The sequence below is a fragment of the Streptomyces sp. NPDC127129 genome, from assembly GCF_042671585.1.
Classification (GTDB): domain Bacteria; phylum Actinomycetota; class Actinomycetes; order Streptomycetales; family Streptomycetaceae; genus Streptomyces.
Map to the genome: position 1 here is coordinate 172320 of NZ_JBHXTV010000002.1, position 57671 is coordinate 229990.

Genomic DNA, 57671 nt, shown 5'->3' on the forward strand with positions numbered 1-57671 from the left:
CGCCCGTCCCCCTCCCGTACGGTCACCGTGGGAGCGGGGCCGTCGGCGTCGGACACGGCGACCGCCTCGGTCCCGAATCGGATCCGCCCTCCGGCGGCGATGAACTCGGCCAGCAGATCGGTGACCAGCTCGTGCTGCGGGTAGACGGTGTGGGGCTCACCCCTGCCGAGCCCTCGGTAGTCCAGGCGGAACCGGCCGTCCTCGGTACGGAACTCGCAGACGCTGTGCTCGTGGCCGCGCCGGCGCACTCCCGCGTCCAGGCCGTGGCGTTCCAGGATCCGCACGGTGTTCGCTGCGAGGAAGCCCGCCCGGGCCCGGTTCTGGATGTGGTCCCGGTCGGCACGTTCCAGCACGACACAGTCGATTCCGCTGCGAAGTAAGAGGTTCCCCAGCACCAGTCCGGCCGGGCCGGCCCCGAGGATGACCACATCAGCCGAGTCCTGGTCGGACCGGGCGTACTGACTCTCTGTCACAACAGTGGATCATAGGCACCGGCGATCACGGGGACGGTCGAATATCACCCGAATGCAGTACATGCTGCGAAAAGGATTCTTCCCGGGCGAGGCCGCCCCACGTGCGCCCGACACGTCCTCCTTACCCCTCGGGGAGGGCTGCATGCCGATGATCCATGTCACTGTCGTGGGATCTTCAGAAGGCCACCGCGCAGCCCTTAGCGTTGCCGAAACCGAAACAGGCCGGGCGCGACGCGGGCGAGTGCCGATCCCAGGGCACCACGTGCGCGGGGACGCGACGGCGATCCGTTGTGCTCATCACCGGCAGGGTGAAGGGATCAGGATGTTCCGCAAGGTACTGGTGGCCAACCGCGGGGAGATCGCGATTCGCGCGTTCCGCGCCGGCTACGAATTGGGTGCGCGCACGGTGGCCGTCTTCCCCCACGAGGACCGCAACTCTCTGCACCGGCTGAAGGCGGACGAGGCATACGAGATCGGTGAGCCCGGACATCCGGTGCGCGCCTACCTCTCCGTGGAGGAGATCATCCGGGCGGCCCGCAAAGCCGGTGCCGACGCCGTCTACCCGGGGTACGGATTCCTGTCCGAGAACCCGGATCTGGCCCGCGCCTGCGAGGAGGCGGGCATCACGTTCGTGGGTCCGAGCGTGCAGACCCTGGAGCTGACCGGGAACAAGGCGCGTGCCGTGGCCGCCGCCCGGGAGGCGGGCGTCCCCGTCCTCGGCTCCTCGGCGCCCTCCACCGACGTGGACGAACTGGTGGCGGCCGCCGAGGGCATCGGCTTCCCCGTGTTCGTCAAGGCCGTCGCCGGCGGCGGCGGTCGCGGCATGCGGCGGGTCGAGGACCCGGCCACGCTCCGCGAGTCCATCGAGGCGGCGGCCCGCGAGGCCGAGTCCGCCTTCGGCGACGCGACCGTCTTCCTGGAGAAGGCCGTCGTCGACCCGCGCCACATCGAGGTGCAGATCCTCGCCGACGGCGAGGGCAACGTCATCCATCTCTTCGAGCGCGACTGCTCGGTGCAGCGGCGCCACCAGAAGGTGATCGAGCTCGCGCCCGCCCCGAACCTCGACCCGGAGGTACGCCGGCGCATCTGTGACGACGCGGTGAGGTTCGCCCGCCGGATCGGCTACCGCAACGCGGGCACCGTGGAGTTCCTCCTCGACCGCGACGGCAACCACGTCTTCATCGAGATGAATCCGCGCATCCAGGTCGAGCACACGGTGACCGAGGAGGTCACCGACATCGACCTCGTGCAGTCGCAGTTGCGCATCGCCTCCGGCGAGACCCTCGCCGACCTCGGCCTGACCCAGGAGTCCGTCGTCCTGCGCGGCGCCGCGCTGCAGTGCCGGATCACCACCGAGGACCCCGCGAACGGTTTCCGCCCGGACACCGGCATGATCAGCGCCTACCGCTCTCCGGGAGGCTCCGGCATCCGGCTCGACGGCGGCACCACCCACGCCGGTACGGAGGTCAGCGCCCACTTCGACTCGATGCTGGTCAAGCTGACCTGCCGGGGACGGGACTTCCGTACCGCCGTCGACCGGGCCCGGCGCGCGGTGGCCGAGTTCCGGATCCGCGGCGTGTCCACGAACATCCCGTTCCTGCAGGCCGTGCTCGACGACGCGGACTTCCAGGCCGGACACGTCACGACGGCCTTCATCGAGCAGCGCCCGCACCTGCTCACCTCCCGCCACTCGGCCGACCGCGGCACGAAGCTGCTCACCTACCTCGCCGACGTCACCGTGAACAAGCCGCACGGCCCCCGGCCCGAGCTGATCTCGCCCGCGAGCAAGCTGCCCGCGCTGCGCGCCGGCGAGCCGGCCGCCGGTTCCCGGCAGAGGCTCCTCGCGCTCGGCCCGGAGGGCTTCGCCCGGAGCCTGCGCGAGTCGCCGACCATCGGCGTCACCGACACCACCTTCCGCGACGCCCACCAGTCGCTCCTCGCCACCCGGGTCCGCACCAAGGACCTCCTGGCCGTCGCCCCCGCGGTGGCGCACAACCTGCCGGAGCTGCTGTCGCTGGAGTGCTGGGGCGGCGCCACCTACGACGTCGCGCTGCGCTTCCTCGCCGAGGACCCGTGGGAGCGCCTCGCGGCCCTGCGCGAGGCCGTGCCGAACATCTGCCTGCAGATGCTCCTGCGCGGCCGCAACACCGTGGGGTACACCCCGTACCCGACGGAGGTGACCGACGCCTTCGTGCAGGAGGCCGCGGCCACCGGCATCGACATCTTCCGTATCTTCGACGCGCTCAACGACGTCGACCAGATGCGCCCCGCCATCGAGGCCGTACGGGAGACCGGGACCGCGGTGGCCGAGGTCGCGCTCTGCTACACCTCCGACCTTTCCGACCCGGCGGAGCGGCTGTACACGCTGGACTACTACCTGCGGCTGGCCGAGAAGATCGTCGCCGCGGGTGCCCACGTGCTGGCGGTCAAGGACATGGCCGGCCTGCTGCGCGCCCCCGCCGCGGCCACGCTGGTCTCGGCGCTGCGCAGGGAGTTCGACCTGCCGGTGCACCTCCACACCCACGACACGGCGGGCGGCCAGCTCGCCACGTACCTGGCAGCAATCCAGGCGGGGGCGGACGCGGTGGACGGGGCGGTGGCCTCCATGGCCGGTACGACCTCTCAGCCGTCGCTGTCGGCGATCGTCGCCGCGACCGACCACTCCGCCCGGCCCACCGGCCTCGACCTCCAGGCGGTCGGCGACCTGGAGCCGTACTGGGAGAGCGTGCGCAAGGTCTACGCCCCCTTCGAGGCGGGTCTCGACTCGCCGACCGGTCGCGTGTACCACCACGAGATCCCGGGCGGCCAGCTCTCCAACCTGCGTACCCAGGCGGTCGCTCTCGGCCTCGGCGACCGTTTCGAGGACGTCGAGTCGACGTACGCCGCCGCGGACCGGATGCTGGGCCGGCTGGTGAAGGTCACCCCGTCGTCGAAGGTGGTGGGTGACCTCGCGCTCCATCTCGTGGGCGCCGGGGTGGCACCCGAGGACTTCGAGGCCGCGCCGAACCGCTTCGACATCCCCGACTCGGTCGTCGGCTTCCTCCACGGCGAACTGGGCACACCTCCCGGCGGCTGGCCGGAGCCGTTCCGCAGCAAGGCGCTGGAGGGCCGCGCCGGGCCCAAGCCGATGCGGGAGCTGACCGCGGAGGACCGCACCGGCCTCGCCAAGGACCGGCGCGCGACTCTGAACCGGCTCCTGTTCCCGGGGCCGACGCAGGCCTACGAGGCGCACCGGCAGGCGTACGGCGACACCAGCGTGCTCGACAGCAAGGACTTCTTCTACGGGCTGCGCCCGGGCAAGGAGTACTCCGTCGACTTCGGCCCCGGTGTCCGGCTGCTCATCGAGCTCGAGGCCGTCGGCGAGGCCGACGAACGCGGCATGCGTACCGTCATGTCCACCCTGAACGGCCAGCTGCGGCCGATCCAGGTGCGCGACAAGGCGGCGGCCGCCGATCTCCCGGTGACCGAGAAGGCCGACAGGTCCGACCCCGGCCATGTCGCCGCTCCGTTCGCCGGTGTGGTCACGCTGGCGGTCGCCGAGGGCGACGAGGTCGAGGCCGGTGCGACGGTGGCCACCATCGAGGCGATGAAGATGGAGGCTTCGATCACCGCGACGAGGACGGGCCGGGTGTCCCGCCTGGCCATCACCAGGATCCAGCAGGTGGAGGGCGGCGACCTGCTCGTCGAGATCGGCTGACGCGGCGGGCGGGGGCGCCGCGCGCCACCGCCGGCAGGCGGCCGGGACACCGATGCGGGTGCCCCGGCCGTCGTGCGTTCCCAGGGGCCGTCCGTCACGGGGGCTCCCCCGGGCTTCCCGAGCCGGAGCGGGGCCGGGCGATCGAACTTACGATGGACGGGAGCCGGCGGGCAGCTCGTCGTGCCGGCCGGGCCGGAGCTCGCAGGGCGGAGAGGCATGGCACAGGCCGGCGACGCAAGCCGAACCGTCATCCTGACGGTGGACGACGATCCGGGAGTCTCCCGCGCCATCGCCCGTGACCTGCGGCGACGCTACGGCGGCGGGTACCGGATCGTGCGCGCCGAGTCCGGCGAGTCCGCCCTCGACGCACTGCGCGAGCTGAAGCTGCGCGGCGACCTGGTGGCCGTGATCCTGGCCGACTACCGCATGCCGCAGATGAACGGCATCGAGTTCCTCGAACAGGCCCTCGGCGTGTACCCGGGGGCGCGCCGCGTGCTCCTGACCGCGTACGCCGACACCAACGCGGCCATCGACGCGATCAACGTCGTCGACCTCGACCACTATCTGCTCAAGCCCTGGGACCCGCCGGAGGAGAAGCTCTACCCGGTCCTGGACGATCTGCTCACCGCCTGGCGCTCCAGCGACTACCGGCCGGTGCCCGAGACCAAGATGGTCGGCCACCGCTGGTCGGCGCACTCCTCGCGGGTACGCGAGTTCCTGGCCCGCAACCAGGTGCCGTACCGCTGGTACGCGTCCGACGAGCCCGAGGGGCAGCGGCTGCTCGAAGCGGCCGGCACGGACGGACACCGGCTGCCGCTGGTGCTCACGCCGGACGGATCGGTTCTGATCGAGCCGGACGCGCCGGAACTGGCCGCCCATGTGGGGCTCGCCACCACGCCGGCCGCCGAGTTCTACGACCTCGTCGTCATCGGCGGCGGTCCCGCCGGGCTCGGCGCCGCGGTCTACGGGGCGTCCGAGGGGCTGCGGACCGTGCTCGTCGAACGGTCGGCGACCGGTGGACAGGCCGGGCAGAGCTCCCGCATCGAGAACTACCTGGGCTTCCCGGACGGCGTCTCCGGGGCGCAGCTCACCGATCGCGCCCGCCGTCAGGCGACACGCTTCGGCGCCGAGATCCTCACGGCGCGCGAGGTCACGGGCCTCGAGGTCGGCGGTGCGGCGCGCGTCGTGCGGTTCTCCGACGGCTCCGAGGTCGCCGCACACAGCGTCATCCTGGCGACCGGCGTGTCCTACCGGCAGCTCCGGGCGCCGGGCTGCGACGACCTGACCGGGCGCGGGGTGTACTACGGCTCCTCCCTCACCGAGGCGTCCTCGTGCGAGGGACAGGACGTGTACATCGTCGGCGGCGCGAACTCCGCCGGGCAGGCGGCCGTGTTCCTGGCGCGCGGCGCGAAGTCGGTGACGCTGCTGGTGCGCGGGGAGTCCCTGGCGGCGTCGATGTCGTACTACCTGATCCAGCAGATCGAGGAGGCGCCGAACATCACCGTGCGGCCGCGGACCGTCGTGGAGGAGGCGCACGGCGAGGACCATCTGGAGCGCCTGACCCTTCGCGACGCGGTGAGCGGCGCCGCCGAGGTGGTCGACGCCCAGTGGATGTTCGTCTTCATCGGGGCGGCCCCGCTGACCGACTGGCTCGGCGGGACGGTGCTGCGCGACGAGCACGGCTTCATCCTGGCCGGTCCGGACCTCACGCCGGACGGACGGCCGCCGGGCGAGTGGGAACTGGACCGGCCGCCGTACCACTTGGAGACCAGTGTTCCCGGCGTGTTCGTGGCGGGCGACGCGCGCGCCCAGTCGGCGAAGCGCGTGGCGTCCGCCGTCGGAGAGGGCGCCATGGCCGTGATGCTCGTCCACCGCTATCTGGAGCAGTCATGAGCGACCGGCCGGTGCCCTGTGATCCGCACGAGATCGGCTCGCTGTTCCTGTTCGAGAAGCTCACCGCGGAACAGCTCGGCCGGTTGTGCGTCGAGGGGCGGATGGAGCGGTTCGAGCCCGGTCCGGTGTACGTCGAGGGCGACCCGGCCACCTGTTTCTACGTGATGGTCGAGGGGACGGTGGTGCTCTCCCGCAGGGTGGGCGGCGACGACGTGGAGGTCAGCCGGACCTCGCAGCGCGGTGTGTACGCGGGAGCCATGCAGGCGTACCTCGGCGACCGGGTCCCGCAGACGTACAACAACACCATGCGGGTGACCGAGCCCACCCGGTTCTTCGTGCTGCCCGCGCAGTCGTTCGCGGACATCATGCAGGAGTGGTTCCCGATGGCGGCGCACCTGCTGGAGGGGCTCTTCTTCGGCTCGAAGAACACTCAGCGGGCGATCGGCCAGCGGGAACGGCTGCTGGCGCTCGGCTCACTGTCCGCCGGACTGACCCATGAGCTCAACAACCCGGCGGCGGCCGCCGTACGGGCCACCGCGACCCTGCGTGAGCGGGTCGGCAAGATGCGGCACAAGCTGGCGGTGATCGCCCAGGGTCCCTACTCGCGCGAGGCCCTCGCCTCGCTCATCGAGATCCAGGAACGGACCGCCGAGCGCGTCGCCAAGGCGCCGGTGCTGACCCCGCTGGAGGCGTCGGACCGGGAGGACGAGCTGACGGACTGGCTCGACGACCACGGCATCCCGGAGGGCTGGCGGATCGCACCCACCTTCGTCCAGGCGGGGCTCGACACGGACTGGCTGGAGCAGGTCGCGGCGACCGTGGCCGATGACATCCTGCCGGGGGCCGTCGGCTGGCTCAACTACACGGTGGAGACGGAGCTGTTGATGGACGAGATCGACGACTCCACCAACCGCATCTCCCACCTGGTGGACGCGGCCAAGCAGTACGCGCAGCTCGACCGCGCGCCGCACCGCGACGTCGACGTCCACGAACTCCTCGACAGCACACTGCTGATGCTGTCCGCCAAGATCGGCCCGCGGGTGCGGGTGGTCAAGGAGTACGACCGCTCCCTGCCCGCCGTCCCCGCCTACCCGGCCGAGCTCAACCAGGTGTGGACGAACCTGATCGACAACGCGGTGCACGCGATCGGAACGGCCGGAGGCGAGGGCACCCTGACGGTCCGCACGGCCAGGGAGGGCGACCGGCTGCTGGTCGAGTTCCGTGACACCGGCCCGGGTGTCCCCGAGGACATCCGCAGCCGGATCTTCGACCCCTTCTTCACCACCAAGCCGGTCGGAGAAGGCACCGGTCTCGGTCTCGACATCTCCTGGCGGATCGTCGTCAGCAAGCACCACGGCAGCCTCCAGGTCGAATCCGTCCCCGGCGACACCCGGTTCCAGGTACTGCTGCCACTGACCACCCCCGAGACCGCCGAGGAGCCCACATGACCGAGATCGACGGAATCGACCCGACCGTCCCGCCCAGCGGCACGGGCTGCTCGGACTGCGACGCGTCGGACGGCTGGTGGTTCCACCTCCGGCGCTGCGCCCAGTGCGGCCACGTCGCCTGCTGCGACTCGTCGCCGGCCCAGCACGCCACGGCCCACTGGAAGTCCACCGGGCATCCTCTGGTGCAGAGCTACGAGCCGGGCGAGGAGTGGTACTGGAACTACGCCACCGACGAGATGTACGCGTCCGGTCCCCCGCTGACTCCTCCCGGCGGTCACCCGGCCGACCAGCCGGCCCCCGGCCCCGCCGACCGCGTCCCCCGGGACTGGCAGAACCTGCTCCACCGCTGAGGACCTGCCTGAAGCGGAGCCCTCCGGGGACGGGCCCGTTCCGGCCCACCGACCGTGCGCCGACGTCGGCTCGCGGTCGTCCGCACGGTCCGCCCTCCGCGGACGCCGTGCGCGGGCCTCAGGCGTAGGTGACGGTGACCTTTTCGAAGCCGAGCGCGGCCAGCAGCCCCTGGAGCATGGCGGTGGTGTTGCGCTCGGCCCGGCTCGTGAGGTCGCTCTCCCGGGCGGCCTCACCGATGTGTTGGGCGGCGAGACGGTGGACGGCGGTCTCGCCGGCGGGGTTGTCGGAGAAGAGGTCGCCCAGCCGGTCGAGGAGCCCTCGCTGCTTCGAGACGGTGTAGGACCGGTCGGGGTCGAGGGCGGGGTCGCCGAGCCGTGCGTGGGGCAGGCGCAGGGTGGCGGTCGTACGTTCCGCGTCCACGGTGACGGCGTCGGAGCGCAGGTGGGAGAGATCGACGTACGAGCTGACGCTGCCGTACGCCACGTACAGGGTGCGGGTGCCCCGGATCGCGTCCGGCAGGAACCGGGCGTCCTTCTCTAGGTCCACCACGACCTGGTAGGTGCCGAGTGCGCCTTCGTGACGGTTCATGTCCTGGATCGACTTCAGCACGGCCGGTCCCGAGCGGTCGTCGGTCTCGGTTCCGAACAGGTCTCCCAGGCCCGGAAGTTGGACGAACCTCGCCAGCAGGACGAAGGCCAGGGCCAGGGCGAGGAGTACGGCGGCGACGGCGGGCCACCTTCGGGGGCCACGTTCACGTCCACGTGGCGACGGCATGCGCGAGGGTCCGGTCTCTGTGTCGTCTCGCATAGAAGTCTGGTGCCCTCCGCACGCGCCGTCATTCCGAACGGCCCCCGGATTGCGCGGCCGGGTCCCGGGTAACCGGGTTCAGCCGAAGAAGGCTCTGCGAGGAGGGGACGGACATGAAGGCGTGGAGAGCCGTGCGGGTCGACAGGGCGGCGAAGGAGAAGCGCGACGCCCGGGCGACGCCACCGGAGGAGGAACCGCGGCGGCGCGGACCCGGCCGGGTGGTCCGGGGGCTGGTGGCGCTGGTGGCCCTGGCGGGGATGGTCGCGTTCGCGATCGTCCTGGCCCGGCTCACGCTGAACGCGTCCCCGGCATCCGTACCCCTCACCCACAGCAATCTGACGCCGGGCAGTTCGATCCGCGCGTACCTCCAGCAGCCGGGCTTCGTGGACACGGTCAAGCAGCTCGGCGGCAACCTGGCGCTCGGCGTGCCGTTCGGCATCCTTCTCCCGCTGCTCTCCCGCAGGACCCGCGGTCCGCTGCGCGTGTGCCTGCTCGCGGTCGGGACGATGCTGCTGGTCGAACTGGTCCAGGGCGCGCTCATCACGGGCCGGGCCTTCGACGTCGACGACGTCCTCCTCAACACCGCCGGCGCGCTTCTCGGTTACCTGCTCGTCGGTCGCCGTCTGGGACGCGCGGTCCATCCCCGTACCCGCCGCCACTGGTGGTCACCGAGGCGCGCGGAGGACCCCGCCGGCTGACGCGTCACCTCCGGTTCGCTCACAGGCCGTACTCCGGAGCGGGGTCGAGGAGTGGACGCGGTCCCGGCTCCCGGCCTGAGCACGCCGGCAGCGTGGTGAAAACGGACCAGTGAGGGTGAGCGCGGCCCACGCGCGCGGCCGCCGGACCGGCCTAGCGTGGGCGGAGCGGGGATGCCCCCGCCCCCACTCGCTCGAGCCTTCACCGAGGACTGATCCCATGCCCATGCAACCCTGGTTCCACGATGCCAAGTTGGGCATCTTCCTGCACTACGGCATCTACGCGGTCGACGGCGTGCCCGAGTCCTGGTCGTTCTACACCGGGCAGGTCACCCACGAGCGGTACATGCGGCAGCTGGACGGCTTCACCGCGTCCGCGTACGAACCGAAGGCCTGGGCGGAGCTCTTCGCCCGCGCCGGGGCGCGGTACGCCGTCCTGACCGCGCGGCACCACGACGGCGTGGCGCTGTGGGACACCGACCACGGCGATCTGAACGTCGTGCGGCACACGCCCGCCGGACGCGATCTCGTGGCCGGGTACGCCGAGGCCCTGCGCGAGAAGGGCATCAAGGTCGGCCTGTACTACTCGCATTCGGACTGGAACCACCCCGACTACGCGAGCGTGGTGCACCCCGAGCCACCGAACGAGGACGTGGCCACCCACCCGCTCGTCACCCCGAAGGACGGGGTCGAGGACCCGGAGGCCTGGGCGCGCTTCGTCGCGTACCGGGATGCCCAGGTGGGCGAGCTGGTCTCCCGTTTCCGCCCCGATCTGCTCTGGTTCGACGGCGAGTGGGAGCGCAGCGAGGAGCAGTGGGGCATGGCTTGGCTCGCCGAGCGGATCCTCGCCGGGAACCCCGAGACGGTCCTGAACTCCCGCGTGCTCGGCCACGGCGACTACGCCACCCCCGAGCAGGGCGTGCCGCTCCTGCCGCCGGACGGGCCGTGGGAGCTCTGTCTGACGATGAACGACTCCTGGGGCTATCAGCCCCAGGACCGGAACCAGAAGTCGGTCCGCCGGCTGGTGCGCCACTTCACGGAGACCATCGGTATGGGAGGCAACCTGCTGCTGGCCGTCGGCCCCCGGGAGGACGGCACGATCCCGGCGGAGCAGGCCGAACGGCTGGAGGGCCTCGGGGCCTGGATCGCGCGGCACGAACGGGCGGTGTACGGGACGGTGGCAGGGCTGCCGGCCGGACACCACTACGGCCCCAGCACGCTCTCCGCCGACCGCCGCACGCTCTATCTGGTCTGCTTCGACACCCCGCGCGAGTCGGTCTCGCTGCGCGGCCTGCACAACAAGGTGGAGCGGGTGACCGTGCTCGGCACCGGCACGGAGCTGGCCCATCGGGTGACCGGCGGACTCCACGACGTTCCGGGAGCGCTCTGGATCGACGCCCCGGAAGGAGCGGACGTCGACGAGTCCGCGACGGTCCTCGCCGTCGAACTCGACGGTGAGCTCTGCCTCTACCGGGGTACGGGCCGGGACTGATTCCGCTGCGTCAACCGCCGGCGCGCACCGCGCGTGGGGACACGCCCAGTTCGCGCCGGCACGCCTTGTTGAACGCCTGCAGATCGTCGATTCCGACGGCCGCCGCCACCGCGGGAATCGGCAGGGTCGACTCACGGAGCAGATGCCGTGCCCGCTCCATGCGCCGCCGCCGGACGTACGCCACGACGGTGGAGCCGGTCTCGGCGCGGAAGAGGCGCAGCAGATGGTTGTGCGAGACCCCCGCGGCCCGCGCCACGTCGGGGACGAGGAGCCGCTCCGCGAGATGCGACTCGATGTACGCGACAGCGGCGGCGAGCGAGGCGTGCGGCCCGCTCTCGCGTCCTGTCGGCTCGGCAAGTCCGGCGAGCTCCCAAAGGGCCGTCCAGACCTCGGCGTCCGCCCTGCGCGGAGCGCGCGGGGCCACCGCGATGGCCCGCAGCAGAAGTTCCGAGAGCGCCGGGGTCCGCGCACCGGCGTCCTGGACGACGGGCAGGGTGACCGTCTCCCCCGTACCGGGGAGGCTCAGGTGCGCGTACAGATGCTCGGACCGCCCGCGGTAGCGGTAGCGCACTTCCGCTCCCGGCGGCACCAGGCTGACGTACCCGGGACGGATGACGTGGAGCACGCCGTCGACGACGAGTTCGGCGGTGTACCGGTAGAGGTGCAGCTGCCACAGATCCGGCAGCCGGAACACATCGACCGGGCTCGTCGTGCCATGGACTCCGATGCCGAGGCTGAACACCCGCGGCGGCTCGTCCAGCCGTACCGCGCAGGACCGCCCCTGTCGCACCCGGACACCCTCCGTCACGTCGGAAATCTACCAGCGAAGGAAGTGCGGGGCGGCCGGCGCCGACTCCGGCCGCCCCGCACGCTCGTGGGGCCCTGCCGCGTCCCTGACACGGCGGGGCCGTCGTCAGGCCCCCCGGCCCGCCAGCTCGACCAGGGATACGAGCACTTCTTTGCCCGACTCCCGCTCACGCGCGTCGCAGAGGACCACCGGGGTCCCCGGGTCGAGGTCGAGCGCGTCCGCGACCTCCTGGGCGCTGTAGTCCCGGGCGCCGTCGAAGCAGTTCACCGCGACGACGAAGGGGAGACGGCGGCGCTCGAAGTAGTCGATGGCGGGGAACGAGTCCACCAGGCGGCGGGTGTCGGCGAGGACCACCGCGCCCAGCGCACCTCGCGCGAGTTCGTCCCACAGGAACCAGAAGCGGTTCTGTCCGGGCGTGCCGAAGAGGTAGAGGGCCAGGTCGTCGGAGAACGTGATGCGTCCGAAGTCCAGGGCCACGGTCGTCGTGCGCTTCTCCGCGACGCCGTCCAGGCTGTCCAGCGGACGGCCGGCCTCGGTCAGGATCTCCTCGGTGTTCAGGGGCCGGATCTCGCTGACCGATCCGATCAGGGTGGTCTTGCCGACCCCGAATCCGCCGGCCACGAGGATCTTCAGGGCGACGAAGGGGACGTCAGAGGGCTCGGAGTCCATCGATCACTCTCTTGAGGATGCGCGGGTCGGGGAGTTGAGCGGGAGGGACGGGCGGGGTGACGCGGATGAGACCGGCCTGCAGCAGGTTCCCGAGGAGCACCCGTACGACGGCGAGCGGCAGCCCGGAGTCGGAGGCCAGGTCGGCCACGGGGTGCGGCCGTGCCGTGCAGAGCCGGTGGAGCTGCGCCTCCTCCGGTGAGAGCAGTGGGGAGCGCTCCGGCGCCAGGCACCCGTGGACGAGGCTCATCAGGTCGAACCGCTCGCCGCCGGCGGGCCGCGCGCGGCCCGAGGTCATCGCGTAGAGGCGCACCAGCGGGCCGGCCTCGTCGTCGTACCAGCGGTCGTCGTCGTCACTCATCGACGCGTGACACGGCGGGCTCCGCACCGCGCGCCGGGGTACCGAGATGGGCGCCGACACGCTTCACCAGCCGGGCCATCTCGTAGGCCACGAGGCCCACATCGGCGCTCGCCTCGCTGAACACCGCGAGACAGGATCCCTCGCCCGCGGAGACGACGAACAGGAAGCCGTCCTCCAGCTCGACCAGGGTCTGGATGACACCGCCGGCGCCGAAGTGACGCCCGGTCCCCTTGGCGAGGCTGTGGAACCCGGAGGCGATCGCGGCGAACCGCTCGGCGTCGTCCCGGGTCAGCCGGGCCGACGTGCCGACCGGCAGCCCGTCGCCGGAGAGCACGATCACGTGCCTGATCTCCGGCACGTGGGCGACCAGTTCCTCCAGGAGCCAGCCGAGGTCACCTGACCGGTACAGATTGCCGTTGCCGTTCATCGGCTCTCTCCTTCACGTTCTGGCTTGTCCTCGCCCGCCGGTCGCGGCGGCGACGGGCGGTCCACGGTCCCCCGGGCCCAGCCGGCGCGGAACGACGCCATGGTGGCGCGTGCCTGTTCCGGCGAGCGGCGGGGACCGGGATCACTCGGCGGTTCGTACGTCTCCCCGATGCTCTGTCCCTCCAGGTCCCGGCGGCGTGCGCGGCGCGGCAGGGGGGTCTTGTCGCCGGGCGACACCCGTGGGGCCGGCGGAGGTCCCACGGGGTGCGGAGGTGCTGCGAGGTGCGGAGGTGCTGTGGGGTGCACTGGGGGTACGGAGACGGGCGGTGCGGGGACAGGGGTTACGGGGTGCGCGGGGGTTACGGGGTGCACAGGAGGTACCGGGTGCCGGGGCGCCGGGGGCGCCGTCTTCTCCGCTGTCCTCTCCGCCGTCCTCTCCGCCGTCCTCTCCGCCGTCGGCAGCGCCTCGTGGGCGGCCTTCGGGCGGGCGGCGTGCCGCCCCGGCGGACGACGGTGCGGAAGGCCGCCGGCGGTTTCCGTGGCCGGCTCGTCCCGGCCCGGCTCACGGGCCTCCTCGCTGAGGAGGGCCGTCGGCAGCAGGACCACGGCGACGACACCGCCGTACACGGAGGGCCGCAGCCCCACGCGCGCGTCGAGCCGGTGCGCGAGGCGGTTCACCACGAAGAGGCCGAGCTGTCCGCTGTCGAGCAGGTCGACACGGCCCGTGTCCTCGATCCGGCTGTTCGCCTCGTCGAACCCCTCGGCACTCATGCCGAGACCCCGGTCCTCGATCTCCAGCACGACTCCTGATCCCACCCGCTGGCCCCGTACCTCGACCTTGGTCTGGGGCGGCGAGAAGGCGGTGGCGTTCTCGACGAGTTCGGCGACGAGGTGCGTGAGGTCGGCGACCGCCGCTCCGTGCAGCCGTACGCGGGGAATGTCGTGGACCTCCACCCGGCCGAAGTCCTCGACCTCGGCGACAGCGGCCCTGACCACGTCCATCAGGCCGACGGGACGCCGCCAGCCGCGGCCCGGAGCGGCACCGGCGAGGATGATCAGGCTCTCGGCGTGCCGGCGCATACGGGTCGTCAGGTGATCCAGCCGGAAGAGGTCCTCCAGCTCCACCGGATCCTCGTTGCGGCGTTCCATGGTGTCCAGCAGCGTGAGCTGACGGTGCAGCAGGGCCTGGCTGCGGCGGGCGAGGTTCACGTAGACGCCCGAGATCCCGTGGAGGACCTGGGCCCGTTCCGCGGCCGACTCAACCGCGGAACGGTGGACGGCGGCGAGCGCCGCGCCGACCTGCCCGATCTCGTCGTCGCGGCGGGCGCGCAGCGGGGCCACGGCGTCGAGGTCGACACTGTCGCCGGCGTGCAGGCGCCGGATGGTCTCGGGAAGCTCGCGTTCGGCGAGGGTGAGGGCGGAGTCGCGGAGGTCCGTGAGTTCGCCGACCAGGCCCCGGCCGATCCGCACCGAGATGAGGAGCGAGAGCAGTACGCCGACCAGTCCGAGCGCGACGGCGATCCCGGAGCCGCCGAGCACGGCGAACGAGAGGGGATCGGCACGGTCGGCGGCGGCGGTGCTCGCCCTCGTCTGTGCGGCGCCCAGCTGCTGGAGGACGGTTCCGGCAGGCTCCTGCCAACGGGCGGCCTCGGTCGCGGCCCTCGCCTGCGACGCGCTGCCCGCGGCCAGAAGGCTGTCCTCGACGGTCCGCAGGACGGTCATCTCGGTTCCGGTGAGGACGGTCCGGTACGCGGCGGCGTCCACCGGCGGCAGGTCGTCCACGGCCGTCGCGAGGAGCCTTCGTCCCGTGTGGGCCGAGCCCACGAATTCCTGGTACTGCGCGGGGTCCACCCCGCCCGACGTCTGCACCGCGCCCATCAGGGAGTCCTCGCGGGCGATCATCTCCCGGGCCCAGGCGAGTTCGAGGACGACCCGCGCCGCGGAGGCGTGCTCGGGGTCGTGCAACGCGGCGAGGGATCCCTGGAGCGCGAGCGCGCGCTCGATCACGCGTCCGTAGGCGTCGTAGACCGGCTTCCAGCCGCCTCCCGGACGCCGCGCCTGCTCGCGCAGCGCGCCCAGACCGTCGAGGTCCGCGACGAGGCGGTCGACGCGCCCCGCGAAGTCACCGTCGATGCCCTGAACATCCAGGGTGCTCTCCTGGGCACCCCGGCGCAGTGCGGTGACGGCGGTGTCGGTGTCCTTCTCGCGGCCCTCCTGGGACTCCGCGCGCTCCGCGCCATCCGCGCCATCCGCGCCATCCGCGCCGGGAACGGCGAACCGGCGCAGGGCTCCCGCGCGTTCCGCCTGTACGGCGGTGACGACGGAGTCCACCGGCTTCAGCAGCGTGGTGTTGGCCTCCTTGAAGCCGTTCAGTTCCGAGACGTTGCGTGCCGTGGTGACGGTCGCGAACGCCCACAGCGCCATCAGGGACACGGCGGGGACCATCAGGAGGCAGACGGTCTTCGCCCGGATCGAGCGTGGCACCAGCAGTGCGCTCATCGGTTCCTCGAAACAGTCAGGGGCGGGGAGTTGCGGTCGGGGACGGGTTCGGCGCTCATCCGGCGGAAGGCTCCGCGGTGGGCGGAAGGCCGACCTCCGTGCGCCCGGGGACCCCGTCGGGGGCGGTGGCCCCGGGAGCGGCATGCCTCGTCGTCGGTGAGAGGGCGACGAATGCGGAGGCCAGGAAGAGGAACGAGCCGAGTACGACGGCGAGCGGGAAGACGAAGTCCATGGCCGTGACTCCGTCGAGCACCGCGCGGGTCGGGCCGATCGTGATCCGCACGGCGGCCATGCCCGTGTAGTGCATGCTGCTGACGGCAGCGCCCATGACGAGCGAGGCGATCACGGCGCCCGCGGTTCCCCGGACCGTGAGTGCCGCCCAGAGCGCGGCGGTTGCCGCGACGACGGCGATGACGAGGGACAGGGAGACCAGCGGCAGGTCGTAGCCGACGTTGCCGTTCAGCCGGAGGGCGGCCATGCCGAGGTAGTGCATGGCCCCGACACCGATCCCGGTGCCCAGGCCGCCGAGCAGCAGGGAGCGCACCCGGGAGCGGCCATAGCCGACGGTGAAGACCCCCGCGCCCACCACGGCCATGGCCACCAGCAGGCTGAGGAAGGTGAGCGGCACGTCGTAGCGGATCGCGGACCCCGCGACTCCGAAGCCCAGCATGGCGATGAAATGCATGGTCCAGATTCCCGAGCCGATGGCGGCGGAGGCGGTCAGCAGCCAATTACGGCGCGAGCGGCCCTCGGTGGCCAACGCCCGTACGGTGCACCGCAGTCCGAGAGCGGATCCGACGCAGGCCATCGCGTAGGCCAGGACCGGGGAAATCCAACCGGCCCCGAAATGGTGCAGGTGAGCCACATTCCCTCCGTTCACAGTTCGGTTCGCGGCGATGGACGCTAACAGTCCGTATGGGCGGCGGGAATTCGGCGAAATGTTTCCTGACCGTGATGCGAACCGGTCGGCGGTACGGCGTGCTGCCCTACCCGTGAGTTCGGTGACGGTCTATGCGTGTCATTCGGACGGGCCGGAATTCCGGACCACCCGGGCACACGCCCACGCGTGATGTGGATCACGGGAATTCCCGGGGTTTTCTGCCCTAGGGGGACCACCGGACCTTGACGGTCCGGAGCCTGGCATTCCGCTCTGTTCGGCGGAACCGCGGACTCACCAGAGGCCGGTGGGTTCCTGCACCACCCGGAGCGTCGTGGCGTCCGCGTCCGCGGCGCCGCCGATCCGGCCTCCCCGCGACCGGGCGAGCAGCCGGAGGTACGCGACCGACTCGGCGGTGACCACCTCGCCGGGCAGGAGCACCGGGACTCCGGGTGGGCAGGCGGTGACCCGGGCGGCGGAGGCCATGCCCACGGCCTCGGCGCAGTCCACGACTCGGTGGTGGCCGAAGAAGGCGGCGCGGATGGTCAGCCGGCCGGGACCCGGGGAGGGGAGCGCGAGCCTCAGCGGCTCCGCCGGGTCGTCGTCGGAGGTGGGCAGGGCGTGCAGCGCGTCGAGAAAGGCCTCGGCGTCCGGCTCGGCGTCCTCGCCCAGTGCCAGGGTGAGCACGCTCCCGGTCGCACCGACGAGGCGGTGGCCGAGGCCCGCACGGTCGAGGAGCCGGTGGGCCTGGGGGCCGGCTACCCCTCCGACGCGGGTGTTGATCGCGATCCTCAGCGGGTCGGCGCCGGCGATTCCGGGAACGTCGCCGAAGCCGTCGGCGACCAGCGAGAAGCGGCCCTCCTTGCGGACGCCCGCGCCGATCGCGGCGGCCGTCTCCAGCGAGGCGAGGACGTGGTCCCAGTCCCGGGCGAGCGACTGCGGGGGGAGGGAGTCGCAACCGGTCTGCCGGGTCAGCTCCACGGCACGCTCGACGAGCGGCCTCAGCAGTTCGGCATGAGGTCCGTCCCCGAGCCGCAGTACGGCAGCGGGTCCTGAGGAGACGGAGAGGTCCGCGCCGTGCGCGAGGGCGTCGGGCAGGAGCCCGGGGTGCCGCCCGAAGAGGGGGGAGCGCCGGCTCTCGTCGACGATCAGCGGTACGCCCGAGGCGTGCGCGGCGGCGGCCAGTGCCCGGATGTCGGCCACCGCGCCGTACCGCGTGGGTGATGCGACGAAGGCCGCCGCCACGTCGGTGCGCTCCCCGGCCGCCGCGGCCAGGTCCTCGGGCCGTACACAGTGCGCGATCCCGTGCTCCGGGTCGAGGACCGGCGGGATCGTGCGGGCGTCCAGGCCGGACACGACCAGGCCGTCGAGCAGCGGGGCGGGGGCGTCCCGCTGGACGAGCACGGTGCCGCCGAGCGCGGGGACGATCAGGCCGGTGATGCAGTGGCTCAGCGGGCTGCCCTGTGCCAGGACCCAGGTCCTGCGTGCAGCCGTGTTCTCCGTGAGGGACATGTCGACCGGGCTTCTCCCCCACCGATGCCTGCCGCCGTGTCAGGGCGAAGCCGCGCGGAGGGGTGGGGGGACACGACTGCGCACGGCATCCGTTCTCCATCGTCACCGGCCGACCGCGGCGCCCCCGCCTCCCGGAAGTGGGGTGCTACCGCCGACTTTCGACAGGTGTGGGAGCCCTTGCTACGCGTCGTCCGTGGAGAGACCCGAGCGGTAGGCGATCCGGGCCGCCTCGACCCGGTTGGACACCTCCAGCCGGGCCAGGAGCTGGGTGACGTGCGCCTTGACCGTGCCCTCGGTCATCCCCAGTTCCGTCCCGATGTCCGCGTTGGAGAGCCCCCGGCCGAGCAGCCGCAGCACGTCGGTCTGGCGGGCGGTCAGCGAGGCGACGCGCGGGTCGCCCGCGGTGGTCGCCCCACCCCCGTCCCTCGTGGTCAGGTCGATGACGTGGCCCGTGACCGTGGAGCCGAACGCCGCGTGGCCCTCGGCGACGCTGCGCAGCGCGCCGAGCAGCTCGGCCGGCGGCGTGTCCTTGACGAGGAAGCCGACCGCCCCGGCCGCGAGGGCCTGCTCGACGTACTCGTCACGGCCGAACGTGGTGAGAATGAGGACGGCGGGCGGATTCGGCAGCTCTCCGAGCCGCCGGGTCGCGGTGATCCCGTCCATGCCGGGCATCTGCACGTCCATCGCCACGATGTCCGGAAGCAGGCTGCGTGCCTGGTCGACCGCGGAGTGGCCGTCCCACGCCTCGGCGACCACACGCAGGTCCGGCGCGGCGTCGATGACGGCCCGCAGCCCGTCCCGTACGGCGGAGTCGTCGTCCGCGACGAGGACCGTGATCATGAGCTGAACCCCATGGCCCCATGCTCGCCCGGATCGTGGAGGCGGGCGACGGGACGGACCGTACGGGTGAGGCCCGCGGCTGCTCGCCGTGCCCCGGGCCCTCTCGCTGGCTACCGTGGCGGCATGGCCGCCACGCCGCTCTCCCGCTGGCCTCCGCGGCGCGTCGACGCCCTGGTCACCGCGGTGGTCGTCGCCCTCGGTATCGCCGATTCCTGGGTGAAGCCGTCCAGCGGTCTGCTGACCGGTCTGCCGACACCGGTGATCGCGGCCTGTGCGGCGGCGGTCGGCCTGAGCCTGTGGTGGCGCAGACGCCAGCCCCACCTGGTGGCGGTGTTCGTGACGGTCATGCACGTGGTGTCCTTCACCCCGGTGGCGCTCGCCGCCGCGATGTACACCGTCGGCAGCCTGGACCGGCGGCTGAAGGTGCTCTGCGCGTACGGCGTGGCCGGGTTCGTCGCCGGTCTCGCGGGGCTGCGCGGAGGGCTGCCGAACGCCGGGATCCGGGAGGCCGCGTACTCGCTGGCCGCGATCGTCGGGCCGCTCGCCGTCGGCTACGCGGTCGGTGTACGGCGTGATCTGACGGCGGCCGTGCAGGCCCGGGTGGCCGTCCTGGAGCGCGAGAACCGGCTCATGGACGAGCGGGCGAGGGCCGAGGAGCGGGCGGAGATCGCCCGGGAGATGCACGACGTGGTCGGCCACCGGGTGAGCAACATGGTGCTGGCGGCGGGTGCCCTGGAGTCGGGCCCCGCCGCGGGGGTTCCGGAGGCGGCCCGCACGGCCGAGCTGATCCGGTCCGACGGCCGTCAGGCGCTGGAGGAACTCCGCGAGATCCTCGGCGTGCTCGCCCCCTCCCGGGTGACGGCCGGAGAGGGGGCGGGCGTACGGGCCGCGGTGCCGTCCGGGCCGGACACCGAAGAGCTGTCCGACCTCGTGGCGCACGCGCGTGAGCGCGGCCAGGAAGTGGAGCTGCGGGTGAACGGCCATCCCGAGATCCTGCCGCTGCCGATGCAGCGCGCCCTGCACCGGATCGTGCGCGAGTCGCTGACGAACGCCGCCAAGCACGCTCCGGGCGCGACCGTGCGGGTGGACGTCGACTGCCGGGCCGACGGCGTGCACCTCTCCGTCGCCAACACGGCCCCCACCCGCGCCGCTTCGCCCGACCTGCCCAGCGGCGGGCACGGGGTGGTGGGCCTCAGCGAGCGGGTCGCCCTGCTCGGCGGGACACTGACCGCGGGGCCGCACGACGGGGGCTTCCTGCTCTCGGCCTTCATCCCCCACCGCCGGGGAGCACCCTCACGAGGAGCGCCATGAGCATCCGTGTCCTGCTCGCCGACGACAACGAGATCACCCGGCGCGGACTGCTGTGGATCATCGACGCCGGCGACGGCATGGAGGTGTGCGGCCAGGCGGTTGACGGGGAGGAGGCCGTCGTGCGGACGGAGGAGACCGGGCCGGACGTGGTTCTCCTCGACATCCGGATGCCCTGCGCCGACGGCCTGGCCGCCCTGCCCCGGCTGCTCGCGCTGCCGAAGCCGCCGAAGGTGCTGATGCTCACCACCTTCCACGACGACGAGCAGGTACGGACGGCGCTGCGGGCCGGGGCCTCCGGGTTCCTGCTCAAGGACACTCCGCCGGAGGAGCTGCTGCGCGCGATCCGCGACGTCCACGGCGGGCGGTCCGCCCTGGGCCCGCCGGTGGCGAGGCGGCTGGTGGACGGCCTGGTCCGCGGCGCGCCCGCGCTCGGTCCCGAGGAGCAGGGCCGGCTCGACTCGCTCACGGGACGCGAGCGGGACGTCCTCCGGCTGCTCTCCCGGGGGCTCACCAACAGCGGCATCGCGGCCGAACTCGGCACCACGGAGGGGACGGTCAAGGGGTACGTGAGCGCCGTCCTGGCCAAGCTGGGCGCGGAGAGCCGGGTCCAGGCGGCCCGCGTGGCGTTTCGCGCGGGCCTGGACGCGGACTGATCCCGCCCTGCCGAGCGCCGCCTCGACGGGAAGAGAGGGATCGGTATTTCGATCCATCGATCAGTACGATCGATCGAACCACTTTGAAGGTTCCTACAGTTCCTACAGTTTTTCCGGCGGAGTCGCCCCCGGACGCCCCTCGGCCGACTCGCCGCAGGACGCGCGGACCCGCAGCTCGGGAAGCAGATCGAGGTGGCGCCGGGCACCGGCGGCCGCTCCGGTGGCGTGTTCGCGCACGCGCTGGAGCAGCAGGGTGGCGGCGGTGTGGCCCACCTCGTACTTCGGTGGCGCCACGGCCGTCAGCGGCAGGTCGGAGAGGGCCGCCACATCGTCGTCGTACGCGACCAGGGCGAGGTCGTCGGGAACCCGGATCCGTCCGCCGAGCCCACGCAGGCTCTGGAGCAGCAGAATCGCGTCGGTGTCGCTCAGCACGATGGCGGCGGTGACCTTCCCCTCGGCCACCAGCCCGGACAGCCGCTCCGCGGCGGCGTCGATGCCGGCCGGGGCGCGCTCACCGGGCTCCAGCACGATGGGCTCGACCGCAGGGGCGGTCACCCCGAGGGCCCGCAGCGCCTCCTCGTACCCGGCCCGCATCTGCACCGTGGTCGGGCTGTCTCCGGCGACGAGCACGATCCTCTCGTGCCCCAGGCCGACCAGGTGCCGGACGGCGAGCCCTGCGCCGCCCGCGTGATCGGTGCAGACCCGGTCGAGGCCGGCGGCCCCTGTCCCCACCTCCCCCCGGCGCTCGAGGAGGACCGCGGGCACGGGAACGTCGCCCTCGGTCTCCGCTCCCCCGATCCCGCTCGGCCAGCTGGGCGTGAGCAGCAGACCGTGCACGCCCGCCTCCAGCATGCGCCGGATCTGGGTCTCGTCCTGGTCGAGCCGGTAGTTGGAGTACCCCAGGACGAGCCGTCCGCCGGCCGCCGTGACGGCTTCCCTCGCCCCCCGGACGACCTCCCCGAAGTAGTGCCGGGACTGCGGGACGACCATGCCGACGACCACGTCCTGCGGTTCCCGCGCGCGCTCCGCGGAACGGGACTCGGGAAGGGCCTGTGGCGTACGGCCCCGGGGTGCCGGGGTGCCCGGCCAGTGGACGGCCCCGCGGACCCGGTCGAGGCGGCCTACGGACGCCAGCGCCTCCACGTCCCGGCGCGCCGTGACGGCGGAGATCCCCAGGTGCTCGGCGAGGTCGGCCACGCGCAGGCTGCCGTACTCCCGCACGAGCTCCACGATCCGCTCATGGCGTTCGTCCACCGTGTACCGCACACCGTCTCCCGTTCGCCCTGGTCAGCCCTCCGCCCCTGGCAGATCACCCTACTCGTCCGATCAGAACGGGCGATTTCGAGCGATCGCTCGATCGATCTTGACGATCGAAAGAGCGATCAATATGGTCGCGGCATGACCGCCACGTTCCCCGTGGGTCCACCGCAGCCAGGAGGCGGTCCACCCGGGGGATGCGGCATTCCCCCGAAAGGAACACCGTGCCCGGCGCACCCGGGGCCGTACCGCTGTACATGCGGCTGGCCGAGCAGATCATCCAGGACGCCCAGCGAGCCGGAGGCGCGACCTCAGGGCTTCGCAGGATCCCCGCCGAACGGGTGCTCGCCACCTCGTTGGGGGTCAACCGGCAGACCTTACGGCGGGCGCTGGAGCATCTGCGGGCCCGCGGCCTGGTGCACACCGACCGCTCGGGCACCTATACGTACACGGGTCGTGCGGTGCCGGCGCGGCCGACCGCGGGGGCACTCCCCCAGCCGCTGTTCCCCGTCGGCGCGGCCTTCGACGGCCTTGCGGTCCGCTCCCACGCCCACCTGTCGTACGAGCCCGTACCGCCACCGGTCGAGGCGCTGCTCGGCCTCGCCACCGAGCAGCCCACGCTCGTCCACCGCCATGGGCTCACGCTGTTGTGCGGGGAGCCGGTCCAGGAGACGATCTCGTACTTCTCCCCCACCGCGGTCGCCCATGTGCCCCGGCTGGGCAGGCGGGTCCGCAGGCTCCGTACCCGGCCCGCCCAGTCCGAGCCGGACCTTCGCCATCTGTACCTGTGGATGGTCGAGTCGGGGCTGCAACCCGTCCGCCGTGACCGGGTGCGGGTGGACCGGTCCGGCTGTGAGCGGATGTGGCTCGCGGTCCGGCAGTTCGTGCACGACCAGTTCGACCGGCCGCTGGAGGTCACCGACCTGCGGGTCGACCCGGCGCGCGGGGAACTCGACTACGCGTTCGTGGTTCCTTCCTGAGCAGTCCGGCCTTCCGGTCGCCTCGCGCCGGGGTCGCGGCTATTTCGATCAGGGCGATCGAAAGTCAGGGCCGGGGGCGCGATCCGGGCCCGGGACCGGATCGCGCGGGACCCCCCACTTTCGTCACTTCGGATGCCGACCATGGGCACCGGTTCGGGCCTGGAAGCGCCGGGACGATGGAGGAGTGGCGCGGCGCCGCCCTCCTCTCCCCCTCCTCGGCAGGGCGGCGCCGCACCCCGGTGAATGCGGCACTGCTGATCCCGTGGACACGCGCCGTCGACGCGACGGCCGCCACGGAAGCGATGAGGGGGACCGTTCCGCCCGACAGGGGCGCACCAGAGACCTGGAGTTCGCCATGAACGCACACAGCGGTATCGCCGTCCTCCCCCGCCATCCCCGCGCTGCGGCCGACGCCCGGCATGTCCTGGACCGGATCACGCCCGACGGCGGCGACGAGGTCGACATGGCGGCCCTGCTCCTGAGCGAGATCGTCCAGAACGCGGTCCGGCACGCGGACGGACCGGCCATCGAGGTCGCCCTCGGCTACGACCGCAGCGCCGGCGTGGTCACCGGAGCCGTCTTCGACACGAACCCCCACATGGGTTCGGGGGCGCGGTCGAGCCGGGACGAGCAGGACACCGTCGAGACGGAGCTGGAGTCGGGCCGGGGGCTGGACCTGCTGGACGCGGTGGCCGGGGCTTGGGGAGTGACCACCGTGGGCGACCACGGCAAATGGGTCTGGTTCACGGTCCACGCCGGCTGAACCGCGGCCCAGCGCGGTCTTGGCGATGGGCGGCAGCGCCCGTGGCCGTGTGCCGGCCGCGTCTCAGCGCGCGCGTCCGGCAAGCAGCACCGCGTTGAGGGTGGCGTAGTCGAATCCGCCCTCCAGCGCACCCGTCGTGCCGTTCTCCAGCAGTTCGCGGGCGGCCCGCCGGACCAGCCCGTACGCCGCCTCGGCGATGGAGGATCCCGCGCTGACGCGCGCGGCTCCCGCTGCGGCGAGTTCCGGTACGGGCAGTGTGCCGGGGCCGGCGAGCACGTTCACCGGCAGGGGCTGGGAGGCCACGAGTGTCCTGACCGTCTCCGCGTCCGGGGTGCCGAGAACGAAGACGCCGTCCGCCCCGGCCGCCGCGTAGGCGCGGGCACGGGTGAGCGTCTCGTCCAGCCAGGCCGTGCGGTCACCGGGCGGAAGGCGGTGCGTGTCGATGCGGGCGTTGACGAACAGCGGGACGCCGGCCCCGTCCGCGGCCGCGCGGGCGGCCGCGATCCGTTCGGCCTGTTCGGCGACGGGCCGCAGGGTGTCCTCCAGGTTGATCCCCACGGCTCCGCTCGCGAGAACACCCCGTACGGTCTCGGCGACGCCGTCCGGGTCGGCCGCGTAGCCGCGTTCGACGTCGGCGGTGACGGGCACGTCGACCACGGCCGTGATCCGGGCGATCGCGTCGAGTGCCTGATCGCGGGTCAGGTGATCGCCGTCGCCGTGACCGAGCGACCAGGCGACCCCGGCACTGGTGGTCGCGATCGCCCTGGCGCCCGCCGCGGCGACCACACGGGCGGACGCGCCGTCCCACGCGTTGGGCAGGACCAGCGGCGCGCCCGGCACGTGCAGGGAACGGAACAGCTCGGCCTTCTCGAGAAGTGTCGCCATGAACGACATTGCACCACGAGGCAGCGGGGAACGATCCGGCCCGCAGTCCGGTGGCCCGAGGCGGACGCGGAGGACCGCTCAGCCGCCGCTGGAGGAGCGCGCCCGGAGCCTCGGCAGGACGAAGAGCCGGTGCCTCGGAGCGTCCGGCTGGTCGAGCCTGCGGACGAGCAACTCCACGGCGGCGGAACCGACTTCGTGCTTCGCGGGGGCGATCGCGCTCAGCGGGATGTCGGCGAGCCCCGCCACCTCGTCGTCGTACGCCACGATCGCCACGTCGCCTGGCACCTGGATCGACCGCGCGCGCAACCGTCTCAGCAGTACGAGCGCCTCCTGGTCGGGATGGGCGATGACGGCGTCGACGCGGCCCTCCGCCGCGGCGTCGAGCAGCTGCTCGAAGGGGCCGTCGTGCTCCAGGCTCCCGGGCCCCGCGTCCCCGGTGTCGAAGACGGACACCGAGCCGGGCGTTTCCAGCCCGGCGGCGCGTACGCCGGCCTCGAAGCCCTCGATGATGCCCTGTGCGGTCGGGCTGGTCCCGCGGACGAGCAGCATGATGCGGCGGCGGCCCGCCTCCACGAGGTGCCGCACGGCCAGGCGTGTTCCGTGCACGTGGTCGGACACGACATGGTCGATCCCGGCGACCTCGTCCGCCTCGGGGCGGCGCTCCACGATCACGACGGGAACGGGCAGTTGCTCGTACCAGCCGCGCGGCCCGGACGGGACCACGAGCAGTCCGTCGATCCCGTCGCCGACCATCCGTTCGACCTGTGCGCGCTCCTCGTCCGCGTCGTACCCCGAGATGTCCAGCACGAGCCGGACGTTGCGGGCGGCGGCGGCCTCGCGCGCACCCTTGATCACCTCGGGGTAGTAGTAGTCGGCGGACGGCACGATCAGTCCGATCACGCGCTCCCGGCCGCCACGGGACGCCGCTGCGGGCGCCGCCTCGGCCGTGGCGGTCTCTGCCCAGGTCTCGGGAAGCATGGCCCCGCCGTGGACACGCGCGACCAGACCACGGTCCGCGAGGATCTCCACATCACGGCGGACGGTGACCGGGGAGACGCCCAACTCGGCAGCGAAGTCGCTGACTCGGAGCGAGCCTTCTTCCCGCAGTCTCCGCAGGATCGCCTGATGCCTGTGTTCCGCGTGCACTGCCACGCTCCCCTCCGAAGACACCCCAGTTCACGGGCAGTGTAGCCATCCTCTGATCGATCCTGTCTGTTTTGCTTTGAATGGACAGTCGGTGGCTGTTCCTGTCCAAAGTGTTGCTGTCCTGCTTTTCTGCGTGTTAGAAACCCCACGCTTACGAGCCAGCGACAGCGCCGAGGCAACGACGCGCTCCTCCCGTAAAGGTCGTCTCCCATGCCATCTCCCTGGCGCCGCCGCACGTTCCTCCAGGCCGCGGGCGGGGGCACGCTCGCCCTCGGACTCACGGGGACGCTCGCGCACCCGTCCGCCGCCTCCGGCGTTCCCGCGTCCGACGGGGCGTCCGCCGCCGCGTCGGACGCCGAGTACGACGCGCTGCGCGGAAAGTGGCGCGACCTCATCCTCGGGACGGGGTTCAGTCCGACGGCGGAGCCTTACCGGACCATCCTCGGCGGGCTCGGCGCGACGGCGGCCGGCTACCGGGCGACCATGGCCCCGGCGAGCGGCTCGCTCTGGCCGGGCCGCTCCTGGACCGACCCCGAGCCCGACCTCGACGCGGAGTCGTACGCCTTCTCGGCGGTCATGAACGACAGCTACAACCGGCTGCGCACCATGGCCGAGGCCTACTCCCAGCCGGGCACCGGGCTGACCGGGGACGCCGGGCTCCGTGACGCCGTCATCGCCGGCCTCGACCACCTCTACGCGGAGGTCTACAACGAGACCACCGCGCGGTACGGCAACTGGTACAACTGGCAGATCGGCGCACCACAGGCGCTGATGGACACCTGCGTACTGATGTACGACCACCTGTCGGCGGAGCAGATCGCCTCCTACTGCCGGGCCGTGGACGCGTTCGTGCCGGACTCGGTCTTCGCCTCGTACACGGGCACCAGTACCGGCGCCAACCGGGTCGACCTGTGCCGGGGAGTGATCCTGCGCGGGATCGTCGGCAAGGACGCGGGCAGGATCGCGCTGGCCTCCCAGGCGCTGGCCCCGGTCTTCCCGTACGTCACCTCGGGTGACGGTTTCTACGCCGACGGATCGTTCGTCCAGCACCGCAACGTCCCCTACATCGGCGGGTACGGAGCGGTCCTGCACGACGGTGTGGGACGGCTGCTCGCCCTGCTGCGCGGGTCGAGCTGGGAGGTGCGGGACGCCGGCACCCAGCTCTTCCTCGACACGATCGAGAAGGCCGTCGCACCGTTCATCTACAACGGTCTGATGATGGACAACGTCAGCAGCCGGGGCATCAGCCGCGTCGGGACCAGCGACCACCAGCGCGCGCACGGGCTCATGGCGACCATCCTGCTCGTCGGTCAGGGGGCGAGCGCCGAGGAGAACGCCCGCTGGCGCGCGATGGTCAAGGGCTGGCTGCAGCGTGACTACCACTACCCCGCACTGAAGAACCCCGGACTGAGCCTGATCAGGGCCTCACTCCTGCAGGCCCTCCAGGACGACACCGCCGTCGAGGCCGCCCCCGAGCCCGTCGAGCACCGGCTCTTCCCCGACATGGCACGGGCCACCCATCGCCGCCGCGGCTGGGCGGCCTCCCTCTCCATGGCCTCGAACCGCATCGCCCACTACGAGTTCGGCAACGGCGAGCACGCCCGCGGCTATCACACCGGCGCCGGCTGGCTCTCCTGGTGGGGCAGCGACTTCGGTCTGGAGCAGTACTCGGACGCCTACTGGCCCACCGTCGACCCGTACCGTCTGCCCGGGATCACCGCCTCGCGCAAGCCCCTCGCCGACGGCGAGGGCGGCAACTGGGGGCAGCCGATGCCGGACGCCGCCTGGGTGGGCGGCACCACCGACGGCGAGTACGCCGCCGTCGGTCAGCACCTCAAGGGCATCTCCAGCACCATGGAGGCCAGGAAGTCCTGGTTCTGCCTCGACGACTCCATCGTCTGCCTCGGGGCCGGCATCACCTCCGCCGACGGTCACTCCGTCGAGACGACCGTCGACAACCGCGCGCTCGGCGCCGCCGGTGCCCCCGGCCTGACGGTCGACGGCCGAGCGCAGCCGGTGACGCAGGGCTGGACCGCCACCTTCGACGACGTCGAGTGGGCCCACATAGCCGGGCAGGCGGGGTACGTGTTCCCGGGCGGGGCCAGGATCGGAGCGGTCCGCGAGGAGCGCACCGGTTCCTGGAGGGAGATCAACACCGGCGGCACCCCGGACCCGATCACCCGCCGCTATCTGACCCTCTTCACCGACCACGGCGTCGATCCGGCCGACGGCGACTACGCCTACGTCCTCCTGCCCGGGGCCAGTGCCAGGTCCACCGCCCAGCGGGCCTGCGACAAGGGGTGGCTGCGGATCCTCGCCAACTCCGCCGATCAGCAGGGGGTACGGGTCCCGAAGCTGGGCTTCACCGCGGTGAACTTCTGGACGGCGGGCACCGTCGACAGGATCCACGCGGGCGGCCCCGCCTCCGTCCTCGTACGGGAGCACCGCAACGGCACGGCGACGATCGTCGTCTCCGACCCGGCCCGCCAGGCCACCTCGCTGAACATCGTCTGGAACCGCAGGGTGAGCAAGGTGCTCTCGAAGCCCGCCACGGTCACCGCCGCCACGACCGGCGCGTCGCTGAAGCTCACGTTCGGCGACCTCACCGGCCGGGCCGGCGCTCCCCAGAAGATCACCGTACGCCTCGGCTGACCCGAGGACCGGGGAGGCGCCGGCCCTGGCCCGCGTGCCGCGCACGGACAGGACGGCGCCTCCCCGGCCGCGAGGTCGCACCTCCCCCCACCTCACCCGGGGTGCGCGCCTCTCCAGCGGAAACCGCCCACTCCCCCACCGGAGGAATCCATGCGTCACGGCACCGTCCAGGGCACCACCTCACGCTTCTCCCGGCTTCGGACGTCCCGCCCCCGGCGAGGACGGCTGTTCGCCCCCACGGCGCTGGCCGCGGCTCTCGCGCTTCTCCCGGCGACACCCGCGCACGCGTCGGTCGAGTGGAACGGCGACGCGGACAACGGCGGCACCGCCGTGTTCGCCTCGGTGCTCTGCGACTCCCCGTCGTACGTGTACCAGCCGGACTGGAACGACGGCCGCGGGAAGATCTTCGGCTTCACCAAGGCGGCGGGCTCCGAGCGGTGCGAGGGCCACGGCATCGCCGGCCGCACCCTCACGTCCGGCAGGACGTACTGGTTCGGCTGGGAGTCCATGACCAAGACCGGCAACGCCCAGACGGTCTTCCAGTGGAAGTCGTGGGGCACCGGTGACGAGCACGACCAGAACTACCCGGTGATCATGAAGGTCGAGGACAGCCGGCTGAAGATCTGGTACGTCGCCCCGGGCGAGCAGTGGATCTCCGTCGGCAGCGTCGCCTGGACGCCGGGCACCTGGAACAAGATCGAGCTGGGCATCGACGCCCAGGCCTCCACCAGCGGTTCCTTCACCCTGTACGTCAACGGCCAGCTGGTCGCCGACCGCCAGAGCGCCCGCACGTGGGACGTTCAGGGCAATGTGCCGCGCTGGGGCTCGTACGGCTCCACGATCTTCGACGTCGAGTCGGTGCACTGGGTCGACGGCCTGAAGATGGGCACGACGCGGGCCGACGTCGACTGATACGTCGATCCGTCTACCGCCGCTGAGACACGTCGATCGGTCGTACCGCCGCGCCGCCGGCGTGTGTGAGTCCACCGTCAGTCCACCGGTTCGTCCACGGCGGAGCCTTCCTTCCCCTCCTGGTCGGTTCCGTCGTCCTCGGCACGGTCCCGGCGCGCGGTGCCCGCCACGTCGGTATGGGGCAGCTCGCTGTCGGGCCAGTCCGGTACCGGTATCGCCAGGGGGTCCTCACCCTCCGCCGACTGCTGGTTCTGCGGGTCGCGGGGAAGCGGCTCCGCCGTCTCCCCGGGATCGTCCGGAGTGCTCATCCTGCTCACCTTCCTCTGCCCTCGGTCCTGCGCCGGCCGAGACGGCCCTTTCCTTCGGCTGCTGACCGCTGTGGGAGGACGCAAACCTCGGCGCCGTCCCCGCCGAGCCGCCCCGGGTGCGCGCGACGAGGACGAAGGTGACGCTGATGAGGAGGGCCCAGGCTCCGAATTTGGTGAGCGGGACGGGTTGCCAGCCGTCGAGTTGATGGGGGTAGCTCCAGGCGCCGACATAGGTGGCCGCGTTCTCCGCGACCCAGAGGAAGAACCCGATCAGCGCGAAGGCCAGGGCCAGCGGCATCCGTTGACGGGCGGTGCCCACCGTGAAGTGGACCCAGGTTCCCGCCGTCGCCGCGAGCAGCAGGAGGGCCAGGACCAGTCGTGCGTCCGGGAGCCAGTGGTGGGTGAAAAAGTTGAGGTACACCGCGGCCGCGAGGGCGGCCATCAGGCGCGGCCGGTACCGGGACAGCGACAGGTCCATGATCTTCCACGCGCGACAGCAGTAACTGCCCACGGCGCTGTAGAGGAACCCGCCGTACAGAGGAACGCCGGCGACCTTGGTCACGGCGTCCTCCGGGTAGCTCCACGAGCCCATGTGCACCTTGACGAGTTCGAAGAGCAGCCCCACGACATGGCATCCCAGGATCACGGCGGTGTCCCGGGGGCCGTCCCAGCCGGCCTTCCGGGCGAGGACCGTCAGGGCGACGCCGTAGATCAGGAGCAGGTCGTAGCGCGCGACCGGCAGATCGCCGGGCAGCACCCGCGAGGCGCCGATGCCGCCGACGAGGGTGACGGCGAAGGCGACGGCACGCACCTGGTCGAGCCCGAAGCGCCAGAACTGGGCACACCCGTGGGCGATCCGCTGGAAGGTCATGCCGGAGCAGACTGCCGATCGGCGGCCGTTGGTTCCGTCGGACGTCCCGGACCACGGCCGCTCCGGACATCGCGGAAGATTCTACGCGCGTCGTCTTCAGTTCCGGCATATCGGAAAACACCATTCGGAATCTTCCCCGTTGGAGCTATCACCACAACTGGTCGCCAGAGGGCCGAATACGCCCCTGGCCAGGAGAGAATTCCGGACGCACTGTCCAAAAAAAGATCAAGAGGAAAGATCCGTGCGACGAAGACTCTTCGGCATGACCGCCTCCGTGGCGGTATTCGGAATACTGGGATCCCTCGTCACCGCCTGCGGCGCGTCCGACGACAGCGGGACGACGCTCCGTCTGGTGGCCCCCGAATACGGGGACAGCCCGGCGACCAGTTCCAAGGTGTACTGGGACAGGCTGACCGCCGCCTTCACCGCCGCCCACCCCGACAAGAGGGTCGAGGTGACGCTCTGTCCGTGGGCCGACGTCGACCGTGTGGTCACCCACATGGTGGAGGAGGACAACGCCCCGGACGTGGCGCTGATGGGCGCGTACTCCGACTTCGCCGCGCAGGGCCGCCTCTACGCCGCCGGCGAGGTGATGTCGATCAGGACGGAGTCGAACTTCCTGCCTCCCCTCGCGGAGGCGGGCTCGGTCGACAACACCCTCTACGGCCTGCCCTTCGTGGCCAGCAGCCGGCTGCTCTTCTACAACCAGGATCTGTTCGACGAGGCCGGCGCCGAGCCGCCGAAGACCTGGTCGGACCTGAAGGACGCGGCCAAGGCGCTCAAGAAGGAGGGGGTGCTCTACCCGTACGCCCTGCCGCTCGGCCCCGAGGAGGCGCACGCCGAAGCCATGATCTGGGAGCTGAGCAACGGCGGCGGCTACACCGACAGCACCGGCAGCTACAGCATCGCGTCCCCGCAGAACACCCAGACGTTCCGCTGGATCAGGGACAACCTGGTCACACCCGCTCTGACCGGACCGGTCCCGCCGGCCGAGCTCAACCGGCAGGACGCCTTCGCCGCGTTCCTGCGCGGCGACGTCGGCATGGTCAACGGCTATCCCTCGCTCCTCCACAAGGCGAGGGCGAAGGGCATGAAGGTCGGCACGCTGCGCATGCCCGTGTCGGACACGCTCGGCGACGCGACGACCCCGCCGACGGCGGGTGTCGCCGACTGGATGATGGCGTTCAAGCGGGACGGCAACCGCGAACTGGTCACCTCGTTCCTGGACTTCGTCTACGAGGACAAGAACCTCAGCGAGTTCGCCGCGCGCTACCACCTGCTGCCGTCGACGGTGTCCGCCACCCAGGCCTCCCAGTACGCGGCGGCCGACCCCGGCGCCGAGCAGTTCCTGACCGCACTGCGCACGGCCGAGCTCTACCCGGTCAACGAGCCGTCCTGGCTTCAGGTCAGCAACACCATCAAGCGCAACATCGGCAAGGCCGTCGCGCCGTCCGCCGACCCGAAGCTCGTCCTCGAGCAGATCGCCCAGCAGGCCCGGGACGTGTCGTAGAGGCGTCGACCCGACGTCCATCTCGTCGCCCGCACAGCGCCCACAAGGTGCGCGGAGCGACGACCCTCCCGCCTGCGACGCCCCGCGATCACCAGGTGCGGTCGAGCAAGTGGGCGAACAACGCGTCCAGTTGATGTGCGGCGGTCCCCGTCAGCGGCGTCTCTCGCAGGGTGTGGCACGCGATGTCCAGATGCCGGCGGGCTTCCTCGCGCGTCGCGATCCGGCCGCCCGCCTCCTCCACCAGCGCCGCGACGTGCTCGGCCGTATCCCCGTCGACCCGCCGGCCGGAGTCGAGCAGCGCCCCGAGTTCGCGCGCGGCCCTGCCCTCGCCCGCCAGTGCCGTGAGGACCGGGTACGTCTTCTTCCCCTGGCGCAGATCCGCGTGGACGGGTTTGCCGGTCACCGCCGGGTCTCCCCAGATGCCGAGGATGTCGTCCACCGCCTGGAAGGCGAGACCGAGATGGCGCCCGGCCCGTTCGAGAACGTTCACGGTCCGGTCGGGCGCGCCGCCGAGGACCGCGCCGAGCGCGATCGCGCAACCCAGCAGGGCGCCCGTCTTCTGCTCGGCCATCATCCGGTACCGGTCCGGCCCGACCGCGTCGGGTCCCCGCCAGGGACGGTGCTCGAAGCGCAGGTCCTCGGCCTGCCCTGACACCAGTGCGTTCAGGGTCCGGGCGAGGCACCGTACCGCGGCCGCCGTGTGCCGGCCCCGGGCCTCGGCGAGGCTTGCCACGGCCTGGGCGAAGAGCGCGTCGCCGGCCAGCACGGCCGGGCCCGTCCCGTAGGCCTTCCACACCGCCGGGCGCCGCCGGCGCAGGGCGTCGGCGTCCATGATGTCGTCGTGGAGCAGGGAGAAGGTGTGCACGAGTTCGACGGCCACGGCGCCGGGGACCGCGTCGGAGCCGTCCGCACCGACGGCCTCGGCCCCGAGGACGGCGAGCGCCTGCCGCACCCCCTTGCCCTCGGATCCGCCGGGCTCGGGGTTCCCGGCCGTATCGGCCCAGCCCAGCGCGTACGCCGCCATCTCGCCGGTCCAGGGATGCAACCGGCCCACCGCCTCCACCAGCGCGGGCCGGACCAGTTCACGGCAACGCTCCAGGACGTCGGCCACCGAACCGGCCGACGAACCGGCCGGCGGGCATACCGGCGGGCGGACGGGCGAGGGCGACATCGGAAGGGCGCTCACCGCAGCGCCTCCACGTCCGCCGTCCTCAGGGCTTCCGCCCCGACGGCCGGCAGCAGCGCCTCGGCCGCGCGTGCTCCGTCTTCTCCTGCGTGATCCGGCAGCGGCGCCACCCCCAGCTCGGCCGCGGCCTTGTCCACCATGTCCCGGGCGTGCCGCAGCCCGATGCGGTCCAGCGTCGAGCGCAGCTCGGCCAGTTCCGCGGCGGTGTTCGCGGCGTCGCGGCCCAGCCGGGCGCGGGCCTTGACCAGTCCCAGCCTCGACAGCGCCGTCCCGCGTGGCTCCTCCATCTCGCGGAATTCCTCCAGTGCCCGCGCGTACAGCTCACGGGCCTGCTCGTACCGGCCCGCCCGGTACAGCACGTTGCCGCGCATCTTGTGGTTGTACGCGAGCGCGCTGGACAGCCGCATCTCGCGGCACGCCTCCTCCGCCTGCGACAGCAGGGAGAGCGCGCGCTCGACGTCCCCGTCCCGCACGGACACCACGTCGGCGATGCCCCGCAGTGCCCACGCCCACCCGCGCTGGTCCTCGGCGCGCGACGCCGTCTCGGCCGCCTCCTCGAACAGGATCAGCGCCTTGTCGTAGGAGCCGGTGTTGCGGTGCATCTGCGCGATGCCCTCCAGCGCCCACACCGTGTGCCGGGCCTCGCCACGCCGGCGGGCCTCGGCGAGGAGCTGTTCGTGGAGCCTGCCGACGGCCTCGTAGTCGCCCTGGATGCGCCCCGTCTCGGCGAGCCCCGCCAGTGAGTAGCCCCGCACGACGACGTCCTCGCCCCGCTCACCCGCCTCGGCCGCCAGCCCCAGCAGCCGGTACGCGAGCCTCAGCGCACCGCGCTGCCGGGCCAGCGTCCCGCCGCTCCACAGCGCCCACGCCATCGCTCCTTCGTGACCGGCCGAACGCGCCGCGCGGAAACTCGCCTTCCACGCCCGGTCCGCCTCCTCGATCCGCCCGAGCCGTCGGCACGCCTCCGCCACGGCCAGCCCGCACCGCGCCGCCTCGCGCAGGTCTCCGGCCCGTTCCGCCGCCCGGAGCTCCTCGACGCCCCGGGCGAGCACCTCGGGCAGGGAGGAGTTCACCGACAGGGACCCGAGCACCCCCTGATACTCCGGCGCCGACGCCTTCGCCCGCCCGGCCTCACGTACCTGACCTGCCATCAGAACCTCCTCAGGTCGACTCGACGATCAAGCCGACGCGAGGAGCAAGACGTCGGTCACGGGCGCGGGTTCCCCGTTCGGCGCAATGTCCGTCTCGGTGCTGGCACCGGGTCATCCTCGAGTGCTACACGGCCGTCGGAAGGTCCTCAGCGAGACGTACACCGGCACCTCCGCGGTGACCGGCCCTGGAGCACCTACAGTGGCGGTCTGTGATCGAAGGCCCTCCCACGGCACCGCGCGGGAGGGGCCCGTCGCCCCTCTCACCTCGTCGGAGTCACCATGGCCCCGCCCTCGCACCCGCCCCGCCCACGCCGTTTCGGGGCGTCGATGCTGCCGGTCCTGCTGCCTCTGGGAGTGCTGATCCTGGTGGCGGTGGCCGTGGGGTCGTGGCTGCAGTTCACCGAACGACAGGCCAACGACACGGTCCACACGGTCGGATCCGGGGCCGCCGACCGGGTGGACGTGGTGGCCACGGTGCAGAGCGTCGACGCCGCGGGGAGAGAGCTCGTCCTGCGGGTCCGGGTCGTCCCGCGCGGGAGCCTCGGCGAGGAGGAGGGGACCGCCCCGACGGAGGATCTCAGCCTCCAGACCTCCATGGCGACCCTCAGCGACCTGGCGTTCCCGGCGCACGAGCGGCTCGCGCCCAAGGACGTGCAGGTCGCGATCACCGGTGGATCGATCGGCGACTACCCCTTCGACACCTACCGGACGGACCTGGAGTTCTGGGCCCTGATGGGCGGCGAGCCGGTGCCGGTGCGCATGCTCTTCTCCAACAACGAGACGCTCTTCGCCATCTCCGCGACACCCCCGCCCTCGGGGGAGGAGGCCGTGGTGGAACTGGCGCTGGCCCGCTCGGGCAGTCTGCTCGTCTTCGCGGTCTTCATGATGGTGGTGATGTGGGCGCTGGCGACGTCCGTGCTCCTGGGGGCCTGGTATCTGACGACCCGTAGCGAGGGTGTGGTCTGGCCGGCGCTCGCCTGGATGGCCGCCACGCTGTTCGCTCTCTCCGCGTTCCGCAACACCGCCCCCGGCACGCCTCCGATCGGCTGCGTGATGGACTGGTTCGCCTTCTTCTGGGCCGAGAGCATCATCGCCCTGTGCCTGCTCGTCGTGGTCAGCACGGGCGTCCGCGCCGCTCTCCGCGCGGACGCCCGGCTCGCCTAGGACCGGTTCTGGGGCGCGATCTCGAACCGCGGCGGCTGGAGACCCGCGAGGCAAGCGGTGTCCGGCGCGGTCGGGGTGGCGAAGAAGGACGTGGTGATCGTCTGCGCACACCGCGAGTCGGCGAAGACCACGTGGGCCACGTAGGGGATCGTGACGGCGGTGGACCGGCTCAGCGTACGGGCGGCGTACGGTCCGCTGCTGGGCGCGGTCTGGGCGTCGAACCCGCCGGACAGGACCAGGGTCGGGATGTCGCTGCGGGTCACGCTCCGGATCGAGCGCGGTGCCGCGGGGACGTCCCAGGCACGGCAGTCCGCGTGGAGCCAGGTGAGGAGCGGGGCGTTGGCCAGGACCGAGCGGGGGAACGACGGGAACAGGCGCCGCCCCGCGCGCAGGACGTCCTCCTCACTCTCGTACGGCGTCCACTCGCTGCAGAAGACGCCGAAGGCGAGCCCGTGGGCGAGCCTGCCCACGGCCTGCGGGCTGAGCTTCCCGCCCGCCCACTGCTCGGCGATCCGCTGCGGGTTGCCGCGGGCCAGCTCGTCGATGGAGCGGGGCACCCCCTCCGCGAGATGGCTGGCGAAGGTCAGCCAGTTCACCAGGACTCCGCCGTCCAGTACGACCTTGACCGGCGCCGGCTGCCCCGGGACCGTGACGGTCGTCGTGACCGGTCGGGCCTCGAGTTCACCGACGAGGCGTTCGAAGGTGCCCTTCAGGTTCGGGTAGCGGGTGTTGCAGGCCGCCTGGTCCGCGCAGGCCTTGAAGATGCCGTCGAATCCCTCGCGTGCGGCCTTCCAGGTCACCGCCCCGCCGGCCAGGGACGGCGGCAGGACTCCGTCGATGCCGACGGACCGGATGCCCTTCGGGTGCAGACGCATGTACTGGAGCGCCAGGTCCGTGCCGTAGGAGATGCCGAACACGTTCCACTGCCTGATGCCCAGCGCCCTGCGCAGACCGTCGTAGTCGGCGGCGCTCTCCGTGCCGTTGTAGGCGCTGAGGTCGACGCCGCGGTCGGCCAGGCGGTCGCGGCACTCGCGGGTCGCCTCGACGTGCAGGCGTCCGGTGGACCGTGCGCCGAAGACGAGGTCGAGGGCGTCGGCGACGAACTCGTCGACGTTCGGGCAGGTGAGCTCCGGGTCGGCCGAGTACGTCCCGCGCTGGGACATGAAGACCATGTCGCGGTCACGGTTCAGCCCGCCGGCGAGCGCCATCGGGATCTCGGAGACCGCGTCGTCGCCGGGCCCGCCGGCGAACCACACGATCGGGTCGGGTGCCGGCGTCCGGGTGGCCGCGGGGATGATCGCGACCGCGAGGGTGATCGTCCTGCGCCCCTTGTCCCCCTTGTGCCGGGACCGCTTCTCGGGCACGGTGAGCGACCCGCAGCGGGCCGTTTCGAGGGCGGGGATCGGGTCCGCCGTCCTCGGGCAGGGGCCGGGTTCGAAGCGGGCGTCGCCGGCCTTCCGGGCGACCGTCCCGAGCGGTTCGCCGGTGCCGGACTCGGCGTGTGCGGGCATCGCGGCGAGGCCGGCGACGAGGACGCCGGCCGTGACTCCGGCCAGCGTGGCCACGAGCCGGTGCGACGTGTACCGGTGCTGCGCGGGACCGTGCGGCGCGCGCCGGTCACGGGGTGGGCAGAGGGACATCATGTTCTCTCCGGGTCAGGGGTGATGGTGAACGGGGCCGGCGCGAGGCCGGCCACGCAACCGGTGTCGGGCGCGTGGGGACGCGCGAGGAAGGAGCTCAGGACGCTCTGCGCGCAGGGCGACTGAGGAACGACGAAGTGGCCGATCCCGGGAATGAGCACGGCGGTCGAGCGGGGCAGCGTACGGCCGGTGTACGGCCCCCAGCTCGCGCCCGTCTTCGCGTCGAACGTGCCGGAGATGATCAGGGTCGGCACCGCGCTGACGGTGGGCACCCGCTGGATCGCGGTGCGGTCCGGGACGTTCCAGACGCGGCACAGGTCGTGCTCGAAGGGCAGCTGCGGTGCGTGGGCCAGGACCGTGTCCGGCCATCCGGGGAACGCCCGGCGCCCCGCTTCGAGGAGGTCGGACTTCGAGTAGCCGGGCACCCATTCGCTGCACGCCACCGAATGGGTCAGACCGTGGGCGAACTCGCCGATGACGGGCGTGGCGCCGGCGGCCTGCGCCCGCGCGAAGCGCTCCGGGTTGCCGCGGGCGAGTTCGTCGAGCGCCGCCGGGACGTCGGCGGCGGGCATGGCGCCGCCGTCGGCGACGAGCAGGTTCACCAGCGTGCCCCCGTCGAGGACGACCTCGACCGGGTTCCCGCCGCCGGGCGGGGCCACCGACAGCCTCAGCGGGTTCGCCTCGAGCCGCCGGACCTGCTCCGTCAGCGTGCGCGAGAGGTCCGGGTAGCGGTTCTTGCAGGCGGGCTGCGCCTCGCAGGCCGCGAAGATCGTGTTGATCCCCTCCTGGGCGCTGTCCCAGGCCCAGGGCAGGCTCACGATCTGCGGAGGCACGACCGAGTCGATGGTCAGCGAGCGGATGCCCTCGGGGTGCCGGCGCAGGTAGGTGAGGCCCAGGTCGGTGCCGTAGGAGTACCCGTAGACGTTCCACCTCTTGATGCCCAGGGCCTTGCGCAGGTCGGCGAAGTCCGCGGCGTTCTCGGTGGTGTTGTACGAGCGCAGGTCGATGCCCTGGGCCGTCAGCCGGTCGCGGCACTCCTTCGCCGCGCGGACCAGGAGCCGGCCGGTGGAGGGCGCGTCGTACGGCAGGCCCACGGCCCGCGCGTTGAACCGGTCGATCTCCGGGCAGGCGAGGTTGGGCTGCGAGTAGAGCCCTCCGCGCTGCGTCATCACGATCAGGTCCCGGTCGCGGTTCACGTCGGACGCGATCAGGAAGGGGATGGCGCCGATCGCGTCACCGCCGGGGCCGCCCTCCATGAAGACGACCGGGTCGCCCGTCGGCTTCTTCGACGTGGCCGGGACGACCACGACGGTCAGCCGGATGGTCCGTGCTCCGCGGTGACTGCGGTTCTCGGGCACTTCCAGGGTTCCGCACCGCCCGGGAATCGGCTCGGGCGCGTCCGGGCAGGGGCCGGGCACGAAACGCGCCGGCTTGCCCGGCACGGGCCCCTGGAGAGCCTGCGCCGCGGCGCTGCTCGCCGAGGGGGCGACGGCGGCGCTGAGGAAGGCGAGGCCTGCCGCGGCAAGCGCCGTCCTGGTGCGCCTGCGGCGTGAGCGCCGCCCCGCGTACCGGTGTTCCCCCCGGTTCCGTACGTTCCTTCCACTCCCCCGAACGGGCTGTGGGCAGCCCGTTCTGATGCCCTGTTCCGTCATGTGATCGTGTCTCTCCTGCGTGGTCGACCCGCCGTCCCGGCCGGGAAGACGCCGTCCGGCTCGGCCCGCCGCCTGGTGCGTGCGGGCACATGGGTCAGCCTGCGTTCGAGGAGGAGGGTCGACCACCGGTGGGCTCCACTCGGAGCAGCCCGGCGCCACGGCGACCGGTGCCGGCGAACGTCAGGCGGCGGCGCTCAGGGTGTCCGCGAGACGGCGGCGGGCGGCGCGGCCCGCCGGGACGGCCGCAAGGGCGACCGCGCCGAGCACGGCGGTCGCGCACATCGCCACGAAGTACCAGACCGGTGGGGTGTGGGCGATGCCCGCGCCGATGCCGGTGGTGTCCGCCTCGCGGTCGATCAGCCAGTGGGCGAACGGGATTCCGAGGGCCGTCGCGGCGAGCGCGGCGGCGAGCGCCGTGCAGCCGATGGCCGTCACGGTGACCGCGGTGATCTGACGTGGGGACAGGCCGATGGCCTTGAGGGCCAGCAGGTCGCGTTCGCCCTCGCGGATGCCGCCGCCGATCGCCGTGGAGAGTTCGGTCAGGCCGATGAGCGCGAAGACGGCGATCAGGCCGACGACGACACCGCGCAGGGCGGAGAGCCGGTCGGCGGGGGTGGTGACCTCGTGGATGTCGAGGTGTCCGCCGGAGGTGGCGGCGAGTTCGGCGCGGACGGCGCGTGGGTCGGCGCCCGGTTCGAGACGGAGCTGGTAGAGGGCGGGGCGCAGCGTGGGGTCGTTCTCGCGCAGGGTGTCGAGCGAGGTGGAGATGACCCGGCCGCCGTTCTCCGGTTCGATGCTCCGGCCGACGAGGTGCAGGACCTGTGGGTGACCGCCGACGGTCACACGGACCCAGTCGCCGACGCGTACGTCGAGCAGGTCGAGCAGGCCCTGGCCGGCGACGGCCTCGTCGGGGCCGTGGGCGGGGCGGCCCTCGGCGATCGAGTAGGGGTAGGGCTCGGCGCGGGTGCCGAGGCCGCGCAGCGCGATGGTGCCCGTCTGGCCGGGGACCAGGGCGGCGACCTCCAGGCCGGGGTGGGCGGCGGTGATCTGGTCGCCGGCGCCGAGGAGCGCGGCGGCCTCGCGTTCGGTGAGGGTGGCGTCGGGGCGGGCGGTGAGCGCGGCGGCGTGGCCGAGACGCTCGGGGTGGGTGTCGAAGCGCTGGATCGTGGTCCAGGCGCCGACGGCCACCGTGACCAGCAGCAGCGGCAGGGCGAGGCGGACGATGGTGGCCGGCGCGCGGCGGCCGCGGCCGAAGGCCCGGTGCCAGCCGAGGACCAGACTCGCCGGCACGCGTAGTCCGAGCGCGCCGCGGGCGGCCCGGGAGAGCCCGGCCCCGGACGTCGAACGGGAGGACCGCCGGCCCGTGGCCGAGGCGGCGGGCACGACGGGGACGGGCTCCACGCGTCCGGCCCGCCACGCGGCGAGGCAGGTGGCCGCCCCGATGAACAGCACCACCGCGGCGGGTACGGCGAGCAGCGCCACGGTGTGGCCCTGGAGCCCCTGCCAGACACCGACGGCGTCGCCGAGGCGGCCGGGCAGGCGGTCGCCCAGCACCTGGACGGCCGCCGTGGCGAGGGTCGCTCCGAGCACGGCGAAGGCGAGGTGCTGGCCGAGGAAGGCGCGGACGACCTGGCCGGGTGTGAAGCCGATGGCCTTGAGGACGGAGATGTCCCGGAGGTGGCCGCGTACCCGGGTGCTGATGGCGCCGAACACCGCGAGGGCGGCGGCGACCAGCGCGCCGAGTCCGAAGAGCCCGAGGACCTGGCCGAGCAGCTTGGTGTCGCCCTGCGCCTCGGCGCGGGCCTGCTGCCAGGTGGAGACGTCGGTGACGGCTCCGGCGCCGAGTTCGGTGACGGCACGCTGGACGGCGTAGTCGGTGTCCTCCGGGTCGGCGAGGCGCAGTCCGACGACGTGGCCGCCGCCGCGTTCGTCCGGCACCGCGCGCGGCAGGGCCCAGACGGTGCCGGGCCGCTCCCCGGGGCTGTAGCGGGGCTCCGCGCTGTCGGCGACACCGAGGACGGTCAGGGTGCGGCCGGTCGGCAGGGTCAGGCGGTCGCCGGGTTCGGCCCACAGGGCCCCGGCGAGGCCGGACTCCAGGACGACGCCCTCGGGGTCGGCGTCGTCGAGCCAGCGGCCCGAGGTCAGCAGGGGCCGCCCGATGACCGGGGGCTCGGCCCCGGCGGCGCGCAGTTCCACGTCGGCCCGGGCGCCGCGGGAGGTGACGGTGCCGACGGCGGTGCGGTGGGGGCCGGAGAGCTGCTCGACCCCGTCGAGGCCGGCGAGGGTGCGGGGGTCGGCGGTGGGGCCGGTGTGGATCCACACGTGCGCCCCGCGCGACTGGGTGAAGACCCGTTGCCAGGGGTTGGTGGCGTAGCCGAAGAGCGCGGTGGCGATCAGCAGCGAGGCGACGATCCCGGCGGTGGCGGCGACCATGAACAGCGCCTCGCCCCGGTGGGTGCGCAGATCGGCGTGCGCCCAGCGCAGCGTGGCCCGCACGGTCAGTCCTTGAGTTCCAGTACGCCGGCGAGGCCGGTGCCGCGCGGCGGGGTGCCGCCGAGCTCGGCGTCGTCGGCTATCCGGCCGTCGAAGAAGCTGATCACCCGGTCCGCGGCGCTGGCGAGCCGTGCGTCGTGGGTGACGAGCACGATGGTCTGGCCGCGCTGGTGGATCCGGGCGAGCTGGCGCATGACCTCGCGGGTGCCCTTGCTGTCGAGGCTGCCGGCCGGCTCGTCGGCGAGGAGCAGCCGCGGCTGGTTGACCAGGGCGCGGGCGAGGGCGACGCGTTGCTGTTCGCCGCCGGAGAGCTCGCCCGGCATGCTGCGGGCCTTGCTGTCGAGGCCCAGCTCGGCGAGGAGCTTCTCGCGTTCGGCGCGGGCCCGCTTTGCGGAGGTGCCGGCGAGGAGGGCGGGGAGTTCGACGTTGTCGGCGACGGTGAGGTTGGAGACGAGGTTGAAGAACTGGAAGACGATGCCGATGCGGCGGCGCCGCTCCACCGCCCAGCGCGCCTCGGTCCAGCCGTCCGTGCTCTCGCCGTCGAGCCGGAGCGAGCCGCTGTCGGGACGCTGGAGGCCGCCGAGCAGGTGGAGCAGGGTGGACTTGCCCGCTCCCGAGGGCCCGGTGACGGCGACGAACTCGCCGCGCCGCACGGTCAGGTCCACGCTGCGCACGGCGTGCGCGGGCGCGCCCTCGCCGTGGTGGGTCTTGACCAGCCCTTCGGCGTGCACGAGCGGCACGGGTATGGCGGCGTCCGTCATCGCAGCTCCTCCAGCTCCTCCTGGCAGCGCTCCAGCCAGTCGAGGTCGGCCTGGAGATGCAGCATGGCGCCCTCGATGAGCAGGTGGGCGATGCGGTTGTCCCGGTTCTCGGTGGCGGCCAGCTTGGACAGGTTGCGCATGGTGGTGAGGTATTCGCGTCGCTGCTTGTTGATGAGGGCGATCTGGTCGGCGATACCGGTACGGGGGGCCAGGGCGAGCTTCATGAAGAACTCGTCCCGGACCCTCGGTTCGTCCGCCGTCTCGTCGAACCAGGCGCGCAGTGCTTCCTGCCCGGCGTCGGTGAGGCGGTAGATCTTCTTGTTGGGCCGACTCTCCTGGGCGATCTCCTCGCCCTCGATCAGGCCGGACTTCTCCAGCCGTCCGAGCGTGACGTAGATCTGCCCGACATTGGTGGGAGGGTACGCGGCGCCCAGCAGTTGCTCAAGGTCCTGCTTGAGCTCGTACCCGTGGGCAGGGCCCCTGGCCAGGAGGGCGAGAAGGGGAAGGCGCACCCGTGCTGTCCTCCCTCGCGTGCTCCCGGTGTGATCTGGGCTCTAGTATCGCCCATGCCTAACGGGTATACATGCCCTGTCGTCGGACGAAGGTGTACGGCGCGGTGCTCTGGGAGGAACCTATGCGGTGGATGCGTGCCGCGGGTAGGGGTCTTCTGGCGCTCGCGGTCGTACTGACGGGTTACGTCGCTGCCGGCGTCCCGTCCGGCGGTGCTGAGCCCGGTGGCGGGCGCGGCCCGATGACGCTGGCCACGGCCGGCGATCTCACCGGCTATCTCGCCCCGGTCCTGGAGGGCTGGAACCGCGCGCATCCGGCCGAGAAGGTCACCCTGGTCGAGCTGCCGGACTCGGCCGACGAGACCCGGGCCCAGATGATCACGGATCTCAGGTCCGGCGAGGGCAGGTTCGATCTGCTCAACATCGATGTGGCGTGGACGTCGGAGTTCGCCGCGGCGGGTTGGATCGCGCCGCTGGAGCGCGGCCGCTTCCCGCTGGAGAGCTTCCTGCCGCCGGTGGTGGACACGGCCACGTACGACGGAGGGCTGTATGCCGTCCCGTACGTGACGAACGCCGGGATGCTCTTCTACCGCAAGGACGTGCTCGACCGCGAGGGGCAGCGCCCGCCGCGGACCTGGGCGGAGCTGGAGCGGCAGGCCCGCACCGTCGCCCCGGAGTACGGCCTGGGCGGGTACGCGGGCCAGTTCCTGCCGTACGAGGGGCTGACGGTCAACGCCGCGGAGGCGGTGTACTCGGCGGGCGGGACGATCCTCGGGGACGAGGGCGAGCGGGTCACGGTCGACTCGGCGGCGGCCCGGGAGGGGCTGGGGTTCCTCGCCCGCGGCGTGCGGGACGGCTGGATCCCGAAGGAAGCCCTGACGTACAAGGAGGAGGAGTCCCGGCAGGCGTTCCAGGACGGCCGGCTGCTCTTCCTGCGCAACTGGCCGTACGCGTACGCCGGCGCCTCGGGCGCCCAGTCCAAGGTCGCGGGGAAGTTCGGCGCGGTGCCGCTGCCGGGCCCGGGGAGGGCGGGGACGAGTGTGCTGGGCGGGTCCAATCTCGCCGTGAGCAGCCATGCCCGGCACCCCGAGTCCGCGCGTGACCTGATCGCGTATCTCACGAGCGAGCGGGTGCAGCGCCGCGTCCTGAGCGAGGGCGCCCTGCCGCCGGTCCGGGCCGCGCTGTACGGGGATCCCGCGCTGGTGGCGCGGTTCCCGTATCTGCCCGCGCTACGGGAGAGCGTGCTCGCGGCGGCGCCGCGCCCCAAGAGCCCGCACTACGAGCAGGTGAGCCTCGCCGTGCAGGCCGTGGCCCATGACGCGATGGCGCAGCACCAGACACCCGAGGCCGCCGTGCGCCGCCTCGCGGACGAACTCGCGGCCATCGCCCGTCGCCGCTGACGTCTCCCGCACCTCTCTCCTCACCTCCGCACCTTCTTCTGCGACCTACTTACCTGTTAGGTATCAGCATGCGGACCGTCACGCTCTGACAATCGGGACAAAGTTGGGTATAAAACCCCAACAAGCGCCGTTTTCCGGCAGCTTCATTGACACCCTCACGACACACCTACTTAACATGCATGCATAACCGCTACCCGCTCTGGGTGGCGCGCACCCCTTCACGCAGAAATACAGGTCAACGGGTGATGCTCACAGCCCCAAGCCGCCGTCACTGGTGGCGCGACGCGGTGATCTACCAGGTGTACGTCCGCAGCTTCCTGGACAGCACCGGCGACGGGATCGGCGATCTCGCCGGGGTCCGGGCCGGTCTTCCGTACCTCAAGAAGCTCGGGGTCGACGGCATCTGGCTGAGCCCCTTCTACCCGTCGCCGCAGCACGACCACGGCTACGACGTCGCCGACTACTGCGACGTGGACCCCGTCTTCGGCGACCTCGCCGAGTTCGGCCTGCTGGTCGCCGACGCCCGCCGGCTGGGCGTCAAGGTGCTCCTGGACATCGTCCCCAACCACTGCTCAAGCGAGCACGCCTGGTTCCGCGAGGCCCTCGCCGCCGGCCCCGGCAGCGAGGCCCGCGCCCGCTTCCACTTCGCCGAGGGCCGCGGCCCGGACGGCGACCGGCCGCCCAACAACTGGCACGCCATGTTCGGCGGCCCGGCCTGGACCCGGATCACCGAGCCGGACGGCACGCCCGGCCAGTGGTACCTGCACATGTTCACCCCCGAACAGCCGGACCTGAACTGGCGCAACCCCGAGGTCGGCGCCCACTTCGACCACGCCCTGCGCTTCTGGCTGGACCGCGGCGTCGACGGCTTCCGCATCGACGTGGCGGCCGGCCTGTTCAAGCACCCCGCGCTGCCGGACTCCCCCGACCCGGAGGCCGACGCCCGCACCCGCGACTCGGTCAACCCGCTCGCCTGGAACCAGCCCGAGGTGCACGACGTGTGGCGCCACTGGCGGTCGGTGTGCGAGGAGTACACGGCCCGCGACGGACACGAGCGGCTCCTCGTCGGCGAGGTGTCGGTGCCGACCGCCCGTGAACACGCCGAGTACGTCCGCCCCGACGAGCTGCACCAGGCGTTCTTCTTCGACCTGCTGGGCGCGCCCTGGGACGCCGACGCCTTCCGCAAGGTGATCGACGAGGCGATGCGCGACATCGCGGGCACCGGCTCCACCGTCACCTGGGTGCTCAACAACCACGACCAGGTGCGCACGGTCACCCGGTACGGCGAGTCAGGCACCGAGGGCAGCGGGCTCGGAGCCGCTCGGGCGCGCGCCGCCGCCCTGCTGATGCTGGCCCTGCCCGGTGCCGCGTACATCTACCAGGGCGAGGAGCTGGGCCTCCCGGAGGTCGTGGACCTTCCGGACGAGGTGCTCACCGACCCGATATTCCGGCGCACCGGCAGCCGGGCCCGGATCCGCGACGGCTGCCGCGTGCCGCTGCCGTGGTCGGGGCACGCCTCCCCCTTCGGCTTCAGCACGGGGGCGGAGAGCGCCAAGCCGTGGCTGCCGCAGCCCGGCTGGTTCGCCGAGCACGCCACCGACCGGGCGCTGGCCGACACCCGCTCGTTCTGGCACCTGTACCGCGACGGCCTGCAGCTGCGGCACGGGCTGCCGCAGCTGGGCGAGGGCACCCTGCGCTGGCTGGACGCACCGCCCGGCGTGCTCGCCTTCGTACGCGGCGACGGACTCGTCTGCGCCGTCAACTTCGGCACCGCTCCGGTGCCCGCCCCGGTCTCCGGCGCCCCGCTGCTGTCCAGCGGGCCCTGCCCGACCGGCGTACTTCCCGGATCCACCGCCGCCTGGTGGATCAGTGACGACACCACCCTGGAGGGACCGCGATGACCATACGACGGATGACGACGGCCTGCTGCTCCGCACTCGCCCTGGCGCTCGCCGCGACCGCGTGCGGCGGAGGAACGGTGAGCGCCGGCGGCGGCAGCAAGGAACTGTCCGGCCAGACCCTCGACGTGGCCGGTGTCTGGTCGGGCGCCGAGCAGAAGAACTTCCAGAAGGTGCTGGACGCCTTCACGGAGAAGACCGGCGCCGCGACCCGGTTCGTGTCCACCGGCGACAACGTCTCCACCGTCGTCGGCAGCAAGATCGAGGGCGGCAACGCCCCCGACGTGGTGATGGTCCCTCAGGTGGGTGTGCTCCAGCAGTTCGCCGAGCAGAAGTGGCTCAGGCCGCTGTCCGAGACCACGAAGAAGTCCGTCGACGCCAACTACGCGCCGGTGTGGAAGAACTACGGCTCCGTGGACGGCACGCTGTACGGCCTGTACTTCAAGGCCGCCCACAAGTCGACCGTCTGGTACAGCCCCGAGGCGTTCGAACAGGCGGGCGTGGTGCCGCCGAAGTCGTACGAGGAGATGCTCAAGAGCGGGCAGGCCGTCTCCGACTCCGGACTGCCGGCCTTCGCGGTCGCCGGTGAGGACGGCTGGACCCTCACCGACTGGTTCGAGAACATCTACCTCTCCCAGGCCGGTCCCGAGAAGTACGACCGGCTCGCCCGGCACGAGATCGCGTGGACCGACCCCACCGTGGTGAAGGCCCTGACCACCCTCGGGGCGCTCTTCTCCGACAAGAAGCTGATCGCGGGCGGCCAGAAGGGAGCGCTGGGCACCGACTTCCCCGGCTCCGTCGAGAAGGTCTTCGGGCCGAAGCCCGAGGCGGGCATGGTGTACGAGGGCGACTTCGTCGCCGGCATCGCCAAGGACCAGTTCGGCAAGAAGATCGGCGAGGACGCCGCCTTCTTCCCCTTCCCGGCGGTCGCGGGCGGCACGGCGCCGGTGGTCAGCGGTGGTGACGCCGCCGTCGTCCTGAAGGACGGCAAGAACCAGAAGGCCGCGACGGCGTTCCTGGAGTTCCTCGCGACGCCGGAAGCCGCGGCGGTGTGGGCCGAGGCCGGCGGCTTCCTGTCGCCGAACAAGAAGCTCGACCTCGCCTCCTACGGCGACGACACGCTGCGCGAGACGGCCAAGTCGCTGATCGACGCCGGGGATTCGGTGCGCTTCGACATGTCGGACCAGGCCCCGGCGGCCTTCGGCGGCACCAAGGGCGTCGGCGAGTGGAAGATCCTCCAGGACTTCCTGCGCGACCCGTCGAACCCGGCCGCCACGGCCGCGGCGCTGGAGGGCGCGGCGGCCAAGGCGTACAAGAACTGAGGCGGCGGTCATGACCACAGCCACCGCTCCCCCGCCACCCCGGGCCGACGCCGCCGGGGGCGACCGGCGGGACAGAGGTCCGAGAGCCCGGGCCCGGCGCCGCCGGCGGTTCGCCGCCGTCGCCTTCGTCCTGCCGGCGCTGCTGCTGCTCGGCGCGCTGGTCGTCTACCCCGTCCTGTTCTCGGTGGGCCGCAGCTTCTTCGACGCGTCCGGGACACGCTTCGTCGGCGGGGACAACTACGCGGAGATGTTCCGCGACCCGGCCACGCTGACCGCGATCCGCAACAGCGCCATCTGGGTGGTCGTCGCGCCGACCCTGCTGACCGGCCTCGGGCTGATCCTCGCGGTGCTGGTGGAGAAGGTCCGCTGGGCGACGGCGTTCAAGCTGCTGCTCTTCATGCCGATGGCCGTCTCCTTCCTGGCGGCGGGCATCATCTTCCGCCTCGCGTACGAGGAGGACCCGGACAAGGGCGTGCTGAACGCGGCCGTGGTCGGCGTGCACGCCGCGTTCCGGGACGCGGCGTCGTACCCGACCGCCCGGGCCCGCGAGGGCCAGGGGCTCGACAGGCGGCCGGACGGCTCGTACGGGACGGCCGGCACGGTCTCCCCCGGGCAGAGCCTCGCCCTCGGCTTCGTCGGCGTGCCGCCCAAGGAGCTGCCCGCCGGGGCGCAGCCGGCGGCGGCCGGGAAGGCCGGTCCGAAGGACGTGGCCGGCGCCGTGTACCTGGACTTCACGCCCGGCGGCGGGGGGCGGCCCGGCGCGATCGACTCCGCGGAGCGGGGACTGCCCGGCATGACGGTGGAGGCGGTGCGCGACGGGCGGGCGGTCGCCACCGCGACCACGGCGTCCGACGGATCGTTCCGCTTCACCGGCCTGGAGGCGGGCGCCTACACGGTCCGGCTGCCGGCGGAGAACTTCGCGCCGCCCTACGAGGGGGTCTCCTGGCTCGGTCCCGCGCTGGTCACTCCGGCGATCATCGGCGCGTACCTGTGGATCTGGACCGGCTTCGCGATGGTGCTCATCGGCGCCGGTCTCTCGTCCCTGCCGCGCGACGCGCTGGAGGCGGCGCGGATGGACGGCGCCAACGAGTGGCAGGTCTTCCGGCGGATCACCGTGCCCCTGCTGGCGCCCGTGCTGACCGTCGTCTTCGTGACGCTCGTGATCAATGTGATGAAGGTCTTCGACCTGATCTACATCATCGCTCCGGGGCCGGTGCAGGAGGACGCCACCGTACTGGCCACCCAGATGTGGCTGGTGTCCTTCGGCGGCGGCAACGACCAGGGGCTCGGCAGCGCGCTGGGCGTACTGCTCCTGCTCCTGGTGATCCCCGCGATGGTGTTCAACGTCCGCCGCTTCCGCAGGAGTCAGTCATGAGTGCGACCGCCACGATGCCGGGCGGCCGGCTGCGCCGCTGGCTGGGCAACGGCCTGGTCCAGGCGTTCCTGGCCGTCGTCGGCCTGATCTGGGTGACGCCGGTCGCCGGGCTGCTGCTGTCCTCCCTGCGCTCGGCGAGCGACAACGCCGCGAGCGGCTGGTGGACGGCGCTGACCGGCCCCGGCCGACTGTCCCTGGACAACTACACCGCCCTTCTGGGCAACGCGGGCATCACCCAGGCCTTCTGGAACACGGTGCTGATCTCGGTGCCGACGACCCTCCTGGTCGTCGTCGTCGCGGCGCTCGCCGGATACGCCTTCGCCTGGCTGGAGTTCCCCGGCCGGGACTGGATCTTCCTGGGCGTGGTGGCACTCCTCGTGGTACCCGTGCAGGTGGGTCTGCTGCCGGTGGCGAAGCTGTTCGGGCAGCTGGGTCTGTTCGGCACGATCCCCGGCGTGGTGCTCTTCCACGTCGCCTACGGTCTGCCGTTCGCCGTGTTCCTGCTCCGCAACTACTTCGCGGACATCCCGCGCGAGATGCTGGAGGCGGCGCGCATGGACGGCGGCGGCGAGTGGCGGATCTTCACCCGCCTCGTACTCCCGGTCGGCCGGCCGGCGATCGCGAGCCTGGCGATCTTCCAGTTCCTCTGGGTGTGGAACGACATGCTCGTGGCGCTGCTCTTCGCCGACAGCTCGTCGCAGCCGCTGACGGTGGAACTGCAGTCGCAGGTACGGCAGTTCGGCAGCAACATCGACGTCCTGGCGCCGGGAGCCTTCCTCTCGCTGATCGTACCGGTGGTGGTCTTCTTCGCCTTCCAGCGTCACTTCGTGCAGGGAGTGATGGCGGGTTCGGTGAAGTGACGGCTGGGGCGGGGCCGGCGGTCGACGGCGTTGGACGGGGGTCAACCGTCGCCGATTCGCCGGTCCTTGCCCCTTCCTGGCGCAAGGCCGCGACCGCGCGGTGGGACGAGGACGTACGCGCCCGCCACCGCCGGGACGACCTGAACGTACCGGGCCAGGACGGCCGACCCGGCGAAGGAACTCGCGGCAGGTGGAGGCGGCCTCAGAACCGGTCGGTCGTGAGGTCCCCTGACCGGCCGAGCCGGCCCGCCCGGTCGCGGGCGACGGCGGCCTGGGCGGCATCGCCCAGTGAGTCCGCCAGGCGGGCCCTGCTCAGCCAGTTGTACGGGCTGTGCGGGCGCAGCGCGGTCCGCTCGCTGATCAGGACCCGCGCCACGTCGTGCCGTCCGGACTTCAGGGCGGCTTCGACGAGGGTCTTCTGAATCGCGTCGCGCTGGGCGTGGCTGCCGCCGAACTCGTGGAGCCGGCGCCGCAGCGGCCACAGCTGCTCCACCACGGTGTCGTGGTCCCCCGCCGCATGGGCGACCAGTGCCTCGCACACGGGCAGGCCCACCTCGGCGGTCATGGCGTGGTTGGTGACCACGGCCGTGCCCGGCTCCGCCAGCCAGCGCCGCCGGTCGGCGATCAGCCGGCGCGCCTCGGCGGTCCGGCCGGCACCGACGTAGGACATGACGGCGTGCACGTCGTTGAAGACGTAGAACGGTGGGTCGCACCGCGCCGACCACGCGTCCGCGAGCGCCTCCCACCGGCGGGTCTGGTCGGACCCCGCGAGTCGGAAGCGCCACAGCATGGCAGCCGCGTCGAGGAGTTCCATGGCCAGGCCCCTGGACCCCTCGTTGTGCAGTGCCGCGTCGTAGACGCCGAGCGCGGTGTCGGTGTCGCCCGCCTCCAGCGCGTAGAGCGCGTAGTGCCACCAGTTGTGGACCGTGAGGAAGTTGCCGCCGGACCAGTCTCCGCTGCGGGCGTCGAGAAAGGCGATGCCCTCCGAGAAGCGGCCCTGCATCTCGTAGGTGTGCACGACGGCGTGGATGGCCCACACGTCGTGGCGGTTCCGCTCGACCGCGGCCGAGCCCGTCTCCCGGGCGTGGGTGTAGTGCCCGGACTCCTCCAGGCCGAAGGCGTACATGCCGAGGAGCGGGCCCAGGTGAGGATCGTCCTCCTCCCAGGCGGAGAGGGCTCCGCCGATCCTGTCCCGCAGCCGCGGGGCGTCACCGGTGAGGAAGTCGAGCTGATGCCCGACGAAGAGCGCGAGCGCGTCGCGGGGGAAGGCCACCGTCAGCTCCTCGAGCACGGCACTGCCTCGCCTCAGATCGCCCGCGAGGAGACTTCCGGCGGCCTCCGCGTGCAGTCGCTCCCGCAGGGGCAGCCCGGTCAGGTCGAGGCCGGAGACGAACCCGTCGAATCGCCCGCGCGCCTCGGCGGCGTCCGCCGGCTCCGTGCCGAGCACTCCGAGGTAGGCGCCGAACGCCTGCGCCACCGGCGAGCCGGGGGCGGCACCGAGGAGGTCGCCGACCGCGCCGACCACCGCGGGGCGGAAGAAGAGCAGGTCCTCCACCGCACGGTCCAGGTGCGCGGCGGCCTCTGATGAGCCGTTGTACAAGTCGTGACCGTACCGGTCGGTCGCCAACGCTGATCACCTCGTCACGAGAGCCATCGGTTCGGCGCCGCAACGGCGGACGCCCCTCCCCATGGAGCCAGTTGTACGGCTCCTGGCACAGTCCCTGAACAGGTGATCCCTCCGGGCCGGGACGGGCCAGAGCCCCGTGAGGTCCACTCTCGCCTTCGTCCGGGCGAGTGACCACGGCGTTCACGTCGTTCGAATCCGCCGCCGCCGCGCATAGGCTCCCCGCACCGACCGTTCGTCACGAAAGGAGCCTCTTGTGGCGTCTCGCCTCAATCCGTACATCACCTTCTCCGGTGAAGCGAAGCAAGCCCTGGAGTTCTACAAGGAGGTCCTCGGCGGGACCCTGAACCTCAACACCTACGGCGACTTCGGCGCCGAGGCACCGCCCGGGTACTCCGACAAGATCATGCACGGCATGCTCGAGAGCACCGGCGGCTTCACCCTGATGGGCGCCGACAACCCGCCCGGGAGCCAGCACACGCCCGGGAACAACTTCGCGGTGAGCCTGAGCGGCGAGGACGCGGCGGAGCTGCGCGGCTACTGGGACAAGCTGTCCGCCGACGGCACCGTGTCCGTCCCCCTGGAGAAGCAGATGTGGGGCGATGTGTTCGGCATGTGCACGGACAAGTTCGGCATCACGTGGATGGTCAACATCAACCAGCAGTGAACCGGCTGCCGAGTCGTCGGCGCGTCGGCGTCCGAGAGGTTCGCCGGCGCGCCGTCCTCGCCGTGGGGCGGCCGGGTGACGGCGGAGAGGTCACCGCGCCGCCGATACGGCGGCCGCCCCCGCCCGGTCGTCGTCCATGTCGCTCTGGACCGTGCCGGACGTCAGATGGCCCGCCAGTCCGAGGAGGAGGAAGAGCCAGACCAGTACCTGCGCTCCCGTGCCCAGGTGAAGCGGCCGGGTGGCGGAGTGGGGCTGGGCTCCGGCGGGAGCGGGGGTGTCGCCCAGGATTCCCTTCGGGTACACGGGCGTCAGCATCATGACGTAGGCGGACAGCCTCATCCGGTACCGGACGACGGCCGCCGTCGCGCCGAAGACGGGTTCCGGCAGGCGACCCAGGACGATGCCGATCAGCCAGAACACCCAGCTGATCGCGAACCAGCCGGACTGCGCGAGGCTGCTGACGATCGCGGCCGGAATCATCAGGATGAGCCGGAAGAACACCGCCAGACGGTTGAGCGGGGTCTTGCGCAGCTCGATCTGCACCGGATAGTCGGAGGCGTCGAAGGCGAACGGCGGGTAGCGGTCGACGAGCAGGGTGGCGGCGGCGGAGACCCGTGTCTGATAGGCGAGTACCGAGCCGAGGAACGAGGCGATCGGATCGGGGAGACGGCCCAGGACCAGGGCGCTGAACCAGCCCGCGATCGTGACGAAGAAGGCGGCGAGCGAGAGGAGGAAGACGACGACGAACTGCGGGACGAGCAGCAGCCAGCGCAGCAGGACCGTCCACCGGCGCTGCCGCCCCGGCGGGGGCACGTCCAGGGGCGGACGCCACTCGCCTTCCTCGTCGTCGACCGAAGAACGTGGTTCCCAACCGGTCGCCATGGACGCCTCCGTCTCCTCCTGGTTGCCACGGTCATCTCGATGGTGTCGCGGCATGCGGGTCCTCGCACCACGGCATGGGCCACCAGGGCCTGCTTTCGCCACCCGCCGGTTGACCGATCGACCTGCGGCGTCGTAGTTTCAGCGCACCCGCTCGTGAGCTGATGGAAGGAGGCGACGTCGGATGTCGACCGTCTCCGCGCAGATTCGCCTCGCTCACGAGATCGCCTGGGCTCCCGGGCGCGTAGCACACGGCTGCTAGCAGCCCCTTTCCCGGCGTGCCCGATTGCGGCCCCGGTCTCTCTCGATTTCTGTTACTGCCTGCGGCACGCCGCTGCGTGCCGATGCGCGCGCTCCGGGTTCTCGCGCTGCGCAATCGAACGAGGAAGCTCCTGACATGACTACTGGGACGAACACACCGACCGTGCGCCGGAACGGGGGTCTGCCGTGGTAGAGGCGCGGATCACGGTCAACGGGAACGGAACACCGATCGCACCGGCCGCTCCCCACTCCACCGTGCTGGATTTCCTGCGCGAGCGCGGCCTCACCGGGACGAAGGAGGGCTGCGCCGAGGGCGAGTGCGGCGCCTGTTCGGTCCTGGTGGCACGGCCCGGAGTGAACAAGCCGACGGACTGGGTGGCGGTCAACGCGTGCCTGGTCCCGGTCGCGGCGCTCGACGGCTCGGAGGTCATCACCTCCGAAGGTCTCGCCACCGCGGGCGACCCCGGCGGGCCGCCCGCACTGCACCCGGTGCAGGAGGAGATGGCCGTCCGCGGCGGGTCCCAATGCGGTTACTGCACACCGGGGTTCATCTGCAGCATGGCCTCCGAGTACTACCGGCCGGACCGCTGCGCGAGCGCCGGCGCGCACGTGGCCTCGGACACCGGAGCGGACACGCCCACGGACGCGGCCGGCGGCACCGACGCCGAGCACGGCCCGAACGGTTTCGATCTGCACTCCCTCAGCGGAAACCTGTGCCGCTGCACCGGCTACCGCCCGATTCGCGATGCCGCGTTCGCCGTCGGTACGCCCTCCGAGGACGACCCGCTGGCGCGGCGTCGCGAGCAGTCCCCGCCCGAGCCGGCCGCCACCGAGTACACCCGCGACGGCAGCACGTTCGTGCGGCCCGGCACCCTGGCCGAAGCGCTGCGTGTGCTGGGCGAGCGTCCCGACGCGGTGGTCGTCGCGGGAAGCACCGACTGGGGCGTGGAGGTGAACATCCGTTCCCGCAGGGCGGATTACGTGGTCGCCGTCGACCGGCTGCCCGAACTGCGGGAGCTGCGCGAGGAATCCGACTCCGTCGTGATCGGGGCGGCGCAGACGCTGACCGAGATCGAGCGCCGGCTCGACGGGCGCGTCCCGCTCCTGGCCGAGCTGTTCCCGCAGTTCGCGTCACGGCTCATCCGCAACAGCGCGACCCTCGGCGGCAATCTCGGTACCGGCTCGCCCATCGGTGACAGCCCGCCGGTGCTGCTCGCGCTGGAGGCGTCGGTGGTCCTCGCCGGCGCCGACGGTGAGCGTGAGGTGCCGCTCGCGGAGTACTTCACCGGCTACCGGCAGAGCGTGCGCCGTCCCGGGGAGCTGATCCGGGCCGTACGCCTCCCGCTGCCCCTCTCGCCGGTCACGGCCTTCCACAAGATCGCCAAGCGTCGGTTCGACGACATCTCCAGCGTGGCCGTCGCCTTCGCGCTCGACATCGAGGACGGGATCGTGCGCAAGGCACGCATCGGCCTCGGCGGCGTGGCCGCCACCCCGATCCGCGCCCTCGCCACCGAGGCCGCCCTGGAGGGCAGGCCCTGGACGGCCGAGCATGTCGAGGCCGCGGCCCAGGTGCTGCGGGCCCAGGGCACGCCGATGGACGATCACCGTGCCAGCGCCGAGTACCGCTCCGCGATGCTCGGCCAGAGCCTGCTCAAGCTGTACGCCCAGACCACCGAGGCGGTGTCGTCATGAGTCATCTGTCCGAACGCCCCGAGAAGCCGGTCGTCGGCGTCTCGCTGCCGCACGAGAGCGCCGCCCTGCACGTCACGGGCGCCGCGCTCTACACCGACGACCTGGTCTCCCGTACCAAGGACGTGCTGCACGCCTACCCCGTGCAGGTCTTGAAGGCCCACGGCAGGATCACCGCGCTCCGCACCGAGCCGGCGCTCGCCGTGCCCGGTGTGGTGCGCGTGCTGACGGTCGCCGACGTGCCCGGCGTCAACGACGCCGGGATGAAGCACGACGAACCGCTCTTCCCCGACGAGGTCATGTTCCACGGCCACGCGGTCGCCTGGGTGCTCGGCGAGACGCTGGAGGCGGCCCGTCTCGGTGCGGCGGCCGTCGAGGTGGAGCTCGACGAACAGCCCTCCCTGATCACACTGCAGGACGCCATCGCGGCCGGCAGTTTCCACGGCGCGCGGCCCGTCATGCAGACCGGCGACGTCGACGCCGGGTTCGCCGACTCCGCGCACGTGTTCACCGGGGAGTTCCAGTTCTCCGACCAGGAGCACTTCTATCTGGAGACGCACGCGGCGCTGGCCCTGGTCGACGAGAACGGGCAGGTGTTCGTCCAGAGCAGCACTCAGCATCCCTCGGAGACGCAGGAGATCGTCGCGCACGTCCTCGGCCTGCACAGTCACGAGGTGACCGTGCAGTGCCTGCGCATGGGCGGCGGCTTCGGCGGCAAGGAGATGCAGCCGCACGGGTTCGCGGCCGTCGCCGCGCTCGGCGCCAGGCTGACCGGCCGGCCGGTCCGGGTGCGGCTCAACCGGACCCAGGACCTGACCATGTCCGGCAAGCGGCACGGGTTCCACGCCCAGTGGAAGATCGGCTTCGACGCAGACGGCCGCATCCAGGCACTGGACGCCACCCTGACCGCGGACGGCGGCTGGAGCCTGGACCTGTCCGAGCCGGTGGTGGCCCGCGCGATGTGCCACATCGACAACGTCTACTGGATCCCCCACGCGCGGGTGACCGGCCGCATCGCCAAGACCCACAAGGTCTCCAACACCGCCTTCCGCGGCTTCGGCGGGCCGCAGGGCATGCTGGTGATCGAGGACATCCTGGGCCGGTGCGCGCCGCTGCTCGGCCTGGACCCGACGGAGCTGCGGGAGCGCAACTTCTACCGGCCCGGGCAGGGTCAGACGACACCGTACGGACAGCCGGTCACGCAGCCCGAGCGGATCTCCGTCGTCTGGAACCAGGTGCGGGACGACGCCAGGCTCGCCGACCGCCGGCGGGAGGTCGCGGCCTTCAACGCGGCGCACACGCACACCAAGCGGGCGCTCGCGATCACCGGCATCAAGTTCGGCATCTCGTTCAACCTCACCGCCTTCAACCAGGCCGGCGCGCTGGTCCTGATCTACAAGGACGGCTCGGTCCTGATCAACCACGGCGGCACCGAGATGGGGCAGGGCCTGCACACCAAGATGCTGCAGGTGGCCGCGACCACGCTGGGCATCCCGCTGCACAAGGTGCGGCTGGCACCCACGCGTACCGACAAGGTGCCCAACACCTCCGCCACGGCAGCCAGTTCCGGGGCGGACCTCAACGGCGCCGCGGTGAAGAACGCCTGCGAGCAGCTGCGCGAGCGGCTGTTGCGGGTGGCCGGCACCCAACTGGGCGCGAACGCCTCGGACGTGCGCATCGTCGAGGGCGTCGCGCGCGTCCTCGGCCACGACAAGGAGCTGGACTGGGACGAGCTGGTGCGCACCGCGTACTTCCAGCGGGTCCAGCTCTCGGCGGCCGGTTTCTACCGGACCGAGGGGCTGCACTGGGACGCGACGTCGTTCCGGGGCTCGCCGTTCAAGTACTTCTCCTACGGAGCCGCGGCGGCCGAGGTGGAGGTGGACGGCTTCACCGGCGCGTACCGCATCCGCCGGGTGGACATCGTGCACGACGTCGGCGACAGCCTCTCCCCGATGATCGACATCGGTCAGGTGGAGGGCGGCTTCGTCCAGGGCGCGGGCTGGCTGACGCTGGAGGACCTGCGCTGGGACGCCGGGGAGGGACCGAACCGCGGCCGGCTGCTGACCCAGGCGGCGAGCACGTACAAGCTGCCGAGCTTCTCGGAGATGCCCGAGGAGTTCAACGTGACGCTGCTGGAGAACGCCACCGAGGAGGGCGCGGTCTACGGTTCCAAGGCGGTGGGCGAGCCTCCGCTGATGCTGGCGTTCTGTGTACGAGAGGCACTGCGGCAGGCCGCCGCGGCGTTCGGGCCGGCCGGGGTCGGCGTGGAACTCGCCTCCCCCGCGACACCTGAGGCGGTGTACTGGGCCATCGAGGCCGCGCGCGCCGGCCAGGCCGGCGGCGGCCGTGAAGTCCCCGCCGGAGCGACCTCGTTGAGCCATGCCTGACATGACCTGGGTCGCCGCGGTCGCGCGGTTGCGGGCCCGCCGGGAGACCGGCGTGCTCGTGACCGTCGCGACCGTGCGCGGCCACGCACCACGCAAGGCCGGTGCCAAACTCGTGGTCGGCCGGACCGAGACCTGGGGCTCGATCGGCGGCGGCAACATCGAGGCCGTCGCGATCGACCGGGCCCGCGAGCTGATCGGGACGCCCGACGCCGAGCCGGAGCTGATGGACTTCGCGCTCAACGACAAGGTCGTCGGCCGGCACGGCGTGCAATGCTGCGGCGGGGCCGTGAGCGTCCTGCTGGAACCGCTGCCGCAGGTCCCGGCGGTGGCGCTCTTCGGCATCGGACATGTCGGCCTCGAACTGGCCCGCGTCCTGGCCCGTCACGACCTCGATCTGCACATGATCGACACCCGCCCCGAGATGCTCACCGACGAACGGCTCGGGGTGCTCGCGGACGCGGTGGCGCAGATCCATGTACACCGCACGCTGCTGCTTCCCGAGGAGGTGCTCGCGGAACTGCCGCCCGGAACCCACGTCCTGATCATGACCCACGACCACGCCGAGGACGCGGCGCTGTGCGACGCCGCCCTGCGCACCGACGGTCTCGGCCCGATCGGGCTCATCGGGTCGGCCGCCAAGTGGGCGCGGTTCCGGCAACG

The 57671-nt window shown here is 72.2% G+C and carries 45 protein-coding genes and 1 pseudogene (2 of these 46 cut by a window edge); 23 read left to right on the top strand and 23 right to left on the bottom strand.

The features are described from left to right. Positions 1-473: the 5' end (the start) of a 4-hydroxybenzoate 3-monooxygenase gene (locus ACFVGW_RS04135; protein WP_385850687.1), read on the bottom strand. Its footprint begins 742 nt before the window's first position; the window shows 473 of its 1215 coding nt (coding positions 1-473); its start codon is at positions 471-473; the stop codon falls past the left edge of the window. A 322-nt stretch (positions 474-795) separates the two neighbouring features. Between ACFVGW_RS04135 and ACFVGW_RS04140 the strand changes: the two genes are divergently transcribed. From ACFVGW_RS04140 to ACFVGW_RS04155, 4 genes are all read left to right on the top strand, one after another. Then, complete coding sequence (locus ACFVGW_RS04140; protein ID WP_385850688.1) at positions 796-4170, top strand: pyruvate carboxylase; 3375 nt, start codon at positions 796-798, stop codon at positions 4168-4170. Between the two features lie 216 nt (positions 4171-4386). Beyond that, positions 4387-6063 (top strand): FAD-dependent oxidoreductase, encoded by a 1677-nt coding sequence (locus ACFVGW_RS04145; protein ID WP_385850689.1) that lies wholly within the window; start codon positions 4387-4389, stop codon positions 6061-6063. After that, the gene (locus ACFVGW_RS04150; protein WP_385850690.1) at positions 6060-7511 is read left to right on the top strand and encodes an ATP-binding protein; all 1452 of its coding nucleotides are present in this window, start codon (positions 6060-6062) and stop codon (positions 7509-7511) included. Before ACFVGW_RS04145 ends, ACFVGW_RS04150 begins: the two co-directional genes overlap by 4 nt. Then, positions 7508-7861 carry a UBP-type zinc finger domain-containing protein gene (locus tag ACFVGW_RS04155; protein ID WP_385850691.1) on the top strand — a complete coding sequence of 118 codons (354 nt, stop codon included), beginning with the start codon at positions 7508-7510 and terminating at the stop codon, positions 7859-7861. Before ACFVGW_RS04150 ends, ACFVGW_RS04155 begins: the two co-directional genes overlap by 4 nt. Positions 7862-7979: 118 nt before the next feature. On the opposite strand, the gene ACFVGW_RS04160 is transcribed toward ACFVGW_RS04155, so the two are convergent. Continuing rightward, positions 7980-8669, bottom strand: coding sequence for a DUF4230 domain-containing protein (locus ACFVGW_RS04160; RefSeq protein WP_385850692.1), 690 nt, complete (start codon positions 8667-8669; stop codon positions 7980-7982). A 113-nt stretch (positions 8670-8782) separates the two neighbouring features. Between ACFVGW_RS04160 and ACFVGW_RS04165 the strand changes: the two genes are divergently transcribed. Further along, entirely contained in the window at positions 8783-9367 is a 585-nt protein-coding gene (locus ACFVGW_RS04165; RefSeq protein WP_385850693.1) for a VanZ family protein, read from the top strand. 217 nt (positions 9368-9584) lie between these two features. Beyond that, positions 9585-10856: an alpha-L-fucosidase gene (locus ACFVGW_RS04170; RefSeq protein ID WP_385850694.1), complete on the top strand. Its 1272-nt coding sequence runs from the start codon at positions 9585-9587 to the stop codon at positions 10854-10856. A 10-nt stretch (positions 10857-10866) separates the two neighbouring features. Here the strand turns inward: ACFVGW_RS04170 and ACFVGW_RS04175 are convergent, their stop codons facing one another. The 8 genes from ACFVGW_RS04175 to ACFVGW_RS04210 all read right to left on the bottom strand — a co-directional run bounded on the left by ACFVGW_RS04175 (position 10867) and on the right by ACFVGW_RS04210 (position 18845). Beyond that, a complete protein-coding gene (locus ACFVGW_RS04175) occupies positions 10867-11664 on the bottom strand; it encodes a helix-turn-helix domain-containing protein (protein WP_385850695.1) in 798 nt (265 codons plus the stop codon). Positions 11665-11769: 105 nt separating this feature from the next. Further along, positions 11770-12333: an ATP/GTP-binding protein gene (locus ACFVGW_RS04180; protein WP_385850696.1), complete on the bottom strand. Its 564-nt coding sequence runs from the start codon at positions 12331-12333 to the stop codon at positions 11770-11772. Beyond that, positions 12314-12691 (bottom strand): DUF742 domain-containing protein, encoded by a 378-nt coding sequence (locus ACFVGW_RS04185; RefSeq protein ID WP_385850697.1) that lies wholly within the window; start codon positions 12689-12691, stop codon positions 12314-12316. The genes ACFVGW_RS04180 and ACFVGW_RS04185 overlap by 20 nt, the downstream gene beginning before the upstream one ends. Then, entirely contained in the window at positions 12684-13118 is a 435-nt protein-coding gene (locus tag ACFVGW_RS04190) for a roadblock/LC7 domain-containing protein (RefSeq protein WP_385850698.1), read from the bottom strand. The genes ACFVGW_RS04185 and ACFVGW_RS04190 overlap by 8 nt, the downstream gene beginning before the upstream one ends. Further along, the gene (locus tag ACFVGW_RS04195) at positions 13115-15616 is read right to left on the bottom strand and encodes a nitrate- and nitrite sensing domain-containing protein (RefSeq protein WP_385850699.1); all 2502 of its coding nucleotides are present in this window, start codon (positions 15614-15616) and stop codon (positions 13115-13117) included. The genes ACFVGW_RS04190 and ACFVGW_RS04195 overlap by 4 nt, the downstream gene beginning before the upstream one ends. A gap of 55 nt (positions 15617-15671) precedes the next feature. Further along, complete coding sequence (locus ACFVGW_RS04200) at positions 15672-16481, bottom strand: MHYT domain-containing protein (RefSeq protein WP_385850700.1); 810 nt, start codon at positions 16479-16481, stop codon at positions 15672-15674. A 306-nt stretch (positions 16482-16787) separates the two neighbouring features. Beyond that, entirely contained in the window at positions 16788-18005 is a 1218-nt protein-coding gene (locus ACFVGW_RS04205; protein ID WP_385850701.1) for an amino acid decarboxylase, read from the bottom strand. 180 nt (positions 18006-18185) lie between these two features. After that, entirely contained in the window at positions 18186-18845 is a 660-nt protein-coding gene (locus ACFVGW_RS04210; RefSeq protein ID WP_385850702.1) for a response regulator, read from the bottom strand. A gap of 123 nt (positions 18846-18968) precedes the next feature. On the opposite strand from ACFVGW_RS04210, the gene ACFVGW_RS04215 reads away from it, so the two are divergent. Then, positions 18969-20156: a sensor histidine kinase gene (locus ACFVGW_RS04215; protein ID WP_385850703.1), complete on the top strand. Its 1188-nt coding sequence runs from the start codon at positions 18969-18971 to the stop codon at positions 20154-20156. Next, positions 20153-20809: a response regulator gene (locus ACFVGW_RS04220; RefSeq protein WP_385850704.1), complete on the top strand. Its 657-nt coding sequence runs from the start codon at positions 20153-20155 to the stop codon at positions 20807-20809. The genes ACFVGW_RS04215 and ACFVGW_RS04220 overlap by 4 nt, the downstream gene beginning before the upstream one ends. A gap of 102 nt (positions 20810-20911) precedes the next feature. On the opposite strand, the gene ACFVGW_RS04225 is transcribed toward ACFVGW_RS04220, so the two are convergent. After that, positions 20912-22075 carry a substrate-binding domain-containing protein gene (locus ACFVGW_RS04225; RefSeq protein WP_385850705.1) on the bottom strand — a complete coding sequence of 388 codons (1164 nt, stop codon included), beginning with the start codon at positions 22073-22075 and terminating at the stop codon, positions 20912-20914. Between the two features lie 215 nt (positions 22076-22290). Here ACFVGW_RS04225 and ACFVGW_RS04230 point away from each other — a divergent pair, with 215 nt between their 5' ends. Both ACFVGW_RS04230 and ACFVGW_RS04235 read left to right on the top strand, forming a co-directional pair. Then, positions 22291-23046 (top strand): GntR family transcriptional regulator, encoded by a 756-nt coding sequence (locus tag ACFVGW_RS04230; protein WP_385850706.1) that lies wholly within the window; start codon positions 22291-22293, stop codon positions 23044-23046. Positions 23047-23401: 355 nt separating this feature from the next. Then, complete coding sequence (locus tag ACFVGW_RS04235; RefSeq protein WP_385850707.1) at positions 23402-23809, top strand: ATP-binding protein; 408 nt, start codon at positions 23402-23404, stop codon at positions 23807-23809. A gap of 63 nt (positions 23810-23872) precedes the next feature. Here the strand turns inward: ACFVGW_RS04235 and ACFVGW_RS04240 are convergent, their stop codons facing one another. Beyond that, positions 23873-24703: an isocitrate lyase/phosphoenolpyruvate mutase family protein gene (locus ACFVGW_RS04240; protein ID WP_385850708.1), complete on the bottom strand. Its 831-nt coding sequence runs from the start codon at positions 24701-24703 to the stop codon at positions 23873-23875. A gap of 69 nt (positions 24704-24772) precedes the next feature. Continuing rightward, on the bottom strand, positions 24773-25846 hold the full coding sequence (locus tag ACFVGW_RS04245) for a substrate-binding domain-containing protein (protein ID WP_385850709.1): 1074 nt from the start codon (positions 25844-25846) through the stop codon (positions 24773-24775). Positions 25847-26050: 204 nt separating this feature from the next. Here ACFVGW_RS04245 and ACFVGW_RS04250 point away from each other — a divergent pair, with 204 nt between their 5' ends. Continuing rightward, positions 26051-28492: a polysaccharide lyase 8 family protein gene (locus tag ACFVGW_RS04250; RefSeq protein ID WP_385850710.1), complete on the top strand. Its 2442-nt coding sequence runs from the start codon at positions 26051-26053 to the stop codon at positions 28490-28492. A 150-nt stretch (positions 28493-28642) separates the two neighbouring features. Continuing rightward, the gene (locus ACFVGW_RS04255; protein WP_385850711.1) at positions 28643-29404 is read left to right on the top strand and encodes a heparin lyase I family protein; all 762 of its coding nucleotides are present in this window, start codon (positions 28643-28645) and stop codon (positions 29402-29404) included. Between the two features lie 396 nt (positions 29405-29800). On the opposite strand, the pseudogene ACFVGW_RS04260 reads toward ACFVGW_RS04255, so the two are convergent. Continuing rightward, positions 29801-30583, bottom strand: a pseudogene (locus ACFVGW_RS04260) (DUF817 domain-containing protein); the annotation flags it as partial. 262 nt (positions 30584-30845) lie between these two features. On the opposite strand from ACFVGW_RS04260, the gene ACFVGW_RS04265 reads away from it, so the two are divergent. Continuing rightward, the gene (locus ACFVGW_RS04265) at positions 30846-32093 is read left to right on the top strand and encodes an extracellular solute-binding protein (protein WP_385850712.1); all 1248 of its coding nucleotides are present in this window, start codon (positions 30846-30848) and stop codon (positions 32091-32093) included. 88 nt (positions 32094-32181) lie between these two features. Here the strand turns inward: ACFVGW_RS04265 and ACFVGW_RS04270 are convergent, their stop codons facing one another. Both ACFVGW_RS04270 and ACFVGW_RS04275 read right to left on the bottom strand, forming a co-directional pair. After that, the gene (locus ACFVGW_RS04270; protein WP_385851005.1) at positions 32182-33264 is read right to left on the bottom strand and encodes a polyprenyl synthetase family protein; all 1083 of its coding nucleotides are present in this window, start codon (positions 33262-33264) and stop codon (positions 32182-32184) included. 11 nt (positions 33265-33275) lie between these two features. Continuing rightward, complete coding sequence (locus tag ACFVGW_RS04275) at positions 33276-34430, bottom strand: tetratricopeptide repeat protein (protein ID WP_385850713.1); 1155 nt, start codon at positions 34428-34430, stop codon at positions 33276-33278. A 279-nt stretch (positions 34431-34709) separates the two neighbouring features. On the opposite strand from ACFVGW_RS04275, the gene ACFVGW_RS04280 reads away from it, so the two are divergent. Beyond that, positions 34710-35594 carry a DUF4436 family protein gene (locus ACFVGW_RS04280; RefSeq protein WP_385850714.1) on the top strand — a complete coding sequence of 295 codons (885 nt, stop codon included), beginning with the start codon at positions 34710-34712 and terminating at the stop codon, positions 35592-35594. On the opposite strand, the gene ACFVGW_RS04285 is transcribed toward ACFVGW_RS04280, so the two are convergent. The 5 genes from ACFVGW_RS04285 to ACFVGW_RS04305 all read right to left on the bottom strand — a co-directional run bounded on the left by ACFVGW_RS04285 (position 35591) and on the right by ACFVGW_RS04305 (position 42652). Continuing rightward, entirely contained in the window at positions 35591-37105 is a 1515-nt protein-coding gene (locus ACFVGW_RS04285) for an alpha/beta fold hydrolase (protein WP_385851006.1), read from the bottom strand. The two genes, ACFVGW_RS04280 and ACFVGW_RS04285, sit on opposite strands and share 4 nt — an antisense overlap. A gap of 128 nt (positions 37106-37233) precedes the next feature. Next, positions 37234-38592, bottom strand: coding sequence for an alpha/beta fold hydrolase (locus tag ACFVGW_RS04290; protein ID WP_385850715.1), 1359 nt, complete (start codon positions 38590-38592; stop codon positions 37234-37236). Between the two features lie 474 nt (positions 38593-39066). Continuing rightward, positions 39067-41382, bottom strand: a complete 2316-nt coding sequence (locus tag ACFVGW_RS04295) for an FtsX-like permease family protein (RefSeq protein WP_385850716.1) — start codon at positions 41380-41382, stop codon at positions 39067-39069. Between the two features lie 2 nt (positions 41383-41384). Next, positions 41385-42140, bottom strand: coding sequence for an ABC transporter ATP-binding protein (locus tag ACFVGW_RS04300; protein WP_383220799.1), 756 nt, complete (start codon positions 42138-42140; stop codon positions 41385-41387). Further along, complete coding sequence (locus ACFVGW_RS04305; RefSeq protein ID WP_383220798.1) at positions 42137-42652, bottom strand: PadR family transcriptional regulator; 516 nt, start codon at positions 42650-42652, stop codon at positions 42137-42139. Before ACFVGW_RS04305 ends, ACFVGW_RS04300 begins: the two co-directional genes overlap by 4 nt. 122 nt (positions 42653-42774) lie before the next feature. Here ACFVGW_RS04305 and ACFVGW_RS04310 point away from each other — a divergent pair, with 122 nt between their 5' ends. The 5 genes from ACFVGW_RS04310 (at position 42775) to ACFVGW_RS04330 (ending at position 49504) form a co-directional block, all read left to right on the top strand. Beyond that, positions 42775-44049, top strand: coding sequence for an ABC transporter substrate-binding protein (locus tag ACFVGW_RS04310; RefSeq protein ID WP_385850717.1), 1275 nt, complete (start codon positions 42775-42777; stop codon positions 44047-44049). Between the two features lie 245 nt (positions 44050-44294). Next, a complete protein-coding gene (locus ACFVGW_RS04315) occupies positions 44295-45950 on the top strand; it encodes a glycoside hydrolase family 13 protein (RefSeq protein WP_383220796.1) in 1656 nt (551 codons plus the stop codon). Then, positions 45947-47269 carry an ABC transporter substrate-binding protein gene (locus ACFVGW_RS04320; protein WP_385850718.1) on the top strand — a complete coding sequence of 441 codons (1323 nt, stop codon included), beginning with the start codon at positions 45947-45949 and terminating at the stop codon, positions 47267-47269. The genes ACFVGW_RS04315 and ACFVGW_RS04320 overlap by 4 nt, the downstream gene beginning before the upstream one ends. A 10-nt stretch (positions 47270-47279) precedes the next feature. Next, positions 47280-48644: an ABC transporter permease subunit gene (locus tag ACFVGW_RS04325; RefSeq protein WP_385850719.1), complete on the top strand. Its 1365-nt coding sequence runs from the start codon at positions 47280-47282 to the stop codon at positions 48642-48644. Between the two features lie 14 nt (positions 48645-48658). After that, positions 48659-49504 carry a carbohydrate ABC transporter permease gene (locus ACFVGW_RS04330; protein ID WP_385851007.1) on the top strand — a complete coding sequence of 282 codons (846 nt, stop codon included), beginning with the start codon at positions 48659-48661 and terminating at the stop codon, positions 49502-49504. Between the two features lie 202 nt (positions 49505-49706). On the opposite strand, the gene ACFVGW_RS04335 is transcribed toward ACFVGW_RS04330, so the two are convergent. Next, positions 49707-51131: a tetratricopeptide repeat protein gene (locus ACFVGW_RS04335; protein WP_385850720.1), complete on the bottom strand. Its 1425-nt coding sequence runs from the start codon at positions 51129-51131 to the stop codon at positions 49707-49709. 253 nt (positions 51132-51384) lie between these two features. Between ACFVGW_RS04335 and ACFVGW_RS04340 the strand changes: the two genes are divergently transcribed. After that, positions 51385-51795: a VOC family protein gene (locus tag ACFVGW_RS04340; protein WP_385850721.1), complete on the top strand. Its 411-nt coding sequence runs from the start codon at positions 51385-51387 to the stop codon at positions 51793-51795. Between the two features lie 90 nt (positions 51796-51885). Here ACFVGW_RS04340 and ACFVGW_RS04345 read toward each other — a convergent pair whose 3' ends face one another. Beyond that, positions 51886-52677: a DUF4389 domain-containing protein gene (locus tag ACFVGW_RS04345; RefSeq protein WP_385850722.1), complete on the bottom strand. Its 792-nt coding sequence runs from the start codon at positions 52675-52677 to the stop codon at positions 51886-51888. A 444-nt stretch (positions 52678-53121) separates the two neighbouring features. Between ACFVGW_RS04345 and ACFVGW_RS04350 the strand changes: the two genes are divergently transcribed. The 3 genes in view from ACFVGW_RS04350 to xdhC are tightly spaced (at most 1 nt apart) and all read left to right on the top strand, a layout consistent with a single transcriptional unit that may run on beyond the window. After that, positions 53122-54627, top strand: a complete 1506-nt coding sequence (locus ACFVGW_RS04350) for a xanthine dehydrogenase small subunit (protein WP_385850723.1) — start codon at positions 53122-53124, stop codon at positions 54625-54627. Next, positions 54624-57011: a xanthine dehydrogenase molybdopterin binding subunit gene (xdhB, locus tag ACFVGW_RS04355; protein WP_385850724.1), complete on the top strand. Its 2388-nt coding sequence runs from the start codon at positions 54624-54626 to the stop codon at positions 57009-57011. Before ACFVGW_RS04350 ends, xdhB begins: the two co-directional genes overlap by 4 nt. A 1-nt stretch (position 57012) precedes the next feature. Next, positions 57013-57671, top strand: the 5' portion of a protein-coding gene (gene xdhC / locus ACFVGW_RS04360; RefSeq protein ID WP_385851008.1) for a xanthine dehydrogenase accessory protein XdhC. Its footprint extends 193 nt past the window's final position; 659 of the gene's 852 nt are visible here — the first part of the coding sequence; it begins with the start codon at positions 57013-57015; the stop codon falls past the right edge of the window.

What these genes read in the sequence shown, in the direction of transcription:
- ACFVGW_RS04140 (WP_385850688.1), top strand. Translation starts at nt 796, where the DNA reads ATGTTCCGCAAGGTACTGGTGGCCAACCGCGGGGAGATCGCGATTCGC.
- ACFVGW_RS04145 (WP_385850689.1), top strand. Translation starts at nt 4,387, where the DNA reads ATGGCACAGGCCGGCGACGCAAGCCGAACCGTCATCCTGACGGTGGAC.
- ACFVGW_RS04150 (WP_385850690.1), top strand. Translation starts at nt 6,060, where the DNA reads ATGAGCGACCGGCCGGTGCCCTGTGATCCGCACGAGATCGGCTCGCTG.
- ACFVGW_RS04155 (WP_385850691.1), top strand. Translation starts at nt 7,508, where the DNA reads ATGACCGAGATCGACGGAATCGACCCGACCGTCCCGCCCAGCGGCACG.
- ACFVGW_RS04160 (WP_385850692.1), bottom strand. Translation starts at nt 8,669, where the DNA reads ATGCGAGACGACACAGAGACCGGACCCTCGCGCATGCCGTCGCCACGT.
- ACFVGW_RS04165 (WP_385850693.1), top strand. Translation starts at nt 8,783, where the DNA reads ATGAAGGCGTGGAGAGCCGTGCGGGTCGACAGGGCGGCGAAGGAGAAG.
- ACFVGW_RS04170 (WP_385850694.1), top strand. Translation starts at nt 9,585, where the DNA reads ATGCCCATGCAACCCTGGTTCCACGATGCCAAGTTGGGCATCTTCCTG.
- ACFVGW_RS04180 (WP_385850696.1), bottom strand. Translation starts at nt 12,333, where the DNA reads ATGGACTCCGAGCCCTCTGACGTCCCCTTCGTCGCCCTGAAGATCCTC.
- ACFVGW_RS04185 (WP_385850697.1), bottom strand. Translation starts at nt 12,691, where the DNA reads ATGAGTGACGACGACGACCGCTGGTACGACGACGAGGCCGGCCCGCTG.
- ACFVGW_RS04190 (WP_385850698.1), bottom strand. Translation starts at nt 13,118, where the DNA reads ATGAACGGCAACGGCAATCTGTACCGGTCAGGTGACCTCGGCTGGCTC.
- ACFVGW_RS04195 (WP_385850699.1), bottom strand. Translation starts at nt 15,616, where the DNA reads ATGAGCGCACTGCTGGTGCCACGCTCGATCCGGGCGAAGACCGTCTGC.
- ACFVGW_RS04205 (WP_385850701.1), bottom strand. Translation starts at nt 18,005, where the DNA reads ATGTCCCTCACGGAGAACACGGCTGCACGCAGGACCTGGGTCCTGGCA.
- ACFVGW_RS04210 (WP_385850702.1), bottom strand. Translation starts at nt 18,845, where the DNA reads ATGATCACGGTCCTCGTCGCGGACGACGACTCCGCCGTACGGGACGGG.
- ACFVGW_RS04215 (WP_385850703.1), top strand. Translation starts at nt 18,969, where the DNA reads ATGGCCGCCACGCCGCTCTCCCGCTGGCCTCCGCGGCGCGTCGACGCC.
- ACFVGW_RS04220 (WP_385850704.1), top strand. Translation starts at nt 20,153, where the DNA reads ATGAGCATCCGTGTCCTGCTCGCCGACGACAACGAGATCACCCGGCGC.
- ACFVGW_RS04235 (WP_385850707.1), top strand. Translation starts at nt 23,402, where the DNA reads ATGAACGCACACAGCGGTATCGCCGTCCTCCCCCGCCATCCCCGCGCT.
- ACFVGW_RS04240 (WP_385850708.1), bottom strand. Translation starts at nt 24,703, where the DNA reads ATGTCGTTCATGGCGACACTTCTCGAGAAGGCCGAGCTGTTCCGTTCC.
- ACFVGW_RS04250 (WP_385850710.1), top strand. Translation starts at nt 26,051, where the DNA reads ATGCCATCTCCCTGGCGCCGCCGCACGTTCCTCCAGGCCGCGGGCGGG.
- ACFVGW_RS04255 (WP_385850711.1), top strand. Translation starts at nt 28,643, where the DNA reads ATGCGTCACGGCACCGTCCAGGGCACCACCTCACGCTTCTCCCGGCTT.
- ACFVGW_RS04265 (WP_385850712.1), top strand. Translation starts at nt 30,846, where the DNA reads ATGACCGCCTCCGTGGCGGTATTCGGAATACTGGGATCCCTCGTCACC.
- ACFVGW_RS04270 (WP_385851005.1), bottom strand. Translation starts at nt 33,264, where the DNA reads ATGTCGCCCTCGCCCGTCCGCCCGCCGGTATGCCCGCCGGCCGGTTCG.
- ACFVGW_RS04275 (WP_385850713.1), bottom strand. Translation starts at nt 34,430, where the DNA reads ATGGCAGGTCAGGTACGTGAGGCCGGGCGGGCGAAGGCGTCGGCGCCG.
- ACFVGW_RS04280 (WP_385850714.1), top strand. Translation starts at nt 34,710, where the DNA reads ATGGCCCCGCCCTCGCACCCGCCCCGCCCACGCCGTTTCGGGGCGTCG.
- ACFVGW_RS04285 (WP_385851006.1), bottom strand. Translation starts at nt 37,105, where the DNA reads ATGCCCGCACACGCCGAGTCCGGCACCGGCGAACCGCTCGGGACGGTC.
- ACFVGW_RS04300 (WP_383220799.1), bottom strand. Translation starts at nt 42,140, where the DNA reads ATGACGGACGCCGCCATACCCGTGCCGCTCGTGCACGCCGAAGGGCTG.
- ACFVGW_RS04310 (WP_385850717.1), top strand. Translation starts at nt 42,775, where the DNA reads ATGCGGTGGATGCGTGCCGCGGGTAGGGGTCTTCTGGCGCTCGCGGTC.
- ACFVGW_RS04315 (WP_383220796.1), top strand. Translation starts at nt 44,295, where the DNA reads ATGCTCACAGCCCCAAGCCGCCGTCACTGGTGGCGCGACGCGGTGATC.
- ACFVGW_RS04320 (WP_385850718.1), top strand. Translation starts at nt 45,947, where the DNA reads ATGACCATACGACGGATGACGACGGCCTGCTGCTCCGCACTCGCCCTG.
- ACFVGW_RS04325 (WP_385850719.1), top strand. Translation starts at nt 47,280, where the DNA reads ATGACCACAGCCACCGCTCCCCCGCCACCCCGGGCCGACGCCGCCGGG.
- ACFVGW_RS04330 (WP_385851007.1), top strand. Translation starts at nt 48,659, where the DNA reads ATGCCGGGCGGCCGGCTGCGCCGCTGGCTGGGCAACGGCCTGGTCCAG.
- ACFVGW_RS04345 (WP_385850722.1), bottom strand. Translation starts at nt 52,677, where the DNA reads ATGGCGACCGGTTGGGAACCACGTTCTTCGGTCGACGACGAGGAAGGC.
- xdhB (WP_385850724.1), top strand. Translation starts at nt 54,624, where the DNA reads ATGAGTCATCTGTCCGAACGCCCCGAGAAGCCGGTCGTCGGCGTCTCG.